Raw genomic sequence first — 57,671 nt, forward strand, 5'->3', positions numbered from 1 at the left:
TTTTCTTTTATTTTAACATGAAAAAGGGCAGTGAAACATATGTTTTGTGCAACTTTTAATTTTCAAACACGCTCTAGGACGTAATGCTTTGGTAAGCTTCGTCCTCCTCCTGGCTGGTTCCGCTCTGTTCCAATACACCGGGCAGCCCTGCCGTGGTTTCCACTATGGTTTTGTCCGCTTCATCTGCGTTTCTATCCGCTTTGGAAGGTGGGGATAATTATTATCACCATCCCCACCAGCAGAATCGCCACAATGAGCCTGGTGGCTATTAATAATCGGTTATTGGCATTATCCTTAATGCCCCCTTTCCTTCCTCCGTGGCTTCTTTCCATATGACGGTTCTTTGTTTCAAAATCAATTCCATATAGGCGTTTTAGCCAAATACAGCAGGCCATGTATTATCTGATTGCAGTCCAAATGCCATCCATATATAAATCCATAAAGATAAATCTGCCGGCGCTGTCTATTTCCCAACTGCAGCCTCAGAATGGCACACCTTCTACTCAGCCACGAAGCTGCTTCTTCATTTCCTCACTGGATAGAAGCCCCAGTCTGCCCTCATCTATGGTATAGATGTGGGTGCAAAGTGTTTCCAAATCGTTATAATTGTGGGAAGTCATCAGTATGGTCCGCCCCTCTGCCTGGAGAATCCGGATAATCTCCTTCGTGTCATTGTAGGTCTTGTAGTCGAGTGTGTTAAAAGGTTCATCTAAAATTAAAATATCCTGATTTTCCATAATGGCCTGTGCGATACCCAGCTTTTGTCTCATGCCCAGGGAATAATGTTCCACCTTTGTTTTATCCTCGGGGTCGAGTCCTACCTTTTGCATGGCAGAACGGATTTCTTTCTCACCGGCCACGCCGCGGATCCCGGCCAGATACCGCAGATTCTGCAATCCGGTATTGAGGCCGATGAAACCGGGGGAGTTTATCAGCACCCCCACGTCCTCAGGAAAATCTCGTTCCTTGCCCAGGGCCTGTCCCCTCACATAAACTTGTCCGCTGTCCGGGATTAAAAAGCCGCAGATAATATTGAACAGGACCGACTTTCCACTCCCATTGGCCCCAACGATGCCAACGGTGCTTCCCTTCCCGATATCCAGGGATACATCGGACAGAACACGCCGTCCGGAAAAACTCTTGCTCACTTGATTTAATGAAATAATAGGTTCCATAGGTATCCTCCTTAATGATTGAACAGCAGCTTGATGCCCCGGCTGTAAAGCCAGAGAATCAGGACCAGGGAAAGGGCCGCCAGTAACACAGCCGCGGCCGCTCCCGGGATGGTTCCTCCTGTCTGCAAAAGGTTCAGCCGCGCCAGGCTGGAAATTCCTGCCGGGAGCCACGAAATGGGCAGCAGACAAAGGAAATGCAACAGCAGGACAGCCACAAATCCAGCCGTTGCCTGCCCCGTCACGCAGAGGGCGGACAGGATTATTAAGAATTGAAATGCAACATCCAGAATTTTCAGCCCCACTACAGCTGCGGTCAGCCCCATATCCGGAGAAAAGCCCAGCAGAAATGGAGGAATGACAGCCCCAAGGGCCAGCAGGCAGCCATACACAAGAATCCAGAGAAGCCCGGCATAAAGAAGCGCCCCCAAAAGCCCGGTCCGCCGCCGCAGGCGGACTGTCAAAAAAACGGAGCGTTCCCCGGCCACCTGGGTGCAGAATACTCCCAGGGGCCACAGAGGAAGCAGTTCCATTGTCAGCAGCATCAAAAGTCCCATCGGGTAAAAGTATCCGGTGCCGTGTCCTGCAAACAGGCGGATTAGCCAATCCGTACTATCCTCCGGCGCTCCTTTGGAAATCCAGGTCCAAACCGTCATAAGGAGGATCAGGCCAATCAGCAGCAGCCCGTTTTTCCCGGCAAACAGGCCCCTGAGGTAATAAGAAGCCAGACCTTTTCCACCGCGCCCGGAAACGGAAAACCGCCATCGCCATCTTCGGGTTACAAGCCATACCATTCCAGCCACCAGAACCGCCGTGGTCACAGCGGTCAGCAAAAGGCGCCAGGGGTAGGCCAGATTGTGGAGCAGAAAGACCCAATGGTTGAATCCGGTCAAAAACACAAAGGGCGGGCGGGACATAACCGGCAGCTGAATCCAGAGCACTGCCAACAGATAAAACGCCATGAGCAGCCTGACCGCCAGGGCGCGGCTACAGAAGTGGCCCAGGCAAAGGGCTGTCAGGGCAATCAGGCAGTACCCCAGAAGTATCTGCCCGGCACAGCAAAGGATTGCGGACCACGGTGACGAGAAGATTCCTTGCAGCAGCGTAAATACCTCCCGCCACGGACCTTCTGACGCTCCCGGCCAGCTTCCGGCGCAGGGAAGCCCCAGGCCGGAGATTAGGATTGCGGCCATCTGACCAAGCCAAAACAAGGCTGCAATCACTGACAGCGCCCGCCATTTATGGAAAAAGTAACGTCCATAGGTCCCATACCGTGTCAGCACCAAAAGCGTGTCGTCCTCCATCACGCCGGTACAAAGAAGCAGGAAAACAGGCAGCACAGCGAAGGTGAAATAGTATTGGTCGTTCAGGACTGCCAGTAAATGAACCGGAAGTGTGCTTTGCGCGCCCACCCGTTCACTCAGCCCGAACAGAAGGGATAGTCCAAACAGCAGGAAAAACCTCCCCGGGCCGGCCTTCCCACATAAATGGCGCATCATGGGATTACACCTGGTAAATGGAGCGTTTCTTCACCTTCTGATAATAAAACGCCACCAATCCCATCACAATACACATCAGCGCCGGCCCCGCTATGAATGATGTGGCATGGACTGCCGGAGCGCTCAGGCTGGCAGGCTCAAAGGCTGTTACAAAGCGCAGTCCCGGCGCGTCAAGGATTGCCCAAAAGAAATTCTCCAAAATGACATAGATGAATGGGCCTGTCAGGATAATGAATACATTGCTGCCATAAAGGGCCAGTACGAAACCAAAGGTCATGGTCAGGACGCCCAGCAGCCCCTTCCACAGGGAAAGCAATAATGCATAGAGGACCGGCATTTTGGCATAAAGGTTTGAGAAAACGTGGGCATAGCCCTTGGGTATGGGCCAAAGTTCCTGCGGCGCCCTGACATACAGCGCAAACAGGGCGGAGATGAAATAGGGTATCACAAGAATGATAAATGCGGATAATGCACACGCCCCCCACTTTATAGCCAAATAACGGCGTCTGCCGATCCGGGGCAGGGTGTAGGTAAGAAAACGGTCCCGGCGCTCATAGTAAAGCTGCCAGCAAATCGGTATGGTAACAAACAGGGGAAACAAGAGGCTTAAAAACTCCGTGCCGATTTCCCATGGATCGAGTTCAAAATGGAGGGTATACCCCCGATAAAGGGTGCAGGAAAGAATACAGGTCAGCAGCGTAAGGAGACACGTTGTGACAAGGACCGGTCTGGCTATCTTCTTCCCTTCCAATATAAAGTTTCGCATGTCAGCACTTCCTTCCAGTTGATTTTTATTTATCTGCACCTTTATATTAGCATCTGCCGTCATAAAAACAAGACCGCGGGAACAAACAGGGGTTTTATGGGAACGAAACGGTCCGCCCATAAAACCCCTGTCATTCTATGCTTCCATTTTCATGATACCAATACCCCGATGGTGATATAGGGGATTCCGTTGAGCCAATCGTTGCCAGTAATGATTTTGCCTCCATGCCGTTCCACAATCTGGCGGACATTATACAGGCCATATCCATGCCCGGCTTCCCCCTTTGTTGACCAGCCCCGCCGGAACATCTGGATAAATTCCACATTGGTCAGGGCCGCGTGGGGATTCAAAACAGAAAAACGGAGGCTGTCCGCTTCCTCTATTGCCCGGGCATACAGCACATCTCCGGGCGAGGCGGCCTCGATGGCGTTGTCCAGCAAAATGGCAATCAGCTCCACCCAGTCAGCCTCAGATAAGGCGCGGCGGAGAAACGCGCCTGCAACCGTCACTTCCACACGGACCTGTTTTAACTCGGCCTGTTTCATTTTTCCAAACAGCAGGCCGCTGATTACTTTACTGTCACATTTTAATAATTCCTTATCCGCGCCATCCAGCCTTACATGCTGGAGCAGGGATGTCACAGCTTCCTGCGCTTCCTGTAAATCGTGTGCAGCAGAAACCGCTGCTGCAACTGCCATCATCTGATTGTTAAAGTCATGTTGACGCGCCCGCACCTGTTCAATCAGTTCCTCCACCAAAGGAAGATACTGCTCCAACATCGCGGTTCTCCGCCGGGCCTGCACACGGTGCTGTCGAAGAAGCATGACAATCACGTCGCAAACCGCCAGCATCCCCACCGCTCCCACCGTCACCGGAAGCCAGCGGAGCATGACAGAAAAGTCAAACCGAAACAGGAGGAGCAGCAGCAAAAGCAGCAGGGCCGTATTGCTGCAGACCATACAAATGACTGGATCCCCATCCGAGAGCTTCTCCCGCAGCCACCGGAGCGCCCCCGTGCCCCAAAGCACCAGCCAAAGGCCGAGGGACAGCGCCCGGCCCGCATAGAGATACCACACTGGCTCCGCCGGATTGCACAGGGCCAGGAACAATAAGCAGAGTTCCCTCAGCAGGAGATACAGCGCAAAGGCGGCAACCGTGCCGAAAAGCGTATGTCCCTCGCTCTTTTGAAACCACAAACTGTTTAATAACAGCACGCCGAGGAAAAAAAACAGAAACGATACGATTTGATTTACCGGGAGCACAGCATATGCCATGTCGGTGTTGTGGTCCCCAAGACCCAGGCGTGAGAGCAGGCAGACACCTGTGAACAGCAGCGGAATCAGCCGATCCAGCTTTCCCCTTGACCGGCCCAGCAGCCCGAGGTTTAAAAGAGACAGGAGAAGCCCGTCTAATACACTCTGCAAAAAGATAGAAATACTCATGGCTGTCCACGCTCAAACACTGCTTTCTGATATTTCTCACCAATCGGGATTGCTGTTTTGCACCCCTCCAAGTAAAGCAGGCGGTTTGCCTTGTCTATTTTATAAATATGAACCGGATTGACCAAAAAGCTCTTATGGCATTGCAGCAAACGGTTCTGCGGCACCATGTCCAGCAGCTTTAACAGGCTGTATCCAGAAATCTGGTCGGTTACCTCGCTTCCTCCACTTTGTGCCGTGTGGATTAAAAGCCTTTTTCCAAACGATTCAATATAAAGGATGTTTCTGATTTCATATTCGAACAGAAACTGTTTCTGCTCAATCCGAAGGATTTCCGGAGCCGCCTGTATCTGCGCCCCCATCTCAAGAGCTGCTTGGAATGTCCTTTGAAATTCAGCCTCCGTAAAGGGTTTTACCAGGAAATCGTAGCATTTGATTTCCCGGTAGGCAGACAACTCCTCCCCTGCCAGCTCCGTGGTAAAAAGGATTGGCGTAAACCGGTACTCCGGCATGGAGCGCAGCTGCCTTGCCAGTTCGGTCCCCCGGTAATCCAAAAGCTGTATATCTAAAATGAACAGATCTACCTTATTTTTCGATGCATACGAAAGAGCCTCTGCCGCCTTTGCAAATGCTGCAAGTTTATACTCAAATGAGCTGCTTTCAATGTACCGGCGTATGAGTGTAACTGCGCCCGGCTCGTCTTCAACTAATAAAATAAGTCCCATAGGCTCCCTCCCTTCAATTTTCTATGCAGCTCCCTAATAAACGGGAAGCTGCGTTACTTGCTACCCACACCGTGAAAGCAGTAAGGGTACGCCAGGACATGTCAAATCCGGCATGGAATCCAATTTGTTTAAATACACAAATATCGTCTGTCCGCGGCCCCAACTTCCTGAATCAGGTTTTCTTGTGCATAAAGTAGAATCTGTAAAAGTAACAGTTGCTGTCTTTCCATCGGCCGTAATAATGCCGCTGATTGGATTTCCTGCAGCATCTGTCGCTGTAAAAAGCAGGCCATCAGCAGTCAGTTCTCCGACACCGTCCTCCAGTGAAGTCAGGCGGTAAATCCCTATTTGCACTATATATTTACCATCATTGCCTTTTGCAATCTCAAAAGCCGTTGTACTGCCTTTCAGTTCTTCGTTATTTTTATCTGCTCCGCAGGCAGCCAGGCATAATGTTACAGCAATGAATGGTATCAAACCTGTCTTTTTCATTCTTCGTTTCCCCTTACAATACCGATTTGTCAGTCTGATAAACATAAACTTATAAGTCTGTCAGGAAAATCTCTGGAACCTGTTTTTTCCTGAATCTATATTTCTGTACCTCATTCAGCGGGTTGGTAAAGGGGGTATCTGTTTTTCGAAATTTGTGATTAAGTATATCACGATACAGAGTCGTGATAAAGGGATTCCAGTTCTGTAAAACAGCCGTCTTGTCTGATTTTTCCAAATAGCTGTAACCGTCAGCCAGATAAAAAATTTCTAAAGCCAACGCCAAATCACAGTTGGAATCAGAAAGGATTTCTTTTGGTACTTCAAATCCGTCATCCCAATTATATTCCCTCAACATACTTTTTAAATCAGAATATAGCATTTTGCTTCTTATCACCTTCCAGGTCTCCTCTCTGTCCAGCGTCCCTATAAATAGGATTTAGAATACCTCCATTTCATTAAGCAGAGTTTTTAGTATTGTCATTTGCCCTGCTGTAATCGTTACGCCTTTTCCATATTCTGTATGTCCGTCATTCCAGGTCCGTATGTCATAAACAGGCTCCCTATCATCCCACGAAATAAGATTGAGTTCCTTTATCCACCCATTGTTTACTTGCGACAGGTTGCCGATATGCTTATAAATTTTGTACTTTTTCATGTGAAATGTCCCTCTCATAAATATTCTTTCATCGTACCGTCCTACCATTCGTTTGACACTTCAATTACCCTATCTAAAAAACTGCAATATATAATATCACAAACTTCTTTTAATCTTCTACACCGTAACAATATCAACTTGCTCTGCATTTTCTATATTACTTTTGATTATCTAATCTCCTGTTTTACATTTAGTTCACATAGTCCAACAAATTTAATGTATATGTTAATTTGGAAAAGGGCATTCCTATTATAGAATGATTTTCCGTCTCATCTCCACAAGTAACATCAATAAACCGCTTTCATCTCTCCTCCTGTTCTAAAATTATATCATAGATATGAAGATTTGAAGATGCCATTTACATCCTTAGATAAGAAACCTTAGATAAGAAATATAGTCTTAACTCAATTAATATCAGCTGAAAACCCTCATCGTTTATACTAATAACTTTATTCTTAACATCAGAGCTTACTCTGTATTTCACTAAATCTTTACTTCGATGGCTTTACGCTGCACAACGGCTCATCTTTCGTTATGATTAATCCTTACCAATCATCGGCACGATAAATTCTACGTGTATCCAAATATCTGAATCCACTCCAGCGCAGCCCGCATGGACTACATACCTGAGATTTTAACATTGACTACAATATCAAAGTTCTTTAACATCCGCCATAAAAGAGTCACTGCTTCACATCCTATCTGTCTCATCAAACCATCCACCAAAACAGAATGAACATGAAACCCAGGCTTGTCATAGCAAGCTGCCGCCTGAGGCAACAAACCCACATGAAAATTGCAGGCCGTAGAGCGATTGGTTAACAACAAACGTAGGCATTGCTCCTGGCAGGGGGAATCCCTCTTTTGTTGTTGAGATATCCTCAGAAGAGATAATTCTTTGCAAGAATGCTTATCCCCAAGGCAATCAATACAAGCGGGACAAGGATATATTGGTAATGGGTGATTTTTTTCTTAATATATGGGTAACTTGCAAGCCGGAACCCAAGATAACACCATAAGGCAATCATCACTGCAAAAACAGATAGCGTAATCATAAAATCTGCGTGGGTATATCCGCTGAATAAAGGGACATATACCCCGATATTATCTGCCCCATTCGCTATTGTCAGCAGGGTAACGCTAAAAAAATTGATTTGAGTCTTGTTCTGCGTTTCTGTTTCTGATTTATCCTGTCTGCATCGGCAATCCCTCCAAGAGCGGATACCAAGGAGCAGCGGCAGGAACCCCAAAAGCCCAACATACTGTGGAAGGATGATCTGTGTACCCAATGCCCCCAATGTTCCCAAAGCGCAAAGACACCCGATTCCGAAATACTGGCCGGCAATTATCTGTATGACCCTCTTGGAATCCAATACCTGTGCATAAAGTATCATCAGTACAAAAATATCGTCGATGTTGGTGCTTACAAATGATAGAACTGCAGTAAAAAAAGTCGTTGCCATTGTCTATATCCCTTCCTATCTATCAGGCGGCATGGCGAAAAAAATAAGCCCACGCACACAAAACGTGTGTATAGGCTTACATTTCCAGTTCTAACCACCAAAGGTGGCTGACTTTAATATCATTAAAGATATAAACTGCCCCCGCCCTATACGGATATCATTTCTTGCGTAGTATAGCATATTTTGCAAAGCACCACAAGTAGGAAGCGCGGGATAATCGCCACGAAAATGCTTTCCTCATAAATGCTTTTTCATTTGTGGTGTACACTGTGACACAGGAAAAACTGCGCCACAACCTTGACAGTCCATTGGGCAGCTATTTTGTTCATCCGTATTTATAACTTACCCCGGCCTTCTGCGCCTGGCTCATCTGATCCTTCCGGTCTATCAAATACAATTTATCCCCCTTCTTGAACCTTGCCCCGGTCTGCTTAAACCAGAAAGGCACATCATATTCCACACACTGCTCCATGGAATCAAGTATCCAGGCAAAGTCACAGATTCTTGCCTCCGGTCCGGATTCCCCGCCGCAGGTTACCCCTTCTATCTTCCCTGTAGCCAAATACTTCCGGATATCAATCTGTTCCAGCATTGGCTCATGAATGATTGTCCGGTGTTTGATTGGCAAATCCAGAAAAACAGGGAGGCGGTAATCGGCCCGGTCCTGATTCTCACAGGTACAGCAGATGGTCACATTCTCATATCCGCTTCCCCAGTCTTCCGGCAATCCCACTGCAAACCGATGGATACGTTTGGTAATAATAACAAAGTGCAGATCCCCCCGCCGGCGGATGATATCCCATGCCTCCGGGCGCCATGCATCTGCTTCATCCAGAAAAAAATCAGAAGTCATGCATGTGTACACATCCTCACCCTTCAGCTGCAGCTTATATTCATTCCTGCGGTTACATTTAACCGGCATATCAAAGCTGGAGGTACGGGTTACAATATTGCTATCCTTACCAAATTCAGCATCCCTCCGATAAACATAGCAATTCGCACAGCCTGGGCTGATTTTTTTACATCCATGCCATGGATTCCAGGTCGCCATACCACTACCTCCGTTTTCTCAACCAAACATTCCAGGAGTACCCGCGCTCACATCAACCCCTTATTGTCCGTCTTCATAGACCATCAGGCATTCCGTCTCGCCAGTTTCTTTTTCTGTCATCTTCTCCCATACCTTGAACCCCTCTGCCAGATAAAAGGACATCGCTCCGGTATTCTTTTCAAACACATGCAGGGACAGCCGCTTCTTCTGTTTCACTGCTCCAATCAGCTGATGGCCAATTCCCTGCCCCTTGTGTCCTGCCGCCACAAAAATCCCTTCAATGTAATCCGCATCCATACCGATGAATCCCAGGACTTCTCCATCCTCCTCGTACACATAAACCTCCGCATTGGGCAACACTGATTTTACGGAATCGAAATTTTTCTCCCAATACCCTGCATCTATAAAAGAATGGGCCTCCAGATTTCCCTGTAACCATATGTTCATAATCTTGTCTAAATCCCGAAATTCAAATAATCGAATCATTCCTCCGCCTCCCTGTCCCTCTATTATATCGGACCAGTATCTATTTTGCAAGGCCAAAAAGAACATTTGTTCTTTTTTAAATTCTACTTTTCTTTCCTCAGGGGCTGTGGACACAATGTTGGACCTAAGCTGTTCCCCCAGACTTCTCCTACAGTTTAGCGGACTCGTTCCACCTAAAGATAGCTTAATACAGGTTTCATTGTACCAGTGTAGATGTTAATCTAATTCCTCATCTGGAATCGAAAACCCTGTGGTATCCGTAATCCACTTGATGTTTGGCCTGGATACCCTGAAATCACATTGGATTAGATTTTCCACCTCTGGACTGATTTCATCTGGTTTCTTTCGAAGGTATCCCTGATAACAATAACTGCTTTTGGCCAGTTCCTCGTTCTGCTTATTTTGAAGGCTGATGGTTTTCTTCCTGCATAGATATAATCCTTGCCTGATATTCATTCTGCTCCCTAAGCCCTTTCAGTAATCCTTCAAGTGATATCGATTTCTGAAGCCGGTTTTTCTTCATTTTGCGCCCTCACATCCTGTCTCCAATATAGCATAAGCAAAGATTTTAGGAAAATTACTGTATCTTATCAATTGTTAAACCTAAAATGACGGTGTATAGCTCCGGAGAAACGTACGTGAAACAAAGATAAATATGGCGCGTTGTCCACATAAATTCATCTGGCAGGTACATCTGTGGATACTTCAACATGCATAGAACCCAATTGAAAAAGATACCCATTTTTTTGCTGGGTTCCTAAATGCAGCCACTATTTCTGGTAACTCAATTATTATATGAGTAGGATTGAAAATGCACCACACAAATGATATAATTCCCGTCTTTGACAGTCATTTTAACAAAACACCGCTATAATGCCCATTCTATCAGGGTTTTACAGCGGTGTTGTTCCGTTTTGATATATAGCCTTTTTCCTGTTTTTAGGAAGCGTTAAGGAATTTTAACTAGCTTGTCTTCTTTTTGCTCATTTTCTGGATTTCTCTCATCCTGCTTTTGGTGAGGAATTCATAGTCGGTTTCAAAACCGCTTATTTTGTGCAGTCCATCTGTCAATTCCGTGGATTCGTATATAGGGATAAAACCCTGTCCCTGTACATCCGCAAAGGCAAAGCCTCTTAGGGCAGAAAGGATTTCCCCGCAGGTGTAACGTTTATTAAGCCTGTTCTCCAGACACCGGTAAACGAGTAATGCTAAAAAACAGATGAGGAAGTGGGCTTTGATGCGGTCCTCCCTTTGTACATACACAGGTCTTGCGGCAAAATCCGTCTTCATGATCCGGAAACAGGTCTCTATCTGCCATCTGCGTTCACTTACCTTTAGGATCTCTCCCGAATCATCTTCAAAGCAGGAATCCTCCGTTTTGCTACTCAAACCGGGGGATTTCCCTTAAGCTGACCACTTAATTCCACCTATCTTTATCAACGAATCTTCCAACCATATAACAACCAGAATTTTGGTATTTAAAAAGCGCCAGACACATCCCTGCATCCAGCGCAACACCATCATTGTTTAGTTGTTTCCTATATGCCTGGGAACTGTCCCATCTCCTGCCATCTCCAGGTAACAGTCCAATTGATGCCCTGTCAGATTGGCAACCATCTCTGCAAATGGGGCTAAGTTCCCTTCTACAGCATATGCTTCCAATGCATTGAAATATTCCAGCCTGTTTTCCTTTGCTATCGAAATAGCAGGAAATCCATTTGCCATCAACTGATAGTTCATAAGCAGCCGGGATGTCCTGCCGTTTCCATCCGGGAACGGATGTATGCGCACAAACTCCGCATGTGTCCAGGCTGCAAGTTCAATCTGGTTTAGCTCCCTGCCCTTCCATGTAAGGTCCGCATAAAAATCCTTGACCTGGGAGTACATTTCATTGGGGGACGGAGGCGTATGTTGTGCACCCGATATATATACATCAACATCTCGGTAGATAACTCCCACAAATATATTCTCCATCAATATAGCGTGGATATCTTTGATGATTCTTTCATTCAACGGCAGTTCTTTTGCAATGCACTCCTTCACATAACGCTATGCCTTCTGATGATTCACTGCCTCATAAAGTTCCCGGAGATGTTTGCCCCCAATGGAAATCCCGTCTTCCAGCAAAACCTTGGTTTCTATAAGGGTCAGTGTATTACCTTCAATCGCTGTGGAGTTATGGGTATATTCTATCTCAAATGCCTTCTCATAGCTTTGCAGGGTAAGTTCCGGAATGGAATCCCTTACTGCCTGATACCGATTCCTTTTCTGAACAATTCTCTCATAATCCATAGGTTCACCTCTTCCTTGTACCTGTATGCCTTACAGTATATCACAGATTAACCGGTTAGTAATCATTGATTGACAGCGAATTCCGTCATCATTCCCCCAGGAAATCTCAGTATTCCCCATTATAATTTAATCTTCAGACCATACCAGTTAAACCATAATGGCAGCATATCTGCCTACTTCAACCTCATCAACCATTTCCCAATATCATACTGCTTTTTGAAAATTGCTGGTTATCATCCCGATAACCAACAATTTTTATCTTTTTTTAATTCTATATCTTATCATACAGCTCATCCATTCTTCCTTCAGGCTTTAGGGAAATACCGCGTTCCTATCAGTCTTAAATCAGATGATATCATTAAAACCGCTATTTTCATGGTTCAGAAACACAGCTGTTTTTTTGTCATTTTAGGTCCGTTTTTGTCTCAAAACCACAATATATTGTGGTATTTATTCCCATTTTCTTATCACTCCACAAGTGACATCAATGTCACCACCTCCACATTTGTTGAGTGGATAATAATGATGGCAGGAAGACATACTTCTCCCTTAACGGAAACGACATAATTATCTTTAAGCGTCATTTTAATCCGCTTGATGTTCTAATTCTAACAAATACTTATCATAGTCTGAAATAAATAAACAATCCTGAACAATACGATATTTTTCAAACTCAGTCTCTGCATGAAGCTTTGCCTGTTCTGCACTGACTTTTCCCGGCCCCATCAACAACTCGTTCCCGTTAAACTCCAGGAATCCATCAAGGCGCTTTGCCCAGTCCTCCATACTCATTGGTATTCTTCGTTCTGCCTGTAACTCCGCATAGTCGAGATACAGTGAAACGATTCTCTGTAAATAGGACATTTCCTTTTCGCTCAGATAATTCTTAGCAACGGTAACATCTGCTTTGACAATTTTCCCATCTGGCGCTGATTCCCATGTTGTCAGGCCCATATGTTCTTTTTCAGCATTTGCACGCTCTACAATCAATTCTGCTACTGTATGCCGATGTACAGCCCAATGCATCTTATTCTGCACCATTTTAAAAAACTGCCGTGTAGTCTTAGCGTCTTTATCATAATCAAACGCTGTGGCATATAAATCAGTAACCTTCTGATAAAACTTGCGCTCGGACAGGCGTATCTCACGAATATAATCCAACTGACGTTCAAAATACTCATCGGTGAACATATGCCTTTTTTTCAGGCGCTCTTTGTCCATCGTCCAACCTTGAATTGTGTAATCCTTAACAATCTGACCTGTCCATTTGCGAAATCTTACAGCGCGGTCGTTGTTAACTTTAAAGCCGACTGCAATAATCATCTGAAGATTATAATGAATCACTTCGCGATTCACTTGACGAGAACCTTCTGTTTGAACTATCCGGAATTTCCGGATAGTTGACTCCTACGCCAGTTCGTCATCTGTATAAATTTTTTTAATATGTTCATTGATTGTCCGCACATCCACATCATATAAAGTCGCAAGCATTTATTGTGTCAGCCAGATATTCTCATCCTCATAACGCATTTCAAAACTATCGTTGCTATCCCCTACTGAAGCCATATAAGTCAAATACTCCGCGGCAGAGCTGTGTATTGTAATATCATTCTTCTTTTTTGGCATAAACAATCTTCCTCCCACGTTCTATTATAGTTACTTTAGAAATCAATATAAGTGTCTTTGAGTCACGTTCTAATTTTCCTTTTTCACAGGTGCTTTTTTATATCTGTTGAGCTTATCAACTTATCTCGCTAGAATAATTCGGCTGTTTGCTTCAGGATAGTAATCACACATTTTCGTTCTGTATATTGACCTCAATTTTTGTCAAACCATCATCCTAATCAATCATACCCTATATTCTATTCATACTTATATACAGCATTTTCTTAAACCATTGAAAATTTATAATTTTTCGATAGCAAACAACAGGTTTCCACATTCCCCGTCCCCGGAAACATATCCACCGCACAAACCTTCTCCACCCTATATCCTCTCTCCTGCAGCACCACCAAATCCCTCACCAGGCTGGTGGGCTTACATGAAATATACACTATCCTGTCCACCCCAAATTCAATTATCTTCCCCAATGCCTTTGGATGGATTCCATCCCTTGGCGGATCCACGACAATCAGGTCCGGCTTATCCTCCAGGTCATCAATCACCTTCAGAACATCCCCTGCCACGAATTCGCAGTTATCCAGTCCATTGAGTCCGGCGTTCACCTTTGCGGCTTCTACCGCTTCCTCCACGATTTCCACACCCACAACCTTTTTAGCCACAGGCGCCAGTATCTGGGCAATGGTCCCTGTGCCGCTGTAAAGGTCAAACACCACCTTATCCTTTGTCTCCCCTACAAAGCCGCGGGCCGTATCATACAGCACCTCTGCCCCCATGGAGTTGGTCTGGAAAAAGGAAAATGGGGATATCCTGAACCGAAGCCCCAGCAGTTCCTCGTAAAAAAAGTCCTGTCCATAAAGAACATGGGTTGCATCACTCTGTACCACATCGGCCAGGGAATCATTTTCCGTGTGGAGGATTCCTGCAAACCGGCCGTCAACAGGCAGGGCCAGCAGGCGTTCCTTCCACCCGGATAACACAGCCGCCTCATCCCTGCCGCCCAGATACTCCCTCTGGGTACTGGTAACCAGATCCACCAGGATTTCTCCTGTCTTCACTGCCCGGCGCACCAGCAGATGACGCAGATACCCCTTGTGCTGTAGCTTTTTATAAAATGCAGTCCCAAGTTCCTCAAAATATTCCTTCGTAGCCACCAGAATCCTGCAAAAATCCGGATGTACAATCTGGCAGTCCGGTGTTGTGACAATATCATAAAAGCTACCCCGCCTGTGCATTCCCAGCGCCAGCGGTCCATCCTTTACCTCATCGCCAAAGGAGAACTCCATTTTGTTGCGGTATCCCTTTTCCAGAGGGCTGGCCTTGATTCCCATAAACTCATAGCTATCCGGTTCCACCACGCCGTCTAAAAGGGATTTTACCTGTTCCTCCTTGATTTTCAGCTGTGCTTCATAAGGCAGGCTCTGGTAAATGCAGCCGCCGCACAGGCCAAAGTGGGGACATGCATTCTCCGGCAGTTCCAAAGGCGAACGCTCCAAAACCTCCAGCGCCCTTGCCTCGGTTTTACCTTTCCTCCTCTTTGTAACCACACATTGGATTTTCTGTCCCGGAACTGCATTCTTCACCACCACACGTTCCCCATCTATCATAAGGATTCCTTTATTTGGAAAATCTATTTTTTCGACAATGCCTTCGTAAATCTCACCTTTTTTCATTCTATTATCTCCGTTTCTGTCATGATACTCCTGACACTATGATACTCCTGCTATTATGATACCCCTGCCATAATATCACATGTATCTTCCATTTTTTCATCGTCTCATTATATCATGTCCTTAAATACACATCAAGTTATCATATCCGGTCAATGGCCACATTCAAATCATCATATCCAGTCAATAACCACACCATATCATCCTATCCAAGCTATCGCCACATCCTATCATCATATCCAGCCTATCGCTCCCCCGCATCCTATCACGACCATTACCCAAAAAAGAAAGTCCCCCATTCCCCCGCACATGAACCAACTCAAACTTCACACAAAGCCTCCCTCATGCCTATCATTTCCCCAGATTCTCCTCCCCTCATGCCTGTCATTTCCCCAGATTCTCCTCCCCCCATGCCTTCACATATTCCATTACCGGCATAAAGCTTTTCCCAAGTTCAGTCAGGGAATACTCTACTTTAGGCGGGATTTCTTTATAATCATGTCTGTGGATAAATCCATCAGCCTCAAGTTCACGCAGCTGTGTTGTCAGTGATGACTCGGAAATCCCTCCGATATGGCGGCGCAGCTCCCCAAATCTCTGAATATCCTGAAAACCTATGTAATACAGAATCTCCAGCTTCCATTTTCCCCCAAGGATTTTCTGTACTGCAGAGATAGTTGCACAGCGTTCAGGAACACCCGTTTCCTTTTTCATTGATATCACCTCATTTCAGGCTAATTATACAGCCAGTACTACAATAAAGCAATGTACAGCAAAAAATCTAAGTACTTTTATTTTCATCGTACTATGCTATAATCAGGCTATCGCATGGGATTAAATCATCAAAAACGCCCTGCACAGCAGGAGGAGAGCCAGCATGAAAACAGTCATTTATTACTTTTCGGCAACCGGAAACAGCCTGAAGACAGCCGCAATCATATCACAGAAGCTGGGGGCAGAGATGCTGCCCATGGTGAAATACAAAGGAACCATCTGCACAGCAGATAAAATAGGCCTGGTCTTCCCAACCTATTTCTGGGGTGTTCCCCGGACCGTGGGGGAATTCATAGATAAACTGCGCGTGAGCCGGGATTCCCCATATATTTTTGCGGTCCCCACCTATGGTGAACTGCATGGCGGGGTACTGGGCCAGGTAGACAGATTGTTGGCAAAAAAGGATTTGAAGCTGGATTATGGCAGGGAAATCAAAGCAGTTGCAAATTTCGTGGAGGAATATAATCCAAGAATCCATCTTGCAGGAAAAAGATTAAAAGAGGCCGCCAGGCTGGCTGAACTGGCCGCCAGTGAAATAGCTGCAGGAATCAGCAATTCCCCCTTCCGTTATTCGGCCGCAGACAAATTATTCTACAAAATATATACAGATATTAAGGTCAATCATGACCAGGGGTTTCATGTTGACGATACATGCATACAATGCGGTATCTGCCAAAACATATGCCCCAATCACAATATAATCTTAAAAAACGGAGCATTGGAATTCCAGCATCAATGTGAACACTGCGTTGCATGTATCAATTGCTGTCCCCAAAAAGCAATCCAGTGGAAATCAGCCACCCAAAAACGGAACCGGTATAAACATCCGGATGTCACGGTCAGGGAAATCATTTCAGGGATGCAGTAATTTTGAATATTCACTCCCCGTTTCCAAACCTCCAAACACTTCCTCCATTCCCTGAAAAAGGACCGTCCCACAGGGGACGGTCCTTCCTAAATCCGTAATCTCTATTCAGACTTCTCAGTCTTTTTCTCCTCCGGCTCCTCATCTTCAAAGAAGTCATCGTCAAAATCATCGTCAAAGTCGTCTTCAAAATCTTCCAGATAATCCGGTGTAAAGAAGCGGTACACTGCATATGCAATACCTGCCACGGCTGCTACGGCGCCGATGATGGCCAGTACCCAAAGGATACAGTTTTTCTTCTTCTCATCTTCCTCTCTTTTGTGAAGCAGTTCATTGATTCTGCTGGAATTCATCAGTTCTTCTACACGGCTTAATGCCTCTTTTCCCATTGCATCGAATCTGTCTCTGTCAAACCTGTTCATCCGGTCCACGTCCTTTCTTATATGCAAGCAATAAGCTCAGATACATATTTTTAATTATTATACCATGGAAGTCCCTTTTTTACTATCCCAATTTCTTGAATTTTTAACCAGCCATCCTATATTTTTTTTAACTTTGCAAAAGATGCGAACATCTTCTTCTGACCGGCCGTGTCAAATTCAACCGTTACTTCATAGTCCTTCCCGCCGTCCTTTATGGACTTGACGGTTCCCTCCCCGAACTTAATATGCTTTACCCTGTCTCCCTCACTGTAGTTCAGGGAAGCAGGCTTTTCAACCATAAATGCCTTGCCAAAAGCCGGTTTCCCACCGGGCCCGCCATGACCCGCACTTCCGCCATAGCCAGCGCCTCCGGCATAGCCGGCATTCCCGCCATAGCCCGTGCCTCCGCCGTAGCCAGCACCTCCGCCATATCCGGCACCTCCGCCATATCCAGCTCCTCCGGCACGGCCGCCAAACACAGCCCCACTGCCTGTCCCAACGCCGCCGCCAGATCCTGCCCCGCTTCCCGGTCCGGCAGTCCCGCTGCCAAACCCGTCAAATGGCGACGCCGTCTTCGACGCATAGGCATTATAGCCCTTGCCGAATGTGCTTGTACGTCCCGATGCCACGGACTGGTTCCACGGAAGTCCTGCATCGCCCGCACTGCTTCCAAAGCCTGAGGCATTTCCCTGTCCTGCACCGTTGCCGCGGCCGCCATAGCTTCCAAGCACCGGCTCCAGGCGTTCTTCATCCAATAATTCTGCAGGCACTTCCTCCAGGAACCGGCTGGGCTTGCAGTATCTTGTCTCTCCGTTGACCATGCGCTGTCTGGCCGAGGTCAGCACCAGTTCCTTCTTCGCCCTGGTAATGCCAACGTAGCACAGACGCCGCTCCTCCTCCAGGTCCGTCCTGTCATCTGAATTAATGGACATCATGCTGGGGAACAGGCCGTCCTCCATCCCCACCAGGTATACCTTGGGAAACTCCAGGCCTTTGGCGCTGTGGAGCGTCATAAGGGTCACACGGTCCTCGGACTCATCCATGCTGTCGATATCAGCCACCAGCGCCACCTGTTCCAGGAATTCGTCCAGGGTGGGGTGTTCGCTGTCCTCCTCATAGCTTACCGCCTTGTTCACCAGTTCCTCGATGTTCTCAAGACGTGTCTGGGCCTCAATCTCGCCCTCTGCCTCCAGCTCCTGCTGGTAACCGGTCTCATCCATAATCCCTTCAATCAGGTCCCGGATGGAAAAATCCTCTGATTCAGCCCTGGCCCTGAAGCTCTCCATCTGCCCCACGAACTTCAGGATTTTCTCCGCGGCCTTGCCCAGCCCCGGAACCTGGCGCGCTTCCTTCAGCGCCCCATAGAGACTCATGCCGTGCTCGGATGCAAACGCAGTCACCTTGCCCATGGTGGTCGCACCGATGCCGCGCTTTGGAACATTGATGATCCTCAACACAGCCAGGTCATCCACGCCGTTGGCAATTGTCTTAAGGTAGGCCAGGATGTCTTTGATTTCCCTCCGCTGGTAGAAGTTCACGCCTCCCACCAGACGGTAAGGCACATTATAGAAAATGCACCGTTCCTCTATGAGACGGGACTGGGCATTGGTCCTGTAGAGCACGGCCTGGTCCTGATAGGCAAATTCACTGTCCCGTATCTGTCTGGCCACATAATCCGCCTCATCCCTGGCCATGTCAAACTGCTTGAACCGGATCAGATTCCCTTCCCCATTGGCTGTCCACAGGGTCTTATCCTTCCTTCCGCGGTTGTGGCGGATAACGCCGTTTGCCGCATTGAGGATGTTCTGGGTGGAGCGGTAATTCTCCTCCAGCTTAATGACCTTTGCCCCCGGAAATGCTGACTCAAAACTCAGGATATTCTCTATATCAGCCCCGCGGAACCGGTAAATGGACTGGTCGTCGTCACCTACCACACAGAGATTCCTGTACTTATCCGCAAGCAGGTTCACCAGCTTGAACTGGGCCTGGTTGGTATCCTGGTACTCATCCACCATGATGTATTTAAACCGCTCCTGATAATAGTTCAGCACCTCGGCATTATTCTGGAACAGTTCCACGGTCTTGACAATCAGATCGTCAAAATCCAGGGCATTGTTCTTCTTTAACTGCTTCTGGTACTCCCTGTATATCTCCCCCACCTTTTTCTGGCGGAAATCCTGCCCTGCGTTCAGAAGGAACTCCTCGGGCATGATCAGCTTATCCTTGGCCGAGGATATCACACCCAGCACGGAGCGCTCCTTAAACTGCTTTGTATCCACGTCCAGACTCTTAAATACCTGCTTCATCAATGTCTTCTGGTCATCACTGTCGTAGATGGAGAAGCTGGTGGTGTATCCCAGGCATTCAATGTGCCTGCGCAGGATCCTTACGCAGGTGGAATGGAAGGTGCTCACCCAGATGCTCTCAGCCCCAAAGCCTACCAGCTGGTCCACACGCTCCCTCATCTCCCCTGCCGCCTTGTTGGTAAATGTAATGGCCAGTATATTCCAGGGGTTCACATCCTTCTCATCAATCAGGTAGGCCACCCGGTGCGTCAGCACCCTGGTCTTGCCGGATCCTGCTCCGGCCAGGATTAAAAGAGGACCTTCGGTGTGAAATACAGCCTCTTTCTGCATGGGGTTTAATGTATCGTAAATACTCATATTTTATGTACCGCCTTTATTTCTTCATTCAATGTGTCAGATGTATAAGTATACCATTCCTGGCCCCATCGTGCAACTTTAAAACCCTACGGTTCCTTCTGCACGACTCCTTCTCCGCCGTCCCTGCATTTTCCTTCTTCACCGTTCCCGCATCCCTTATCTGCGCAGTCCCCGGTCTCCCCTTCTTCCCCATGTCCATCCCACCAGCAGAACATGTTCTTGCCGCTGGTCTTGGCACGGTACAGGGCTTCATCCGCTTTCCGGTAGGCGCTGTCAAATGTCCCGCTGTCCCGGCTTATCTGTGTGATGCCGATGGAACAGCTCTGGTCCAGTCCCATCCTCAGGAGGATCCGGCTGATGGACTGGATCAGGGTGCGGGCTTCCCTTTCCCCCTGCTCCCTTTCCGTGGAGCCTGGCAGGAAAATCATGAACTCATCGCCTCCTATCCTGCCTGCAATGGCGGAGGGCGGGACAAAGTCCATAAGCACTGCCGCCACTTCCTTCAGAAGCTCATCCCCTTTAAGATGTCCATGGGTATCATTGACCTTCTTAAAATCATCCATATCAATGACGAACATCAGGCCGCTTTCATGATCCTTGGTCAAAAGCCTGGTGATGTGCATTTCCGTATACTTCCTGTTGTACAGGCCGGTCAGGGAATCCAGCTGTATGGTCTTCTCAAGGATGGCGGTCCGTTCCAGGGCTGCAGCTGCCTGGTCCGCAATGGTCTTGGGATAGTACTCGCCCTCCTGCTGGTAGATATAAGGCACGGACTGGTGCAGGCTGTCAATCACAAGCCGTCCGTTGTCATCCCGGTGAAGCCCGGCCGTGATCCTTGTATCCATGTCAATGATGACTTCCTTCCCGTCCGTATCCTTTTCCTGGGCCTTGAATTCCCCATAGACAACACAGCTGTTTTCCGTAATCAGCTTTGCCTCATACCAGGCCTCCCTGATGACAAAGCTGATTCCGTCCGCCTCCTCCTGGTCCTTCCTCATTCCTTCCGTCAATGCCTCCAGGCCCAGGTAGAACTCATGCCGTCCCGTTCCAATGACAAGCACGTCCGGTGAACAATATGTAAGTAATCCGGCCAGTATCTCCGGGTTGCCCGATATATAGCCTTCCATCACACTCTGAATCAATTGTTTTGCTTCCCTGCAAATATCGTCCCGCATACTTATTCCTTTCGATTTGATTGCAAATTCCTCTGACATACAATATATCATAATATGGCGGTTTCTGCTACTGTCAAAGTATTTTGCCATGTTCTTACATTTGCCCCTTGTCATCTAGTATTCAATACTATATAATAGATATAGCAATGTGATTTCAAAGACAGAGGTGACTGACAGATGAAGACAAATGAAGAACGTGTTCGGGATCTGCTGGCCTATCTGGGAAGTCTGTCCCATGTTAAGCCGGAAGAGATACCTGATATTGATTTATATATGGACCAGGTTACCACCTTCATGGAAGGCCATTTAAAGGATATGCGGCGCCATCCTGAGGATAAGGTGCTGACCAAGACCATGATTAACAACTATGCCAAGAACAACCTGCTCCCCCCGCCTGTGAAGAAGAAGTATTCCAAGGACCACATGCTCATGCTGATATTCATCTATTACTTTAAGAGCCTGTTATCCTTTAATGATATTGAGGAACTGTTCCGACCCATCACATCCAGACATTTTACCGGCAAGGATTCCCCCCTGTCCCTGGAAGATATCTATACAGAGGTATTTACCCTGGAAAAGGGCGAGATGGGTAACCTGATGAAAGACGTGACCGGCAAATTCACCCGCTCCCGTAAAACCTTCCAGGACGTTCCGGTGGATGAGGAAGATAAGGAATACCTGCAGCTCTTTGCATTTATATGTGAACTGTCCTTTGATGTCTATCTGAAGACGCAGATGATTGAGATGATTGCGGACCAGCTGCGCGGGGAGACGACGCCTCCGCGGAAGAAGTGATTCATGGCGTAATCCATGGCGTGTTTGGGAACAGCCATCCGGAGCTATCCGGAATTTAAAAACGTATATCCCGGCATATTGGTTGATATGCCGGGATATATGTTTTATATATTATATTATCTGCATTTTTACATTGCAGCCCATCACCGCTGACAGGCCGGTCCACTTCCCTGCTTCCGTTTACTCATCTTCCGCTTACTTATCGGACGTCTTCCTTTTCCGGAACAACACTTTCTACCTGAAGCCTTGAAAACACCATATCATATCCGTCGCTTCCGTAGTTCAGAGAGCGGTTCACACGGCTGATGGTTGCCGTGGATGCCCCTGTCTTCTCCGCAATCTCCAGATAGGTCTTGCCTTCCCTCAGCATCTTGGCAACCTCATAGCGCTGTGAAAGTGACAAAAGTTCATTAATCGTACACACGTCCTCGAAGAACTTATAACACTCCTCTGGATTCTTAAGTGTCAGTATGGCATCAAATAAATGATCCACTGCATCCGTTTTAATCTTTTTGTTCATGTCCTGGTTCTCTCTCCTTATAATTTATGCGGTTCACACTCTCCCCCGACCGCATGTAGTTGTGGAATCAATGTCCCTGTATCAAGAGACACAGGCCTTTGGCATGCCTGGATACCATCCGGACAGACCATAAGCCTCATACCCACTCATTTTAACATATTAAAGTTTGAAAGTCCATACATGATAACACTTTTTCAATGTAAAGTTTCACCGTGTGCAGTGTATGTCTGCCGGATTACCGGCGTGTACCCACGCCAGATTGGAACATATCCATTCACAACACATACCACACACAGCCAGCGCATATCCGTCCATTCACAGCACATCCTGCCCGCGCCCCAGCATGAATTTCTCCACCACCAGGCCGACCCCGTCATGATTGTTGGAAGCCGTCACATAATCCGCCGCATTCCTTACAGGCAGAACTGCATTTTCCATGGCCACCCCAAGACCTGCGTACTTAATCATGGTCAGGTCATTGTATCCGTCCCCGCAGGCAATCATCTGCTCCTTCTTCAGGCCAAGGATGTCCAGGAGGCGGGCCAGGGACTGTGCCTTATCTATGCCCTTTGGCATGATCTCAAGGAAATATTCCTCGGAACGGTATACGCTGAAATCACGGCCCATCGCAGCCTTCACCTTCGGCTCCACGGTCACCAGGTAATCCCCGTCATCCAGCATGATGAACTTGGGTACCTGAAAATCCACATAGGACTTCATGTCATCCACCTGGCGCAGCGGAAGATGGTTGATGTTGGATTCAGCGGTTGCATAAGGACATTCCTTGTTGTTGGTGATGACCTCCTCCCCCTCATAGGTAAGGATATCCACACGGTGCTCTTCCGCCAGCCCGATGATTTTCTGATTGGACTCCAGCGGAAGGAGGGATGAAAATACAGTCTCCCCTGTCCTGCAATTGGTTATCATCCCCCCGTTATAGGATAATATATAGCTTCCGAAACGGTCCATCTCCAGTTCCTTTGCCAGCGGCTCCACGCCGGGCGTTGGGCGTCCGGAAGCCAGAACCACGATATTGCCCGCTTCCTGGGCCTCCATTAAGGCGTCCCTGGTCCTGGGCGTGATGATTTTGTCCCGGTTGGTCAGCGTACCGTCTAAATCCAATACGATTATCTTATAGTCCATTGCTTTTTCTCCCCTGCTTGTTTGATAGATTCCGGAAATGATTCCATGGGTTTATTTTAGCAGAAAGATTGTTTTGATACAACCTTAACAATGCCATTATCCCTTATTCACATATCCTGTCAGAAGAAGTCCCATCTGACCCCTGCTGCGCGTTCCCCTCTTCCTCCGGCTCCGCCTTGTCCGGTATGAACGGCAGACAGAATACCACAACCGTCCCCTTCCCCTCATTACTCATGATTTTCAGCCCATATCCTGGTCCGAAGGTCCTGCGTATCCTGTCATGGACATTCCTGATTCCAGTATCCAGCCCCTTATCACCGGTCTGTACATCCGTCCCATCCTGGTCCGGGCCGGCATTAAGGGCCGTAAGTGTTTCCTCTGTCATCCCCACGCCGTCATCCATGACAGTGACCTCCAGGATGCGGTCCTTGCGGCGGGCCTCAATACTCACGGTGCCGTCTCCCTTCTTGGGTAATAAACCGTGCCTGACCGCATTTTCCACAACAGGCTGCAGGCTCATCCTGATGATGGATGCGTCCATTACATCCTCATCCGCACTGACTTCCAGCTGAATCCTGTTTTCATACTGAATCCCCATGGTATAGAAATAATCCCGTATGTTCCCGATTTCCTTTTTCAGCGGAACCATGCTGCCGCCGCTGCTCAGGTATTCCACCTGCCGTGACAGGCTTTCCACTATTACGGCGTTTTCATTTTCCTCATGTTCCAGCAGCCCCACTGTCCTCCATATGTGTTTCACAGAGTAGGAATACAGGCAAAGCAGCACCAGGAAAGTACCGCTTAAAAACGCCACGATACACTGTACGGTGCTGTTAAGGCTGCTCATGACAGCGTCCCTCCCCACCTGGGCCGCCACAATCCAGCCACAGCCGTCCATCCGTTCATAAACCACATGCCGCCTTGCATCAGTCAGATATCCCCTTGTTTCCGTCATGGAAGACAGGTAAGGAACCATACGTTCCAGCGGCTTTCCTATCTCAGAACCATCCATGCTGTAAATGCAGATTCCATTTTTGTCAATGATGGAAAATGTTCCATTTTCCCCCACCCCCATATACCCAAGCGCCGAAGACAGCTTTCCAATGTCCACGTCCAGATAGAGGTTTCCCAAACTGATTCCAATGGTCTTAAAGGATGTCAGGTCCTGGTAACTTCTGCGGAAGGTTAAGACCTGGTTCCCGGAATCCGGGAAATAACTGTCCGCATGGGTGGGAAGCGCTGAAAAAGCCTCACCGCTGTACCCTTCCTGCGATATCCATTGCCGGAAAGCAGTTTCATCCAGCGCCTTCTGCATGTTCCTGGTGGCATAATATATCCTGCCTTCCCTATCCACAAATGAGGCGGTGCGAATCCTGCTATCCTCCTCCAGCATTTCCCCAAGGAACAAGGCCATCTGGATGCGTTTCTCCTGGTCTGCCATGGATTTATCCTTAAGCAGCTGGTAAAGGAGTCTGCCATCCTCTGTGTAAATGTCGTACATGTGCTTGGTGAGACTGCTGCTCCCGTCCACCATTTCCCGCGCACCACGGACCGCGCAGCCGACCGTCCGGCCCATGTCATCCAGTATGACCTGTTCCATATCTCCCTTAAACCTGTAAAACAGCATGACACCAGCAATCAGCAGCGGCACCAGCCCGCCAAAGATGAAGGCCAGGGTCAGGCGGTAAAAAATATTTCTCCTTGTCTGTATCATGGCGCCTCCCTCTCCCATATACGGGTCAGGTCATCCGCCAGATAGGACGTACTCTCCTCACCCCAAAGGGTATCCACCAGCCGTTGGGCAAAGCAGGCGGCAAATCCATCGGGGACCTCGGCATTTTCCATCATTATCCCAGTGCGTACCGGGTTAGTGGAATAGGCCGACTCCATGATTGCCTGGTTTTGCGTATGTAATCGGCTGACAGGGCGCACGGTCACCGGGTCCCCATCCATGGCGGCCAGTATATTTTCATAGAATCCTTCTGAATAATAAAATTTCAGGAAACGTTCCGCCGCCTCCATCTTCTCCTTATCCCGGGCCGTGGCCGTGGATATTCCCCATTCCACATTGCGGTCCTGTACCGCATAGGTAATCCCGTCTTTGCCGGGCAGGAAGAAAAATCCCAGATGTATCTGCGGATTCAGGTCCTCTATCCGTGACAGCATCCAGGGACCTGCGTACACCATGGCGGCCTTCCCCGATGACAGTTCCTGGACTGTCCTGCTGTCGGAAGCATTGCGGTATTCCGGGTTTATATAATCCTGTGCCCCAAGATTCCGGTAATCGGCAAGCATCTGCCGGGTGCGTTTGGCAGTCCACTGCACTTCTCCGTCCTCTGTAACCATATAATTCCTGAACAGGTAATCTGCCCAGTATTCCATATGCCGCACATCGGCCGCCCCCAGGGCCAGGGGGTTGCGGCCTGCATCCTTTACCTGTTGGCAGATTTGGAGGAAATCCTCATATGTGTCAGGTTCAGACAGCCCCAGTCCAACAAATATATCTTTATTGTAAATGATTCCCAGCGTCGTGGCATACCGGGGTACACCATAACACACCCCTTCATATATTCCCGGATTTTCCACCAGGGCAGAAACTCCCTCCGGAACCGGCGCCAGAAGCCCTGCGGCAGCCAGGGTGGAGGTTTCCTGTATTTCCACAATATCAAAGAATTCCTTTTGGGCCGCCAGTATTTTCAGGGACTCAAGGTGGGAGCGGTATTTATTTTCCGGCATACTGTAAAGCTCCACCTCTATATCCTCATTTTCCCTCCTGAACGCCTCTGCCGTGTCCTCAACCACTCTTTTCCATTTAAGGTCGCTGGCGGAGTATACCAGGCGGAGTTTGACCGGATTGGAAATCCCATCTGAGCTGACAGCCAGTCCGGTATACGGTTTATGGACCGCACCGCCTTCACCGGATAGCGTCATCCGGGCGGAGCAGGCGGACAGCGTGATTACCGGAAGCATGATGGCTGATAGAATGGAGACGGACGTGAGGAGGAAACGGACGGCACCAGATTGAATGGCGTTGAAACACCCGGAGGTAAATTGTATGGCATCGGAGCATGGTTCGGAAAGCCGTAGTCCTCCGGCACCCTGAGTTTTGGCACTGGGGTTCCTCCAGCGTGCTGCATTTCCCATCCGTCCTCTGCCTTTGTGCCCTGCTTCTCCCGCTGGGTTTCCTGTATTTACTTGGGTTCTGCTATTACTTCCCTTTAAAATCCTCATTAATCCGGCGTACATTCTTATACCCCACAGCCTTAGCCGCCTCATTTGCCTTATCATCCGTGTTACCAAGCAGCTTTACGGCTCCCTTCATCCTTATATCGGTCAGATAGTTCCTGGGATTCTCCCCTGTATTCTTCCTATAAAAGCTGTTGAAATACCGTCTTCCGTGTGATTGGCTCCAGCTCAGATCCGTTCCAGCGGCTTCAGTATTCAATCTTTTACCCCCATAGACTACCGCTTTCTTGGCATAGGAGAGTTCCTGATGCCTGTCAGTGAAAATCATCTTGTAACCGGTCCCTGATGGTTATCCTTTGCAGTATAGGGATTCCCGTTTTCATTGTTCTTATGTGAAATTAATGGCAGCCGTCAGCAGGCAATATCTGATGTTATCCGCACTTCATACCTCCCTCAACCTGAGTTTATTGTCAATGAATTCATATTGAATCAATTTCACGGATGACCAGATACATGATATGGCAGGCCGGCAGCCTTTTGTATAGTATCTTACACATTCCCGGTCTTTTTTCCGTCTGACGGAATCTGAAAAACCTGACGCCACTACATATGCCTCAATCATGGAATAGTCACCGTACGCATATTCTCCCTGAATCCAATCCACATATTTCATTATCTGTCCAATGACATCATCCGTTGCCTCGTCCTTTTTTATCTCCACTACAAGATACCTGGATTTCGTCCTGTAGCCCGGAATATACCTGTACCCGAATATGTCCATTTTATCCATATAATCAATCGCCTTAAACGGTGAGGCAACCACCTGATGGGAAATATAATCCCACTTTCCAATTGGTGTGCTGTTATCTTCTGACAGCAATTCACACAGTGCGGCTTCAATCGCCATCTCATGATTAATCTTATTTCCTTTTGCACATGAAAGAAGTATGTTATCCGCTGTCAGCCTGTACTGTTCTGTATTTTTATCCCTGATCTGATTATGTAATGTATCAGAATATGGATATGCATTTTCATTACGAAGCAGGTTTTCTTCATTTCTTTTTAAAATAATATCCATCAATGCCTGATTCTCATCATCATCCACTTTAATAAATGAAACCTTCCACATTGCCCGCAGCATGCGGAACCTGTCCGGATTGCTGTTTAAAGCATCATCCATATCCACTCCGTTTAAAAAGAACAGAGGCGCTGGCTCAAACACACACAAACAGCGGTTATTGGCAGTTCCTTCGTCCAATAGCGGTTCCAGTTCCCCATAATTTTTCTTTGAATAATCAACCGGCCGGTCCGCACCAACGTAATTTAAAAACCTGCACTCTGAATTAATTTCAATCAGTTTCCCAATACCGTATATTTTCCTCTTAATAAAAAAATAAATGCTGTCACCGGGTTTCATGCTAAGATAATCAGCAAATGTCCCTTCGTGATGCGTCATCCAATTTCCCTTTGGTGTACTGAGATTGGTGCTGTATGTTCCTGTCTTTACGCAATATGTAAGAGAGTCAACATCACTAAGTGTCATTATATATCCAGCCATAAAGCCACCTCCTTTACCTATCCCTGTCTCCCTTTGCCCAGATGTGTTTCCCGATTCCTTCCCGCCCCATGCACACCTCACTTTGCATTATATTGAAATGTATAAAACGGGACATGCAGGGAACGGAAAGCAACCGTCAATCGTCCCCTGCACACATACCTGTGTCAGAACCGTAAATACATTCAGGCGGATATGGATTATCTTTCTGTACCGTCCGTTCCGGTCTTGGCAAAGTAATCCATCCTTAACACATATCTTAAAATGAAATGCAATCCAAAATCTTACCATATGCAATGGGGTGCTTTTTTATCTACTTTACCGCAAAAACACTGGAAAGAAAAGGATAATCTTATATCATCCTTAAATTCATGGGAATAGGACGAATTCCATCCTGTCTTCATGAATCATCCAACGCTGGCTTTATGGGTTACCCAACATTATCTTCACGAATTATCCTGCGCTGTTTTTGGTGTATAAACCGTTTCCTTCCCATCCATCCTGATTAAAACCGACTTTCCCGGAATCTCCTGATTTCCGTATATAAAAGGTCCATCATTAAAATTAGCCGCTGCCTGTATCTTATCCCCATACTCCGTCATCTGCACGGAACCGTCTTCCTTCAGATATTGAAAACCGGTCATTTCCCGTGTGACAGCATTCCGGCTGAATTCGGACCATACCGCATTATGTCTTACTATATCGTCCTTATATTTCTCCCACTGGACGGTGTCCAGATGATAAAGGGGCGGAACATTATAAAGGACTTCCCGCAGCATGCGTGTTCCGGTCTGGTCTTTGATTTTGAAGGTTGACCAGTCCCAATGATAGCTGGTAATCACGGAGTCATTATAGACCAGTTTAAATAGAGGCACATCAAACCTGGGGTCTGTGAACAGTGTCTGATATCTGCTTTTTACGGGAATCCGTCTGGAGAAATGCTCCGCCACCCCACCGTCCGGATTATAGTATTTCCCTATAAAATATTCACTGTCCCTGTTTTCCTTCATATCGTCATCCATCCACGAAAAGCTCTGCATCTCAATCCCATGTGCAAATGCAATGGTAGAAGCCGCAAAATCATGGCCGCCCTCAGAGCCGATGACCATACCATAGGTATCACGGATATATGCCATCCGTTCCAGCCGTGCCTCCAGGTCCTGTTGCTGCGTGGTGATATGGTCCGGTGTATAATCATCATAAATCTCCCCGGTAGCATCACAGTCAATAAACCAGGAATTAAACGGAAGTCCATTTCCCATGATATCCAGCATCCGTTCCACGACAGCAGGAAGTGACAGGACCGGATTCAGCTTGCGCCCCACACCCTTAAATCCCTTTATCTTCTCTCCGTTCCTATCCTCCACCGCTGCCCGGTCATACAGGGATGTATCCTCAAATGCGGCCGTTATCCACTGCTCACTGCCAGGTTCATGTATGGAGTGATAGGAATCATAGCTGCCAATCAGGTAGCCCTGGTTTACCGCCTCCTCCACAAGTTCCGGTTTCGCATATGCCTGTTCCCAGCTGTTAAGCCCAATCCACGCCTGGCTGATGCCGGAATCCTTCATCTGCCGTATCAGTCCCACCGTATCCTGGTCCATCCAACCGGAAGGTTTGCCGAATACATCCGGAAGGTTTGCGGACAGGATATATTTGTTAACCTGGATTTGATTGGATTCGTTCAGGTTTTCATATCCCGGGGCCAGAAGCGATGCCAATTCAGGGGAGGATGTGGTAAATGCATGCCGGAGGGCGGACGGTGCATCGGAGGGTACAGTGGACGGGGCATCAGACAGGGCGGTGGACGGTGTGTAGGACGATTCATAAGGCAGTGAAGACAGCTGCCAATAGAATTCCGGCAGTTTCAATACTCCGCTGAGATAACTGCATACCAGATGTTTCTGGTAGTCCGCAACATAATCCTGGGATTGGATTTCATCCAGGGCCGCTTTGATTTCATTTCCATTCTCCACCTGGGATGAAAATGATATAAGGTAATTCATGAACGGCGACCCTATTGCGGTACGGAAGGCCGGCCAGTTCACGTCCTCGGGGGAAATGAGCCGCTCGCCCCAAAGATATATGAATGGTGCGCCGTAAAGCTTCCTTATCATCGGATTAGATTCTGCCTTTTGTTCCAATGTGACAAACCGGTCCGTTTCCTTCACATACTTACGGTAGAGCTTCGCCGCAGAGACAGGGTCATTATCCGTAAGATAGATGCGGAACCGCTTTGTCCTGTCCGTATCAATAGCCGGAAACCCATTATTCAGTGAAAAGGTCAAATCCGGATTTTGTCTGAAACCTATTTTCGTGTGGAATGGGTCTTCCATGATGAACAGGACCGCGTAATCTCCAGCGGATGATATCCAAAAAGGCATGGAAAACTGTTCAAGGACGGCAAATTCCTTGGCAGGAGGATTGGATTGTCCTGCCATATTGGACTGGTCTGCCGGATTGGACTGGCCTATCTGCCCCGCCAGATAATCCTTCCAGACCGAATCATCTGCCGGTACCCGCTTTCCCTCACCAAATGGGAAATAATAGCTGTCCGCAGATATTTCCGGCCATGTAAAGGCGTTGTCACGGTCTGTCTCCGAGGTAATCGTAACACTGAGGTAATCGTCTTCAGGGGTAACGGAGACAGCAATCCCATCTTCCTGATACCGCCATGAGACCTCCTCGTCCCTTTTCCGGTAATCTTCCACCACCCTCTCCTGAAGCGGTAAAGCTGCCCGCACTGAACCATCCGCTGTAAACAGTTCAATCGCAAATGTTTCCGAATCCACCTCATACTCAAATGCCATGCCCATGGCTTCCCCAAAATCAGAAGCTTCTTCCTGTTCCCGAAGGACGGCGGGCACCTTCGCCGCATCCGCCCCCTTACTGTCTGCAATGGGATTATGAATCCCGCACCCGGTCAGGCATACCGCAAAAAGCATGCATGCCCCCCGGAATAAAAAACCTGGTTTTGTCATGTCAATCTCCTTATCATTTTTATACTTCAGACCCAGTATAATAAGGGGATGTTACATTCATTTGACAAAATCAGGTTTTAAAAAATAACCGTAAATTTTATTCTCCCGTCTTCTGCGGCACAATTTATCCCATAACCGCATTGTTCTGCAATCTTTTTAACAATAGGCAGTCCCAATCCGGTACCGGACAGATTTTGATTGCGGGAGGACTCCCCGACATAGAATGGTTCCCATATTCTGTCTAAATCCAGATTCCCTGCCTGCATCTGGTTGGATATGGTAAAATGACAGCCAGCGTCATTTCCATACAGACATATTTCAATACCAGGCCCGGACTCTGCCGCATATTTAATTGCATTGGACAGTAGGTTAGAGAAAATAGTTGAAACAAGTTCTGCATTTCCCCTGATATGCTGATTTGGTTCTATTGATGCGGAAAGCTCCAGCTTTATCTGAACAGCAGATATCCTCTGTTCCTTAACCTGTTCCTGTAACAGGCGGTCAAGGGCAATGGTCTCTTCCGGATATTCCTTCTGCCCAATCCGTGACAACCCCAATAACTGTTCTGTGAGCCGGGCCATTTTTGCATTCTGGCGGATAATGGTGTCTAAAAATGTCCCGTCATCCAGCCCATCCTGTATCCCTGACGCATAGGTGCCAATCAGCGAGATGGGCGTCTTCAGGTCATGGGCCACATTGTCCAGCAGCGCCTCCATCTGCCGGTTCTTCCCAAGCAGCATGTCCTGATATTCTTTAATACTTTGGCTCATCCGGTTCATACTGCCGGCCACTGTCTCCAGTTCATCATTGGTACGGATTACCAGCCTGCTGCCATAATCCTGCCCGGTAATCCTGCGTGAAAACTCCTCCATCTCCTTTAATGGGTTGGTGATGTGCCTCACCAGGATATACATGAGGACTACTGCAACCACGGATGAAATGGACAGAAGGATAATCAGGAACTGATTCAAGATGCCAACGGTTTCCTCGGTATTGGGAACCACCGCGGCAATGGCGAACATGCCTTTATCTGTAAATATATACTCAGCCAAAATCCCATACTTCAATTTTTCCTGCTGATAAAGGCGCAGCTTCATGCCGTGTTCCACCGCATCCTGGTAATCCTGTTCCCAAAGCCAGAACTTCTGGAAGCCTAATCCCTTTTGCCGGAACTGTTCGCGCAGTTCATTGCTGAGGGCTTCACTGTCCGATGTGTTGCCTGAATATACAATCAGGACCTTTTCCTGTTCTTCCAGGATCCTGACAGCAGTTTCCGGCGTTGTACCGCTTTCCAAAAGGGTAATCAGCTGACTTCCAATGTCCTGGATATAATGTTTTTGACTGCGCAGGTAGTATTTCCCTACAATCTTTGAGTTCACTGCAAGGGAAAGGATTAGGGTGAATGCCATAATCAACGCCGTTCCATAGATGAACTTTTTCCATAATTTATTCATAGGTCTGGTTTTCTGTTTGTGTCTGGCCGGATAAGTGGCCATATACTGGTTCGTGTGGTTGTCTGTAAGTTCCGTTATCTAAGTCAGCAACCACCCGTTCAACTGGTGGTTTGCCATTAGCCCCAAAAGGGCTATCTTACTGCTCTCCCCAAAGGGCGTGTCGCAAGCACCGTTACTGGTCCGCTATAAAGCCGTACCTCTCGAATCTTCTTTTCGTGACTCTTCTGCCTGCGCTTTTGTATACTTCGATACTGCTTCATCGGTAATATCACCAACTATTTCCATTTAATTCCCTCGTGCCCAAAATACTTTTTCCACTTACTTTGCAATTCGGGGTGTCTGTCATATAACATGAGTGTACTTTTTCCTTTCAGATTTCCCATAAAATTCGAAATACTTATCTTCGGCGCGATTGCTACGCTTAAATGTACATGATTTATACACACTGCTCCTGCTATGATTTCCACTTACCCGCATTGTTCCACCGCTTCACACCTTTCATTACTTACAAGGCATTTCCAACGAGTATGTGATAAGCTTCCATTGTCCATTTGAACCTCCTCCTGTGCTTGAGTTTGGCTTGCGACACCATTCTCATTTTAGCATAGGAGGATTTTTATTGATATGCTCACCGTTCTACCTGGAATCTGGCATTACTGCTTTTGAATTAACCGCTTCCAGTATAATCCGTAACTACTGTGCAAATGCGTCATGAAAGAATGTTTCCAATTTATCAAATGGGATGATGTCCATCCGATCGTATAAATCTGTATGGGAAGCGCCGGGGATAATCATCAGCTCCTTATTATCTCCCTGTAACAGCTTATATGCTTCCTGGCTATACATGAGAGAATGTGCTTCTTCCCCGTGTACAAGCAGAACAGCACTGCGGATTTCCGGAGCATATTCAAACAGCCGCATATTCATCAGAGAACCGCTGGCAGTTGCCGCCCAGCCATTATTTGCATTGACGGAACGGGGATGATAACCGCGCCCGGTCTTGTAATATGCAACATAATCTTTCACATATTGAGGCGCTTCTTCCGGAGCCTCTTCGGGAAGTCCTCCTCCCATTGTGTAAAAACCGTTTTTATAGTCCTCTGTTCTTTGATGATTGTAAGCTGCACGGGCCTCGTATCTTCCTTCTTCATCCACAGAATCAAAATATCCCAGCGCCGTATTTCTGCTCATATCATACATCGTCATTGCTGCCGTTGCTTTTATTCTTGTATCAAGTGCTGCAGTCTGCACTGCCATGCCACCCCAGCCGCAGATACCGATAATTCCAATTTTTTCAGAATCAACATTTTCCTGTGTGGAAAGAAAATCAACAGCCGCCTGGTAATCTTCAACATTAATATCCGGAGAATTGAAATCCCTTGGATATCCAGCACTCTCTCCTGTAAAAGAAGGGTCAAATGAGATAGCCAGAAATCCTCTTTTTGCCAGTTCCTGTGCATAAAGCCCGGAACTCTGCTCCTTCACTGCGCCAAAAGGACCACAGACCGCAATGGCCGGAAGCTTTCCCGTATATTCTTTCGGTTCGTAAAGATCCGCAGCCAGAGTAATACCGAAATGATTAACAAATGTTACCTTTCTATGGTTTACTTCATCACTGAGCGGAAAAACCTTATCCCATTCATCCGTGAGTTCGATTGGCTCCATTTTTATGCTAACATCCTTCATGTTCCCATAATTCATTGTCATCGCATCTCCTTCCTTTTCTGCCTGTGCAGATGTTTCTGTTTGTGCCGTTGTTTCTGCCTGTACCGCCGCTTCCGTCTGTGCTGATTCCGTCTGTGTCCCAGGCTTCGCACCGCATGCCGCCATGGATGCCATCATGGCTACACAGCCTGTAACTGCTAAGGTTCTCCTCAATAATTTTTTCATTTCTTCCTCCAACTGTTTTTTAGTTTTTATTGAATCATCGGCATTCGCCAAAATTCCGTTTACATACCCTCCATCCACTGACGCAACGATGTCTCAGACTCGCGGCCATTCAACAGCTTTCCGTTTTTAATGACAGCGCCAGGGCAACTGTGTGACAGCTCCGATGCTGTTCTCCCCAGTCCACTTCCGCCTGATGTGGCGAAAAGGATGATCGTCTTGCCAGCAAAATCGTAACTCTCCAGAAAGGTCTGAATGATGGTTGGCGCAGTATACCACCAGATAGGAAAACCCAAAAGAATCGTATCATACTCCGAAATAGGGGCCGCGTGATCAGCCAACTCCGGACGGTGGGATTTATCACTCATTTCCACCGAACTGCGGGATTTCTTATCGTTCCAGTTTAAGTCTGCCGAAGTGTAGGGAACGGCAGGTTTGATTTCGTACAAATCCGCCATTTCAGCTTTGGCGAGATTAGCCGCCGCTTTGGCAGTAACGCCGCTGGCAGAGAAATAGGCTACTAAAATCTTACTCATTAAAAATCCTCCCTTATTCCATTTTCTTTTCCCAATAACGAATTACATTCAATCCAGTCTGATTAAGCCATGTCTGAATCTCACTGGTATTTCCAATCCGCCTTCCCTGAAGTACTGTGGAATCAGGACACAAGCCACGTATTGTCTGCATACTTGTACCAATCCCGCTTCCACCACTGGTGCAAAACGGTACAATTGTCTTACCTGTAAAATCATAAGACTCCAGAAATGTATCGATCACCATAGGCGCATCTCCATGCCAGATGGGATATCCCACAAATATCGTATCATAAGTTTCCATCTGCTCTATCCGGGTAATCAGCGCCGGTCTTGCATTAGAATGAAGTTCCCGTTCTGCACGGTCAAGGGTTGTTTCGTAAGAACCGCTATATGGGGCTTCTGCCTCTAATTCCACAAGCCTCCCACCCGTCAACTGTTGGATCTGTTGTGCCGCCTGCTCTGTTGTTCCTGTCCTTGTGAAATAGACAATTAACACATTTTCTCCTTTTGCAGTAGTTTCTGAACTGGCAGGCGTATTTTGCACAGCCCTGGTTTCCACACCGCTTGCCGAAATCCAGGCACCATTCTCATTAACACGGTATCCATCCGGAGTCATGGTATTGGAAAGCATCCATCCATTACCGTCAAAATAATAACATTCCGCAATTCCGTCCTGATTTCCATCCAGCCACTGCCAGCCATTCTGTACATAAGTACCATCTTCATTGTCGTACCACCATCGGTTTTGATTTGCTCCCTCTCCAGTTTTCCAAGCACCTGCAAACGCAGTCACAGACATTGTCATGCTTATGAGAAGCGTAAGCAATAGCAGCCATCCTCTTTTCATTATTTTCTTTCTCCTCTCAAATAGGAATAGGCCGGCATCTCAGACAATATCGGTTTAAATCTCGTATAGTCAATCTTACCGTCCTCATTTAACAGCTTTTCTTCCCTGTCCAAGCTCCGTTTCAGCAATTTCTCCCCAGCTCGTATGCCATCTTTGGGTAGCCGGTACTGTTTGTCATGGAAGGACTTCCACAGCCTTTTCCCAATACCATTCCGGCGTCCTGGAAATTGAGATACTTGACAAGTGTGCGGTAGTGGGCCTCCAATGCATCAAATGTCCAGTCATCCGCATTCCACGCAACCGTAAGCAAAGCAGATTTCATGTTCTTCCTGTTAATACTGCTGTTGTAAGCACAGAATCGGTCTACCACCGTTTTTAACTGCGCCGACATTCCGAAGTAATATAAAGGCGTGGCCAAAACAATCATATCGGCACTCAGGATTGCCTCCTTAATCTGCCCGTTATCATCCTTCTGAACGCATGGGCCGTTGTACCCACAAGCGACACAGCCTGTGCAGGCCTTTACCTTCTTATCCCTTAGATCAATCCTCTCAACAACGTGTCCGGCCTCCGTTGCGCCCTTTGTAAAGCGCTCTGTCAAAATACTGGTAGAACCGCTTTTATTGGGACTTCCCTGTAAAACTACAATCTTCATGTTCCCTTTACCTCCTTCCATTGTTCATTTCACCTTATTATCTTCAAGCCATGTACTCACATCCGATGACAGGGACGAGCCGCCTGAATAGCTAACCGCCAGTCCCTCGCCAATCACTGCGTCCGGTGTCAGCTTTGCAATCACAGTCAGACTCTGCCCAAATCTGCCGCCGCCATGGCTGCAAAATGGGATGATTGTCTTCCCTTTAAAGTCATATTCTTCCAGGAACGAAGCGACCGGCATTGGAATGGATGCCCACCAGTTGGGATATCCAAGCAGAATGGTATCATACTGCTCCATGTTTTCCACCTGATCCGCCAGCTTTGGCCGTGCCTGAGCATTTTGATCCCTCTGCGCTTCTTCCAGCACTGTATTGTAATCCCTGGAATAGGATTCCACACAGGTAATTTCAAAGAGATCCGCTCCTGTCTGTACCGCAATTTCTTTTGCAATCCCTCTGGTATTTCCTCCCCAGCTAAAATAAGCGATTAAAACCCTTCCAGCATTCGTCTCTTTTTGCATTGACCGGCCGCTTACAAGAACACCTCCCTCCGGCACCGCTCCTCTCACAAGACGAACGCCCACATTATAAGCGCCGCGTCCTCCCTGGGCGGTTGCACGATAAGCGGAACGCACATTCTTTGCAAAGTCATTCCAGCCTCCTCCTCTGCTGATATGGAGGTTTCCTGTATCTGCTCCTGCAGGATTTGTCTGCTGGCTGCTGCCATACGCTCCATATAAATCCCAGACCCATTCCCCAACATTGCCATGCATATTATAGAGCCCATAGCTATTTGGTTCAAAGCTGTCCACCGGAACGGTTTCATACCTGGACGTTCCGGGGCGTGTTTCTAAGTTGCTCTGGTTAAAATAGTTATCCTCAATCATATATGGGTAGTTCCCCCAATAGTTGCATTCCTCTGAACTGATGGAGTCCTCTGTATGAAAGGGTGTTGTTGTCCCCGCGCGGCAGGCATACTCCCACTCTGCTTCTGTTGGGAGGCGGTAACCGTCAGCACTACGGTTCCAGAAAATCTCATTTCCATCTATCTGATATGCCGGGATCAATCCCGCCTGTTCGCTCATCAGGTTGCAGTAAGTAATGGCATCCACCCATGAAATGCTATCTACCGGCAGTTTAGAACCTTCAAAACTGCTGGGATTATTTCCAGTCAGCGCTTCATAGTCCTCCTGTGCCACTTCAGTCGGTCATTTTTTGCGGACAGTTCATACATGCTATCCTTTTCTGTTCTCTGCTCCTGCGTTTGCTCTCGTTTGATTTCTCCCTCCGTATCTTCTTGGCACAAGCAGGACAATACCTTGATGCACCAGAGCCCGGGACATATTCAACGCCGCACACCGTACAATTTTTAGCGGGCATTGCTGCCCACCGTTTTGTAGGTATGATATGTAATTCATCGACAAAGCCGATGAATTTATAGTAAATCTTGATTTCCTGCTTCACTGTTCCGTCTGCCATCTTCTCACGCTCCGAAACAAGTATCTTGTCTATGAGTGCGTTTATAACTGTTGCATCCAGTTCTTTTAAGCCTTGATAATTTCGGATAAGGGCGAGGAAGTCACGGATTCCCCGTGATTTCTCGTAGCTTTCATTAAGAGTTTCCGTCACCTCTTTCAGCCTTGCTTCAATTTCAAGCTGCTCTTTCTGGTATTTCCCCGACATCATCTCAAAATTCCGCTCGGTAATACGCTCCATGACCTTATCCTCGTAGAGAGAGGAAAACAGCCTGTCCAGTTCCGCAAGGCGTTTGTTCAGCTTCTTACGTTCTTTCTCTAATGCTTTCGCCCTGCTCTGGTCTGTTTCCGTGAGCCGCTTTTCTATGGCCCTGACCGCCTTTTCATCATTCACTGCCATATCCGCAAAACAGTTGATGTCGGCAAGAACGGCATTGAATAAATCCCTTGCTTCTATATTGTGGGCACTACACTCGCTTCTTCCGTTTCTTGCATAATTATTACATGAATACTGTACACAGTCGATAATCTCTGGGCGTTTCCTCCTGTGTACGTTCATTGCCCGCAGAGCACATCCGCAGTCCACACACTTGATAACGCCTGCAAAAATATTTACAAATCCTCCCTTGTTCTGTGGAAGCCTACGACTTGTAATAAGCTGTTGGACAATATCAAATTCCTCCTGCGTGACTATTCCCTCATGGGTATTGGGTATCACTTCCCATTCTTCGGGCAGCTTAGAGGGGCGTTTCTTGCTTTTCATATTGGCGGCAATCCGTTTGTAGCCTACAAGATTTCCCGCATATATCGGGCTTCTTAAAATGCTCCTCACGCTGTTCCCACTCCAAATATAGCGTTTGTCCTCGTTCCCCTCAAAATGACGTTCAAAGCCTGTTTCGCCACGCTCCGCCGCATAAGCGGCAGGGCGTAGGATATGCTGTTTATTAAGATGTCTGCAAATTTTGGCAACTCCATTCCCTTTTAATGCAAGGTCGAATATCTCTTTTACAACATGTGCCACTTTATCATCTATCAGCAGATGGTTGTGGTCGGCAGGGTCTTTGATATAGCCATAAGGGGCGGTAGTTCCCATGAATTTCCCCTGTTGAAACCTCGCCCGATATGCCGATTTTATCTTAACAGATATGTCAGCGGCATACATTTCGTTTAAAATGTTGCGGAAAGGCGTGATGTCCATAGCAGATTTATTCAAGGTATCTACGCCGTCATTGACCGCTATATACCTCACGTTATGCTCTGGGAAGAAAACTTCCAGATATAACCCACAATCAAGATAGTTTCTCCCCAGACGGGATAAATCTTTCGTAATCACGCAGTTTATCAGACCGCTTTCAATGTCTTTTATCATATTCTGGAAACTTGGTCTTTGGAAAGCTGACGTTAGATAACGATACTTTTGAAAACACTGGAAAATCAAGGTTTTTCGAGCGACGGACAAGCAGGGTATTGTACTAAAAACTGAATACGACGCAGAAGCGGCGTTTCTTACTCTCTACATGGGAGAACAGGAACGCCGCTTTTTTCATGCCCTTTGTTACGCAGTAGGGGCAGAAAAAGCCTTGCTACAAGCGGTTTTCCGGGCGCGTATCTGGCGCGGAAAGGGATTTATACCTTATCCCCCGAAACCGCGCTTCTACTGCGTAACAAATCCAAAGCAAAGGAGCTATGAACTATGGCAGTTTTCAGAGTGGAACGAAACAAGGGCTATACCGTAATGAGCAACCACCACCTACGCAACAAGGAGCTTTCCCTAAAGGCAAAGGGGCTGTTGTCGCAAATGCTGTCACTCCCCGAAGATTGGGACTACACCTTGAAAGGCTTATCCCTTATCAACCGGGAGAAGATAGACGCTATCCGCGAAGCCATTAAGGAACTTGAACGCGCCGGGTATATCGTCCGTTCAAGGGAGCGCGACGAGAAAGGACGCTTGCGGGGCGCGGACTATGTGATATTCGAGCAGCCGCAGCCGCCTACGCCGGATTTACCTACATTGGAAAATCCAACATTGGATAATCCAATGCAGGAAAAACCAACATTGGAAAAACCTACGTTGGAAAATCCAACGCAATTAAATAAAGATATACAAAGAACTGACTTACCAAAAAAAGAAAAATCAAATACAGATTTATCAAGTACCCATTCCATTCCTATCCTTTCCCCTAACCCCTCTCCTTGCAGAGAAGCGGCTGCGCCGCCGGAACGGAAAGGAACGGAAGCGGCAGCACAGAGCGCAGTTGATATATACCGGGAAATCATCAAGGACAATATCGACTACCACATTCTCAAACAGGACATGAAGTTTGACAGTGACAGGCTGGACGAGATTGTAGACCTCATGCTTGAAACCGTATGCACCGCCAGAAAGCGGGTACGGATTGCGGGGGACGACTACCCGGCAGAGCTTGTGAAGTCAAAGTTTATGAAACTAGACGGCGAGCATATCCGCTTTGTGCTTGACTGTATGCGGGAGAACACAACCAAAATCCGCAACATCAAGCAATATCTGAAAGCCGCCCTTTTCAACGCCCCGTCCACAATCGGCAACTACTACACTTCCCTTGTCGCCCATGACATGGCAAGCGGCGCACTGTCACCGAAAAAGCCGCAGTACGGCGACCCGGACTATTATTCATGCAATGAGGGCGAAAGCCTGTAACCACCCACAACCACAAAAGGAGGATTTTATTATGGCACAGAAAATGACAGGAGCATTGGTATTTGACGAGCGCACCGACCGTTACGACATCCGCTTTGACTTAAACAGCTACTACGGGGGCTTGCATTGCGGCGAGTGCTTTGACGTATTCGTGCGGGGCAAGTGGAAGCCGACCCGGATTGAGTACGGCGACAACTGGTATCTTGTGGGTATCAGAGCCGAGGACTTGAACGGGCTGCGGGTGCGTATCTGACCGCCGCCCCATAAAGAAACGCGAAAGGAGGACGCGACAAATTGCAGGACGAAGTAAACGAAAAGACCATAGCCCTTTACATCAAGACCGGGAAGCTGACCGCGCAGACGCTCCAAAAGGCAATGAAAGCCATACTGTCAAAGGGCAAAAAGCAGCTTGCAAAACCGCCACAGGGCAAGCAGAGCTTAAAGCAGCTTATGAAGCAGAACGCGGGCGTTTCCAACATTGAGATTACCGAGGGCAATATCAAAGCCTTTGAGAGTACGGCGAAAAAGTACGGTATCGACTTTGCGCTGAAAAAGGACGCGACGGAAAGCCCGCCCCGCTATCTGGTTTTCTTCAAGGGGCGGGACGCGGACGTACTGACCGCAGCCTTTAAGGAATTTTCCGCAAAAAAGCTGACACAGGAGAAAAAGCCCTCAATCCGAAAGCTGCTCTCTACCCTCAAAGAAGCTGCACAGGGCAGAAACGCGGAACGGGCAAAGGTCAAGAACAAGGACAGGGAGGTATCGCTATGAAGCCGGAAATCAAGAAGCTGCTTATCCTAAATCTCCCGTATCTGCTCTTTGTCTGGCTCTTTGATAAAGTGGGCGCGGCTGTCCGGCTCTCCCCCGGCGCGGACGCAAGCGCAAAGCTGCTACATCTTGGGGACGGTTTTACCGCCGCCTTTTCCAGTATCGCGCCGAGCTTCCACCCGGCAGACTTAGCTTTAGGCATTGCGGGGGCGGTCATTGTCCGGCTGATTATCTACACCAAAGGCAAGAACGCGAAGAAATACCGCCGCGGGACAGAATACGGTTCGGCGCGTTGGGGCGGGGCTGACGACATAAAGCCGTACACCGACCCGGTATTTGAGAACAATATCCCCTTAACGCAGACGGAACGGCTCACCATGAACAGCCGCCCGAAGCAGCCGAAATACGCAAGAAACAAAAATATCCTTGTAATCGGCGGTTCCGGCAGCGGCAAGACCCGGTTCTTTGTGAAACCGTCGCTCATGCAATGTACGTCAAAGGATTTTCCAACGTCGTATATCGTCACTGACCCGAAAGGAACACTGATTTTGGAAACCGGGAAAATGTTACAGCGGTACAAATACCGTATCAAAGTGCTAAATACGATTAACTTCAAAAAATCCATGAAATACAATCCCTTTGCCTATCTGCGGAGCGAAAAGGACATTTTGAAGTTAGTCAATACCATTATCGCCAACACCAAAGGCGACGGGGAAAAATCCGGCGAGGATTTCTGGGTGAAAGCGGAAAAGCTCTACTACACCGCGCTAATCGGCTACATCTGGTATGAAGCCCCGGAGGACGAGAAGAACTTCACGACGCTGCTTGAGATGATAAATGCGTCGGAAGCCCGCGAGGACGACGAGGATTTCCAGAACCCGGTTGACCTCATGTTTGAACGTCTGGAAGAAAAAGACCCGGAACATTTTGCAGTCAAGCAGTACAAAAAATACAAACTTGCGGCGGGCAAGACCGCAAAAAGCATACTTATCTCATGCGGCGCGAGGTTAGCCCCATTCGACATTAAGGAGCTGCGGGAGCTTATGGAAACCGACGAAATGGAGCTTGACACCATAGGCGACAGAAAGACCGCCCTTTTCGTCATCATCAGCGACACCGACGACACTTTTAACTTTGTCGTTTCAATCCTTTACACACAGCTATTCAACTTGCTTTGTGACAAGGCAGATGATGAATACGGCGGGCGGCTTCCCGTCCATGTTAGGTGCTTACTTGATGAATTTGCGAATATCGGGCAGATACCAAAGTTTGAAAAGCTCATTGCAACGATACGGAGCCGGGAAATATCCGCGTCAATCATCTTGCAGAGCCAGTCACAGCTAAAAGCCATTTACAAAGACAACGCCGATACCATAGTCGGCAACTGCGACACCACGCTTTTCTTGGGCGGCAAGGAGAAAACCACCCTTAAAGAAATATCGGAAATTTTAGGAAAAGAAACGATAGACAGCTTTAACACGTCCGAAACAAGGGGGCGGGAGCTTTCGCATGGGCTGAACTATCAGAAATTGGGAAAGCAGCTTATGACGGAAGATGAAATTGCAGTCATGGACGGAGGGAAATGTATCTTGCAGCTACGCGGGGTGCGCCCGTTCTTTTCGGACAAATTCGACATAACGAAGCACCCGAAATACAAGTACCTGTCCGACGCAGACCCGAAGAACGCCTTTGACATGGAAAAGCACCTTAAACGCCGCCCCGCCATTGTCAAGCCCGACGAGGTTTTTGACTATTACGAGCTTGACGCGGCAGACTTACAGGAGGACGCAGACCATGAGGAAACGTAGCGCAGAGGAAAAACAAAAGCAGCTTGAACGGTTTTTAATGAATGTTGCGGAAGCCGCCGACGCTGCATTATGGGAGTATTGGCGGGAAAAGGAAGCGGAACACCGCCGTTTTGCAACGGAGTATGTCACGCGCCGGGGGCTTATCCCGCAACAGTGACAGCATGGCAGACCGCCGGGGGACAGGGGAAGCTACACTTCCCCTACGCTGCCTTGCGGCAGCTACCCCTTTGTGAACTTGCGGGAAGCGAACACCTTGCTACGCAAGCTATTCACTTCCCGCAAGTCTGAAAAAAACGTCCGGCAGCACAGCGGAACACAGAAAGGAGCGATTGAAGCAATCACATCTATCCATACCGGCTACATGATACGCGCCCCCACTTTCCGGCGCAGTACACAGCGGCAGGAGCCGCACCCCTTACAACTGAATACCGCCGCGCCGCAGAACTTACGCAGCGCGGGGACAGCCGCCTTTACCAGAGGGCGGTTTTTTTGTGCGGCGGCGACCATACGCTGACCGCCTTTTGTCCGCTTGCCGGACAGCCGCAGACGCGGCAGAAAGGATATATTTATGGCATTTTTCAATAGCGCAGTAGACGTTTTGCAGACCCTTGTTGTAGCACTTGGAGCCGGGCTTGGTATCTGGGGCGTAATCAATCTGATGGAGGGCTACGGCAATGACAATCCGGGCGCAAATGCTCATGTGCGGTAAAGTAATAAAAAGATTTAGGTAGCCGCCTTAACTATTCCTAAATAAGATAATATGCACAGTATTTTCTCGTAAATAGAAAATAAATTATTGCATTTTACCAATTATTATGTTAAAATGACAATGTAACAAAGAGCTATGTATTTTTAAGGAAAGGGAGGAACTTATGAATTTAAGAAAATCTATTTTAGCACTTTCAGTAGTAGCTGGAATTGTAGCTGCTCCAATGACTGTATTTGCCGCTCATACTCATAGTTGGGGTTCTCCCTAGTACTATGGATATGAAGATGAAATGCCTGGTATATATGATGACTGGGATAAATGTGCGACACGTCATGTATATAATTACAAACAATGTTTAATTTGTGGAGAAGTAAGCATTTATGAAGTTGAGACGATTGAAATGTCTCACAAATGGGTGAATGGTGCATGTGTATATTGCAACAAAGGTTACGCGAAAGAGATAAATTAACATAGTATCATTACCGGCAAGTTTATAATCAAAAAATAGAAAGCATTGAGAATATTTCAAAATTTCTTGAAAGTACTCTCAGTGCTTTCTTTGATAATATGAAAGGAGAAATAAATGCAAAAAAAACAACTTTCTGTATTAGTACTAATTATTTTATGCTTTTTATTAGGATGTAACAGAGAAACACCAAAAGATGAATCTCAACAAAATTATGAAGATGAATCTAATATTTCTAAAACAAATGGAGAAGAACTTGTAAATATAAACAGTGAATTGTTAGGTTCGACTCCTTTTGATATCCAAATCGATAAAACAGCATTGCAGACTAGAAAAGAAACAGAAACAGAAGTTACAATAAAGACAAATTTAACAGACTGGGGTTATACTGTTTCTTCTGAAAAAGGGAAAATATCTGATATAAATAAAAATTCATTCATATATATAGCACCTAAAGATGAGAGGGATGATACTATAAAAATACAATTATCGGACTATGAAAATGGCATATCATATGAATATACAATTCCACTTATTTTTGCGGGAAACAATGAACATTCTTTAGATAAATTCAAGGAAAATCTTTCAAGATTACCTAATAGTTAGTAAAGAGTCGATAGACTAAAGTACCACCATCCTCTTTTATTTCAACTGAATATCCATCCCGCCGCACCGCAGCGGCACATGAAGCAGTAAATCCGAAAAAGATTTGCTGCTTTTTTTGCGTCCATTTTTGGCAAATTTCCAAAAGTTCCGTATTAGACAGTGAAACCAAAAAAGGCTGCCATTTTTTTCAGACAGCGGGCAAAACGCAGCTTCCGAAACGCCTTATTGTCGGGAAAGACCGAGCCGCCGGAAAAGTTCTTGCCGGAAAGTCCGTCCATTCTGCTCTTTTGTGGTTTGTAGGGAGTAAGGGAAAAACGCCAGCCCGCAGCCTTTTATAAAAAAAGCTGGTTATAGATTTTCTGAAAAAGTGGCAGTAGCAAGTGAACGGCAGGCCGGCAGTTTCTTAGAGCAAGATTCTACCGCAGTACCAAAATTCGCTTATCGCTCATTTTGCCCCTGCGGGAATCTTGTTGGGGAGTGCCTTCCCCAAACCCTGCTTATGCGGCTTACGCCGCTGGAAAATCCCTCAAAATAATTTTTCGGATTTTTCAAAAACAGTTCCGCTTTACACCCTGTTTTTCTCCTATTAGTGAGAGGACACCACGCACAGCCGAAGGAGGTTTTACCATGCGAAAACGATATAACACGCCGCACCGCAGCCGGGTAGTCAAGACACGCATGACCGAGGAAGAATACGCCGAGTTTGCGGAAAGGCTTTCTGCTTACAACATGAGCCAAGCCGAGTTTATCCGGCAAGCCATAACCGGGGCAGCCATACGCCCCATCATAACCGTTTCCCCCGTCAATGACGAGTTGCTTGCCGCTGTCGGGAAGCTGACCGCCGAATACGGCAGGATCGGCGGCAACTTAAACCAGATAGCCCGGACGCTGAACGAGTGGCACAGCCCCTACCCGCAGCTTGCCGGGGAGGTACGGGCGGCGGTTTCCGACCTTGCTGCCCTAAAGTTTGAAGTCTTGCAGAAAGTGGGTGACGCTGTTGGCAACATTCAAACATATCAGCTCTAAAAATGCGGACTATGGCGCAGCGGAAGCCTATCTCACATTTGAGCATGACGAGTTTACCATGAAGCCCACCCTTGATGAAAACGGGCGGCTGATACCGAGGGAGGATTACCGCATTTCTTCCCTCAACTGTGGGGGCGAGGATTTCGCTGTTGCCTGTATGCGGGCTAATCTCCGCTATGAGAAAAACCAAAAACGGGAAGATGTGAAAAGCCACCACTATATCATCAGCTTTGACCCACGGGACGGGACAGACAACGGCTTGACCGTAGACCGGGCGCAGGAGCTGGGCGAGCAGTTCTGTAAAGAGCATTTCTCCGGACACCAAGCCCTAATCTGCACCCACCCGGACGGGCATAACCACAGCGGGAATATCCATGTGCATATCGTCATCAACTCCCTGCGGATTTACGAAGTCCCGCTTCTGCCCTACATGGACAGACCAGCCGACACAAGGGAGGGCTGCAAGCACCGCTGTACCAATGCCGCTATGGAATATTTCAAGAGTGAAGTCATGGAGATGTGCCACCGGGAGGGGCTTTACCAAATCGACCTCTTGAACGGCAGCAAGGAACGGATAACCGAACGGGAATACTGGGCGGCAAAGAAAGGGCAGCTTGCCCTTGATAAAGAGAACGCCGCCAGAGAAGCCGCCGGACAGCCGACCAAGCCCACCAAGTTTGAAACGGACAAGGCGAAGCTGCGCCGGACGATACGGCAGGCACTTTCCCAAGCTGCCAGCTTTGACGAGTTTTCTTCCCTTTTGCTGCGGGAGGGTGTGACCGTCAAGGAGAGCCGGGGGCGGCTTTCCTACCTCACGCCGGACAGGACGAAGCCTATCACAGCCCGGAAGCTGGGGGACGATTTTGACAAGGCTGCTGTCCTTGCCCTGCTTACGCAGAACGCCAACAGAGCCGCCGAACAGACCAAAGCCATACCCGAATACCCTGCCGCAGCTAAAAAGCCGTCACAAGGGGAAAAAACCGCAAAAACCACCCCGGCAGACAACACCTTGCAGCGCATGGTTGACCGGGAAGCCAAACGAGCCGAGGGCAAAGGCGTGGGCTATGACCGTTGGGCGGCAAAGCACAACCTAAAGCAGATGGCGGCTACCGTTACCGCCTATCAGCAGTACGGCTTTTCTTCCCCGGAGGAACTGGACGAAGCCTGTTCTGCCGCCTATGCCGCCATGCAGGAAAGCCTTGCAGAGCTGAAGCAGGTGGAAAAGACGCTGAACGGGAAAAAGGAGCTGCAACGACAGGTGCTTGCCTATTCCAAGACCCGCCCTGTCCGGGACGGGCTGAAACAGCAGAAAAACGCCAAAGCAAAAGCAGCCTACCGTCAGAAGTACGAAAGCGACTTTATCATAGCAGACGCAGCCGCCCGCTATTTCAGGGAGAACGGCATTTCCAAGCTGCCGAGCTATAAAGCCATGCAAGCAGAGATTGAAACCCTTATCCAAGAGAAAAACAGCGGCTACAACGATTACCGGGCAAAACGGGAGGAATACCGCCGCTTACAGACTGTCAAGGGCAATATCGACCAGATTTTACACCGGGAGCGCAAGCCTGTGAAAAGGCAGGAACAGGAACGATAAAAACCGCCCCAAAATGTACCCGAACCTATACAGAACAAGGGGGCTGCCCCGTACCCTATCCGCAAATACCAAAGGATTTTTTGACGGGCTTATAGGGCAGAAAAACCCCGAAAATGATACCGAGATGATACAGAATTACCGCCGATACCGTCACACCAGCGGAAACGGCAGAAAGGAGCGCACCCATGCCAAGAATGAGCAAGAAACGGCGGCTGGAATGGTCTTTTTTCCTGCGGCAAGTGAAAGTCGGGAATTCCACCTGCGACCGTATCACATACAATGACCTCTGCCGGGGCTGTACCCATAGCTGCAAGCAGAGCTTCCGGGCGATTATCATACTCTGCCCCCACTACTACTCCAAACGCCGGAAAAAGGAGGACAGGGACAATGGCAGATAACCGCAAATATTACTACCTCAAGCTGAAAGAGAACTTTTTTGACAGCGACTCCATTGTGCTGCTGGAAGATATGAAAGACGGGATTTTATACTCCAATATCCTCTTGAAGCTGTACTTAAAATCGCTGAAAAACGGCGGGAAATTGCAGCTTGACGAGCATATCCCCTACACAGCGCAGATGATAGCGACACTGACCCGCCACCAGATAGGAACGGTTGAGAGGGCTTTGGAGATTTTCCGGCAGTTGGGGCTTGTGGAGCAGCTTGACAGCGGGGCTTTCTATATGACCGACATTGAGTTGATGATAGGACAGTCCTCTACCGAAGCCGAGCGAAAACGGGCTGCAAGGCTGGAAAACAAGGCACTTTTACCGCCCCGGACAAAAGGCGGACATTTGTCCGACATTCGTCCACCAGAGAAAGAGATAGAGTTAGAGAAAGAGATAGAGATAGAAAAAGAGAGAGAGGGAGAAACGGGACACCCCGCCCCCGCCGCTTATGGCAGATACAACAATGTGATACTGACCGATACAGAGCTTTCCGGGCTGAAAACAGAGCTGCCCGACAAGTGGGAGTATTATATTGACCGGCTTTCCTGCCATATCGCTTCCACTGGGAAGCAGTACCACAGCCATGCAGCCACCATTTACAAGTGGGCGCAGGAAGACGCTGCCAAAGGCAAGGCTGCCCCGAAACAGGGCATACCCGATTATTCATGCAAGGAGGGCGAGAGCTTATGAAAAACGGAATTGAAGCTATGATTACGGACATTACAGCCACTACCGCCGAAGCGGAGGACTACACAGGCGAGGACGGGCTTTTATACTGCGGTAAGTGCCATACGCCCAAAGAAGCCTATTTTGCAGAGGGAAAGACTTGTTTCGGGCGTGACCGCCACCCGGCAGAGTGCGACTGCCAGCGGGCAGCCCGTGAAAAGCAGCAAGCCGCCGAAAGCCGACAGAAGCACCTTGAAAAAGTGGAGGACTTGAAACGCCGGGGCTTTACCGACCCTGCTATGCGGAACTGGACATTTGAGCATGACAACGGCAGAAACCCGCAGACCGAAACCGCCCGCTTTTATGTGGAGAGCTGGGAAACCATGCAGGCTGAAAATATCGGCTACCTGTTTTGGGGCGGCGTGGGGACGGGAAAAAGCTACCTTGCCGCCTGTATCGCCAACGCCCTTATGGAAAAAGAGGTTGCCGTCTGCATGACAAACTTTGCAACGATACTGGGTGACCTTGCCGCCAGCTTTGAGGGCAGGAACGAATATATTTCCCGCCTTTGCAGCTACCCTCTGCTGATACTTGATGATTTCGGTATGGAGCGAGGAACAGAATACGGGCTGGAACAGGTTTACAGCGTGATTGACAGCCGTTACCGAAGCGGCAAGCCGCTGATCGCCACGACCAACCTCACGCTGGAGGAATTGCAGCACCCGCAGGACACGCCCCACGCCCGTATCTATGACAGGCTGACTTCCATGTGCGCCCCCGTCCGCTTCACGGGCAGCAACTTCCGAAAGGAAACCGCACAGGAAAAGCTGGAACGCTTAAAGCAACTGATGAAGCAGCGAAAGGAGAGCCTATGACAGAAACGAAACAGACAAGCACCACCAAAACAGACCGCCGCCCGGACTGTGTGACGGAAATCCGCATGGGCAACTCCGTCCTTACCGTTTCCGGCTTCTTCAAGCAGGGCGCAACCGACACCGCAGCCGACAAGATGATGAAAGTGCTGGAAGCGGAAGCTGCTACACAAAAAACGGCGATTTGACCGACCATAAAGAAGCAGATTTGACGCTTTTGCCGCTATACAGACAGCCGCCCCATGTGGTACAATCAAGGTACGGAATAGTGGGGCTGGCTGTCGGAAACGGAGGATTTTATGTTAAGACAGACCAACCAACAACCAATTACCGCCCTTTACCCAAGACTATCCCATGAGGACGAGCTGCAAGGCGAAAGCAATTCCATTTCCAATCAGAAGCGTATCCTTGAAACCTATGCAAAGCAGAACGGCTTTTCCAATCTGCGCTGGTACACGGACGACGGTTATTCTGGTGCGAACTTTCAACGACCCGGTTTTCAAGCCATGCTTGCGGACATTGAAGCCGGAAAAGTCGGGACAGTTATCGTAAAGGATATGTCGAGGTTAGGGCGAAACTACCTGCAAGTGGGAATGTACACGGAAATGATTTTCCCACAGAAAGGTGTCCGCTTCATCGCTATCAATGACGGAGTGGACAGCGCACAGGGCGACAATGACTTTGCCCCGCTGCGGAATATCTTTAACGAATGGCTGGTGAGAGATACGAGCAAGAAAATCAAAGCAGTAAAACGCTCAAAAGGCATGAATGGCAAGCCCATCACAAGCAAGCCTGTGTATGGCTACCTCATGGACGAGGATGAAAATTTCATTATTGACGAGGAAGCTGCACCCGTAGTCAAGCAGATATACAACCTCTGTCTTGCCGGGAATGGTCCGACCAAGATAGCCCGTATGCTCACAGAGCAGCAAATCCCCACGCCGGGAACGCTTGAATACCGCAGGACGGGCAGCACCCGCCGCTACCACCCCGGCTATGAGTGCAAGTGGGCGACCAATACCGTAGTGCATATCCTTGAAAACCGGGAATACACAGGCTGTCTGGTAAATTTCAAGACAGAAAAACTTTCTTACAAAGTCAAGCACAGTGTAGAAAATCCCCCGGAAAAGCAAGTGATTTTCGAGAACCACCACGAGCCTATCATAGACACCCAAACATGGGAACGGGTGCAGGAGCTTCGCAAACAGCGCAAACGCCCAAACCGCTATGATGAAGTGGGTTTGTTCTCCGGCATACTGTTCTGTGCGGACTGCGGCAGCGTGATGTATCAGCAGCGATACCAGACGGACAAGCGCAAGCAGGACTGTTATATCTGCGGCAACTACAAGAAACGCACCCATGACTGTACGGCGCACTTTATCCGCACCGACCTCTTGACCGCTGGTGTACTCTCCAATCTGCGGAAAGTGACCAGCTATGCGGCAAAGCATGAAGCCCGGTTTATGAAACTCTTGATTGAGCAGAACGAGGACGGGGGCAAACGCAGGAACGCCGCCAAGAAAAAGGAACTGGAAGCCTCCGAGAAACGCATAGCCGAGTTATCCGCTATCTTCAAGCGGCTGTATGAGGACAGCGTGACCGGGCGCATATCAGACGAGCGTTTCACAGAGCTGTCGGCAGACTATGAAGCAGAGCAACGGGAGCTGAAAGAAAGAGCCGCTGCTATTCAAGCGGAGCTTTCCAAAGCACAGGAAGCCACCGTGAACGCAGAAAAGTTTATGAATGTTGTCCGGCGGCATACCAGCTTTGAAGAACTTACCCCTACTCTGCTGCGGGAGTTTGTAGAGAAAATCGTTGTGCATGAGTGCAGCTATGACGAGAACAAGACCCGCAGACAGGACATTGAGATTTATTATTCTTTTGTTGGCAAGGTGGACTTGCCCGAATAACCGCCCGACCTATCCGACACAATGCGCAAGTGCCGGATAGGAACGGCAAAATTTTTTACACTTCTATTACTTCTTTATCGCACATCAGTAAAGAGCCAGGGCATGAAGCAGCTTATGGCGGGCGGCGGCGTTGCCCTTATCGGCATGACCCTTGTACCGCTGCTTTCCGGCTTGTTCGGTTAAGAAGCGCGGGTAAAGGCTTATGCAGAGCATACTTGACGCGATTAACGAATGGATAAAGGAAATCCTCATAGGAGCCATAAACGGTAATCTGTCAACTATGTTCGGGGACGTAAACGAAAAAGTCGGCACTATCGCCGCAGAGGTAGGGCAGACCCCGCAAGGGTGGAACGCAAATATATTCTCCATGATACAGACCCTTAGTGAAAATGTAATCGTACCCATTGCGGGGCTTGTCATTACCTACGTCCTATGCTATGAGCTTATCAGCATGGTAACGGAAAAGAACAATATGCACGACGTTGACACTTCCATGTTCTTCAAGTGGGTGTTCAAGGCGTTTGTGGCAGTCTACCTTGTGACGCACACCTTTGACATTACTATGGCGGTGTTCGATATGGCGCAGCACGTTGTTTCCGGCGCGGCGGGGGTAATCGGCGGCAGCACAGAGATTGATGTTGCCGCCGCCCTTGCTTCCATGCAGAGCGGGCTTGACGCTATGGAAATCCCCGAACTGCTCTTACTTGTCATGGAAACAAGCCTTGTGAGCTTGTGCATGAAAATCATGTCCGTACTGATAACCGTTATCCTCTACGGGCGCATGATAGAAATTTACCTTTACTGTTCGGTATCGCCTATCCCGTTTGCAACTATGACGAACCGGGAATGGGGGCAGATAGGAAACAACTACCTAAAATCCCTGTTCGCTATCGGTTTTCAAGGCTTCCTCATTATGATATGCGTCGGCATTTACGCGGTTCTGGTAAACAACATGATAATAGCGGACAATCTGCACAGCGCGATATTCTCCCTTGCAGCCTATACCGTTATCCTCTGTTTCTCCCTGTTCAAATCCGGCGCACTGGCGAAGTCGATATTCTCCGCGCATTAGCGGCGTGTCAAGGGCAGGGTGGAGATTTTCAGAGCGAAGCGGCGAAAATACGACCCGACCTTGACGCGGATAACCCCCATATAATACGGGCGGGCAAAGGGCATAGATTGACCTTTGCCTTGATTACCCTTATGGAAAATTACAGCAACACCAAACCCAGAGAAAGGAGGTTTTCACTTGGCGTATGTACCCGTACCCAAAGACTTATCCAAAGTCAAGACAAAAGTAGCTTTCAACCTTACCAAACGGCAGATTGTATGTTTTGCGGCGGCTCTCCTGTTCGGCTTGCCGCTTTTCTTTCTGCTCAAAGACAGCACAGGCACAAGCCTTGCGTCTATGGCTATGATTGCCGTCATGCTGCCCTGTTTCCTCTTTGCCATGTATGAGAAGCATGGACAGCCCCTTGAAGTGGTGGTGAAGAACATCATACGGACAAAATTCATAGCCCCCAAAGAACGACCATACAGGACAGACAACTTTTATTCCGTCTTAGAACGGCAGAGAAAACTTGAAAAGGAGGTATCAGCGATTGCAAAAGGAAACACGAAGAAACAGCGCGGCGGGAAGCACAAAGCCTAACCCGCCCCGCAAGCTCACCCGCGCCGAGAAAAAGCAGATTGCGGAAATCATCAGACAGGCAAAGGGCGACGGGAAAGCCCACACCGCGCAGCAGACAATCCCCTATATCCAGATGTACCCGGACGGTATCTGCAAGGTTACGGGACGGAAATACTCAAAGACCGTCGCCTTTGAAGATATTAACTATCAGCTTGCACAGGCAGACGACAAGACCGCCATTTTTGAGAACTGGTGCGACTTCCTCAACTACTTTGACGCTTCCGTTTCGGTGCAGCTTTCTTTCATCAATCAAGGGACGCAGCGCGGCGAAGCGGAAAAGGCGGTCAATATCCCGGCACAGGAGGACGCTTTCAATTCTATCCGCACAGAATACCGGGATATGCTGAAAAACCAGCTTGCAAAGGGCAACAACGGGCTTGTCAAAGCAAAATATATCACCTTTGCCATTGAAGCCGACAGTCTGGGCGCGGCGAAATCCCGCCTTGCCCGTATCGAAACGGACGTACTCAACAACTTTAAGCTCTTGGGCGTGTCTGCCCGCCCCATGACAGGCTATGAACGCCTTAAAATGCTGCATGGCATTTTCCACCCGGAGGGCGGGCAGTTTGCCTTTGATTTTTCATGGCTTGCCCCGTCCGGGCTTTCCACAAAGGACTTTATCGCCCCGTCCTCTTTCCGTTTTGGCGAGGGGCGTTATTTCCGCATGGGGCGCAAAATCGGCGCGGTTTCATTCCTTGAAATCCTTGCGCCGGAATTAAACGACCGTATCTTATCTGACATTCTGGACTTGGAAACGGGCGTTATCGTCAATCTGCATATCCACAGTATCGACCAGACCGAAGCCATAAAGACAATCAAGCGCAAGATTACCGACCTTGACAAAATGAAAATCGAGGAACAGAAGAAAGCGGTACGCAGCGGCTATGACATGGATATTATACCGTCCGACCTTGCCACTTTCGGCAGCGAAGCGAAGAATCTCTTACAGGACTTGCAGAGCCGGAATGAAAGAATGTTCCTCTTGACGTTCCTTGTGGTGAACATGGCGGACACGAAGCGGAAACTGGAAAATGACGTATTCGCGGCGGCGGGCATTGCACAGAAGAACAACTGCGCCTTAACCCGCCTTGACTACCAACAGGAAGCGGGGCTTATGTCCTCTGTACCGCTTGGGGAGAACCTTATCCCCATTCAAAGAGGGCTTACCACGTCAAGCACCGCTATCTTTATCCCCTTTATCACACAGGAGCTTTTCCAGACGGGCGCGGCTTTGTACTACGGCTTAAACGCCCTTAGTAACAACATGATACTCTGCGACCGCAAGCAGCTAAAGAACCCCAACGGCTTAATCTTGGGTACGCCGGGAAGCGGGAAATCCTTTGCCGCCAAACGGGAAATGACAAACGCTTTCCTCATTACCGACGACGACATAATTATCTGCGACCCGGAAGCAGAGTATTTTTCCCTTGTGCAGCGGCTTGACGGGCAAGTGATACGCTTATCCCCTACGGGCAAGGGCATTGACGGGAAGCCCCAGTATGTGAACCCTATGGATATTAACCTCAATTACAGCGAGGACGACAGCCCCCTTGCGCTGAAATCCGACTTTATCCTCTCCCTCTGCGAGCTTGTCATAGGCGGCAAGGAGGGCTTGCAGCCCGTCGATAAGACCGTCATTGACCGCGCCGTTAGGAACGTGTACCGCCCTTTCCTTGCAGACCCCGACCCGGAGAAAATGCCTATCTTGGGCGACCTCTACAACGAGCTTTTGAAGCAGCCGGAGCCGGAAGCGGCGCGTATTGCGGCGGCGTTGGAGCTGTATGTTTCCGGGAGCCTTAACGTATTCAACCACCGTACCAACGTGGAGCTGAACAACCGCCTTGTCTGCTTTGACATCAAGCAGCTTGGGAAGCAGCTCAAAAAGTTAGGTATGCTCATTGTGCAGGACCAGGTATGGAACCGCGTCACCGTCAACCGGGCAGAAAGGAAATCCACCCGGTATTTTATGGACGAATTTCATCTTCTCTTGAAAGAGGAACAGACCGCCGCCTATTCCGTTGAAATCTGGAAGCGTTTCAGAAAATGGGGCGGCATACCCACAGCCATTACGCAGAATGTCAAGGATTTGCTTGCTTCCCGCGAAGTGGAGAATATCTTTGAAAACTCTGATTTTGTCCTCATGCTCAATCAGGCGGCGGGCGACCGGGCTATCCTTGCGAAGCAGCTCAACATCTCCCCGCAGCAGATGAAATATGTCACCCACACCGAAGCGGGCGAGGGGCTTATCTTCTACGGGAACGTGGTGCTGCCCTTTGTAGACCGCTTCCCGAAAGACACCGAGCTTTACCGGGTAATGACGACGAAGCCGGAGGAAGTGGGCGAAGCATGAACGGGCTGAAAACTGACACCATCATCAACCGGGACGCGCTCTATGCCTTGCGGGAGCTTCCAGAGGAAAGCGTACACTGTTGCGTCACAAGCCCGCCCTACTATGCGCTTAGGGATTATGGGCTTGATATGCAGATTGGGCGGGAGGACACGCCGGAGCAGTACATTGACAGGCTGACCGAGGTTTTCCGCGAGCTGCGCCGGGTACTGCGTTCTGACGGTACGCTCTGGCTGAATATCGCGGACACCTACTGCGGCACAGGGAACAAGGGCTACCATGCAGACCCGAAGAACCCGAAAGGCAGAAACGGACAGCAGATTGCAAAAAACAACCGCGTTTCCGGCTGCAAACAAAAGGACTTAATCGGTATCCCTTGGCTTTTAGCTTTTGCCCTACGCGCTGACGGGTGGTATTTACGGAGCGACATTATCTGGCAGAAAGAAAACCCCATGCCGGAGAGCGTGAAAGACCGCCCTACCCGCTGCTATGAACATATCTTTCTGCTTACGAAGTCAAAGAAATATTTCTATGACGCAGCCGCCATAGCCGAGCCGTTAGCCCCCACAACGGCGGCGCGGTACCGCACCGGGCGCAGCGCGGGACAGAAATATGCGGACGAAGTACCCGGACAGGGGAAAGTACAGGGGCTTAACCGGGCGAGAAGCGGCAGCTACTACGACGAAGCCCTCATGCCGACCATGCGGAACAGGCGGGACGTGTGGCTTATCAATACCGTACCCTACAAGGGCGGGCATTTCGCCGCGTTCCCGCCAAAACTTGCCGAAACCTGTATCAAGGCGGGCTGTCCGAAAGGCGGCGTTGTGCTTGACCCCTTTTTCGGCAGCGGCACGACGGGAGCAGCCGCAAGGCAGCTTGACAGGCATTATATAGGCATTGAGATAAACGCCGAGTATTGCGCCCTTGCAAGGGCGCGGATTGGAGGGACAGAAAAATAAAACAGTATCGAGCGCGTGAGAAAGTCACGCAGAAAATGACCCGCGAGGGGGCTGTCGAGGTAAACGCCGCCACCGGGAAAAAGAAACGTATCAGCAAGCGGATAAGGGACGCGGACTTTGCAAAGACCGAAGCACCGCAGCCGCCGGAACAGGCAGCGCAGACCATACCGGGCGGCGCAGCTCCCGCGCCCACAGCCGCCGCGCCGCCGCTTCCCCATGCGCCGGGGGCAGAACGGGAACAGGACACCGCCGCAGCCGAGCGCGTCTTGGAGCGTATCGACGGGGCGCGTACCAGAAAGGCGAGCAAAAAGGCGGCGAGGAAAGCACAGGCAGAAGCCACAGCAAAAGAAAAATCTTCCCGCTTGCAGTTTACCGACGAGGAACGGGCAACGCCGGAGCTTGAAAGGTATATCCGAAAATCGGACAAAGCAGCCGACCGTCTGGACGCGGCAAAGGCGGCTATCCCCAAAGAAAAGAAACTTGTACGGGAGCGCACCTTTGATGAAGCCACCGGGAAAGGCAAGACCCGCCTACATTTTGAGGAACAGGAAAAGCCCATAGGAAGGAATAAGCCCCACAATAACCCGCTATCCCGCCCCGCACAGGAAGCGGGTATTTTCGTCCACAACAAGATACATTCCGTTGAAAAGGACAATTCCGGCGTTGAGGGGGCGCACAAATCCGAAGAACTGGCAGAGCGCGGCGCAAAGTACGGGACGCGGAAAGTCAAGGAGGGCTACCGCAGCCACAAGCTCAAACCCTACCGGGCGGCGGCAAAGGCAGAGAAAGCGGCGTTCAAGGCGAATGTGGATTTCCAGTACCATAAATCCCTACATGACAATCCGCAGATTGCGGGCAATCC

58 protein-coding genes and 3 pseudogenes (1 of these 61 running past the window's edge) are annotated in these 57,671 nt (G+C 48.5%); 22 read left to right on the forward strand and 39 right to left on the reverse strand.

The features are described from left to right. Positions 1–191 precede the first annotated feature (191 nt). The 19 genes and pseudogenes from LK536_RS47095 to LK536_RS47185 form a co-directional block, all read right to left on the reverse strand. On the reverse strand, positions 192–332 hold the full coding sequence (locus tag LK536_RS47095) for a hypothetical protein (protein ID WP_506092178.1): 141 nt from the start codon (positions 330–332) through the stop codon (positions 192–194). A gap of 171 nt (positions 333–503) precedes the next feature. Continuing rightward, positions 504–1,175 (reverse strand): ABC transporter ATP-binding protein, encoded by a 672-nt coding sequence (locus LK536_RS47100; RefSeq protein ID WP_025482891.1) that lies wholly within the window; start codon positions 1,173–1,175, stop codon positions 504–506. An 11-nt stretch (positions 1,176–1,186) separates the two neighbouring features. Further along, complete coding sequence (locus LK536_RS47105; protein WP_227796318.1) at positions 1,187–2,671, reverse strand: hypothetical protein; 1,485 nt, start codon at positions 2,669–2,671, stop codon at positions 1,187–1,189. Positions 2,672–2,675: 4 nt separating this feature from the next. Then, positions 2,676–3,437, reverse strand: a complete 762-nt coding sequence (locus LK536_RS47110) for a hypothetical protein (RefSeq protein ID WP_227796319.1) — start codon at positions 3,435–3,437, stop codon at positions 2,676–2,678. Positions 3,438–3,586: 149 nt separating this feature from the next. Further along, positions 3,587–4,861, reverse strand: a complete 1,275-nt coding sequence (locus tag LK536_RS47115; RefSeq protein WP_227796320.1) for a sensor histidine kinase — start codon at positions 4,859–4,861, stop codon at positions 3,587–3,589. 14 nt (positions 4,862–4,875) lie between these two features. Further along, positions 4,876–5,601 (reverse strand): LytR/AlgR family response regulator transcription factor, encoded by a 726-nt coding sequence (locus LK536_RS47120; protein WP_227796321.1) that lies wholly within the window; start codon positions 5,599–5,601, stop codon positions 4,876–4,878. A 60-nt stretch (positions 5,602–5,661) separates the two neighbouring features. Continuing rightward, positions 5,662–6,093 (reverse strand): hypothetical protein, encoded by a 432-nt coding sequence (locus LK536_RS47125; protein WP_227796322.1) that lies wholly within the window; start codon positions 6,091–6,093, stop codon positions 5,662–5,664. A 49-nt stretch (positions 6,094–6,142) separates the two neighbouring features. Beyond that, the gene (locus LK536_RS47130; RefSeq protein WP_227796323.1) at positions 6,143–6,487 is read right to left on the reverse strand and encodes a DUF4274 domain-containing protein; all 345 of its coding nucleotides are present in this window, start codon (positions 6,485–6,487) and stop codon (positions 6,143–6,145) included. 42 nt (positions 6,488–6,529) lie between these two features. After that, positions 6,530–6,796, reverse strand: coding sequence for a YdbC family protein (locus tag LK536_RS47135; RefSeq protein WP_506092179.1), 267 nt, complete (start codon positions 6,794–6,796; stop codon positions 6,530–6,532). An 833-nt stretch (positions 6,797–7,629) separates the two neighbouring features. After that, positions 7,630–8,211, reverse strand: coding sequence for a cadmium resistance transporter (locus LK536_RS47140; RefSeq protein WP_227796324.1), 582 nt, complete (start codon positions 8,209–8,211; stop codon positions 7,630–7,632). 325 nt (positions 8,212–8,536) lie between these two features. Further along, on the reverse strand, positions 8,537–9,262 hold the full coding sequence (locus tag LK536_RS47145) for a DUF5131 family protein (protein WP_227796325.1): 726 nt from the start codon (positions 9,260–9,262) through the stop codon (positions 8,537–8,539). A gap of 60 nt (positions 9,263–9,322) precedes the next feature. Then, complete coding sequence (locus LK536_RS47150; protein ID WP_008722176.1) at positions 9,323–9,748, reverse strand: GNAT family N-acetyltransferase; 426 nt, start codon at positions 9,746–9,748, stop codon at positions 9,323–9,325. Positions 9,749–10,145: 397 nt separating this feature from the next. Further along, entirely contained in the window at positions 10,146–10,271 is a 126-nt protein-coding gene (locus LK536_RS47155) for a hypothetical protein (protein ID WP_008722171.1), read from the reverse strand. 440 nt (positions 10,272–10,711) lie between these two features. Then, positions 10,712–11,137 carry a transposase gene (locus tag LK536_RS47160; protein WP_331472194.1) on the reverse strand — a complete coding sequence of 142 codons (426 nt, stop codon included), beginning with the start codon at positions 11,135–11,137 and terminating at the stop codon, positions 10,712–10,714. A gap of 138 nt (positions 11,138–11,275) precedes the next feature. Continuing rightward, a complete protein-coding gene (locus tag LK536_RS47165) occupies positions 11,276–11,791 on the reverse strand; it encodes a Fic family protein (protein ID WP_331472195.1) in 516 nt (171 codons plus the stop codon). Between the two features lie 6 nt (positions 11,792–11,797). After that, positions 11,798–12,040: a Fic family protein gene (locus LK536_RS47170; RefSeq protein WP_331472196.1), complete on the reverse strand. Its 243-nt coding sequence runs from the start codon at positions 12,038–12,040 to the stop codon at positions 11,798–11,800. A gap of 585 nt (positions 12,041–12,625) precedes the next feature. Further along, positions 12,626–13,666, reverse strand: a pseudogene (locus tag LK536_RS47175) (virulence RhuM family protein). A 263-nt stretch (positions 13,667–13,929) separates the two neighbouring features. Beyond that, positions 13,930–15,333, reverse strand: coding sequence for a 23S rRNA (uracil(1939)-C(5))-methyltransferase RlmD (gene rlmD / locus LK536_RS47180; protein ID WP_227796326.1), 1,404 nt, complete (start codon positions 15,331–15,333; stop codon positions 13,930–13,932). A gap of 381 nt (positions 15,334–15,714) precedes the next feature. Beyond that, positions 15,715–16,044: a winged helix-turn-helix transcriptional regulator gene (locus LK536_RS47185; RefSeq protein ID WP_025482912.1), complete on the reverse strand. Its 330-nt coding sequence runs from the start codon at positions 16,042–16,044 to the stop codon at positions 15,715–15,717. 163 nt (positions 16,045–16,207) lie between these two features. Here LK536_RS47185 and LK536_RS47190 point away from each other — a divergent pair, with 163 nt between their 5' ends. Continuing rightward, positions 16,208–16,972: an EFR1 family ferrodoxin gene (locus LK536_RS47190; protein ID WP_025482913.1), complete on the forward strand. Its 765-nt coding sequence runs from the start codon at positions 16,208–16,210 to the stop codon at positions 16,970–16,972. A 101-nt stretch (positions 16,973–17,073) separates the two neighbouring features. On the opposite strand, the gene LK536_RS47195 is transcribed toward LK536_RS47190, so the two are convergent. The 3 genes from LK536_RS47195 to LK536_RS47205 all read right to left on the reverse strand — a co-directional run bounded on the left by LK536_RS47195 (position 17,074) and on the right by LK536_RS47205 (position 21,229). After that, positions 17,074–17,391 carry a hypothetical protein gene (locus tag LK536_RS47195; RefSeq protein WP_008722130.1) on the reverse strand — a complete coding sequence of 106 codons (318 nt, stop codon included), beginning with the start codon at positions 17,389–17,391 and terminating at the stop codon, positions 17,074–17,076. Between the two features lie 116 nt (positions 17,392–17,507). Then, a complete protein-coding gene (locus tag LK536_RS47200; protein ID WP_227796327.1) occupies positions 17,508–20,054 on the reverse strand; it encodes an ATP-dependent helicase in 2,547 nt (848 codons plus the stop codon). A gap of 86 nt (positions 20,055–20,140) precedes the next feature. Next, positions 20,141–21,229 (reverse strand): diguanylate cyclase domain-containing protein, encoded by a 1,089-nt coding sequence (locus tag LK536_RS47205; RefSeq protein WP_130789534.1) that lies wholly within the window; start codon positions 21,227–21,229, stop codon positions 20,141–20,143. A gap of 177 nt (positions 21,230–21,406) precedes the next feature. On the opposite strand from LK536_RS47205, the gene LK536_RS47210 reads away from it, so the two are divergent. Then, on the forward strand, positions 21,407–22,024 hold the full coding sequence (locus tag LK536_RS47210) for a DUF1836 domain-containing protein (RefSeq protein WP_008722124.1): 618 nt from the start codon (positions 21,407–21,409) through the stop codon (positions 22,022–22,024). Between the two features lie 199 nt (positions 22,025–22,223). On the opposite strand, the gene LK536_RS47215 is transcribed toward LK536_RS47210, so the two are convergent. From LK536_RS47215 to LK536_RS47285, 15 genes are all read right to left on the reverse strand, one after another. Continuing rightward, positions 22,224–22,544 carry a YerC/YecD family TrpR-related protein gene (locus LK536_RS47215; protein WP_227796328.1) on the reverse strand — a complete coding sequence of 107 codons (321 nt, stop codon included), beginning with the start codon at positions 22,542–22,544 and terminating at the stop codon, positions 22,224–22,226. Positions 22,545–22,859: 315 nt separating this feature from the next. Continuing rightward, complete coding sequence (locus LK536_RS47220; RefSeq protein WP_025482917.1) at positions 22,860–23,687, reverse strand: Cof-type HAD-IIB family hydrolase; 828 nt, start codon at positions 23,685–23,687, stop codon at positions 22,860–22,862. Between the two features lie 103 nt (positions 23,688–23,790). Further along, on the reverse strand, positions 23,791–25,401 hold the full coding sequence (locus LK536_RS47225; RefSeq protein WP_227796329.1) for a cache domain-containing sensor histidine kinase: 1,611 nt from the start codon (positions 25,399–25,401) through the stop codon (positions 23,791–23,793). Beyond that, a complete protein-coding gene (locus LK536_RS47230; RefSeq protein ID WP_227796330.1) occupies positions 25,398–26,831 on the reverse strand; it encodes an ABC transporter substrate-binding protein in 1,434 nt (477 codons plus the stop codon). The genes LK536_RS47225 and LK536_RS47230 overlap by 4 nt, the downstream gene beginning before the upstream one ends. Before the next feature lie 64 nt (positions 26,832–26,895). After that, on the reverse strand, positions 26,896–27,132 hold the full coding sequence (locus LK536_RS47235; RefSeq protein WP_165443040.1) for a helix-turn-helix domain-containing protein: 237 nt from the start codon (positions 27,130–27,132) through the stop codon (positions 26,896–26,898). A 183-nt stretch (positions 27,133–27,315) separates the two neighbouring features. Continuing rightward, positions 27,316–28,431, reverse strand: a complete 1,116-nt coding sequence (locus tag LK536_RS47240; protein WP_227796331.1) for a PDDEXK family nuclease — start codon at positions 28,429–28,431, stop codon at positions 27,316–27,318. A 443-nt stretch (positions 28,432–28,874) separates the two neighbouring features. Then, on the reverse strand, positions 28,875–31,409 hold the full coding sequence (locus tag LK536_RS47245; protein WP_227796332.1) for a glycoside hydrolase: 2,535 nt from the start codon (positions 31,407–31,409) through the stop codon (positions 28,875–28,877). A 77-nt stretch (positions 31,410–31,486) separates the two neighbouring features. Next, positions 31,487–32,863, reverse strand: coding sequence for a sensor histidine kinase (locus LK536_RS47250; RefSeq protein WP_227796333.1), 1,377 nt, complete (start codon positions 32,861–32,863; stop codon positions 31,487–31,489). A gap of 275 nt (positions 32,864–33,138) precedes the next feature. Next, positions 33,139–33,330, reverse strand: coding sequence for a transposase (locus tag LK536_RS47255; RefSeq protein ID WP_227796334.1), 192 nt, complete (start codon positions 33,328–33,330; stop codon positions 33,139–33,141). A 226-nt stretch (positions 33,331–33,556) separates the two neighbouring features. Beyond that, a complete protein-coding gene (locus LK536_RS47260; RefSeq protein ID WP_334295285.1) occupies positions 33,557–34,528 on the reverse strand; it encodes an alpha/beta hydrolase in 972 nt (323 codons plus the stop codon). 284 nt (positions 34,529–34,812) lie between these two features. Then, complete coding sequence (locus tag LK536_RS47265; protein WP_227796335.1) at positions 34,813–35,286, reverse strand: flavodoxin; 474 nt, start codon at positions 35,284–35,286, stop codon at positions 34,813–34,815. Between the two features lie 13 nt (positions 35,287–35,299). Next, the gene (locus tag LK536_RS47270) at positions 35,300–36,133 is read right to left on the reverse strand and encodes a flavodoxin (protein ID WP_227796336.1); all 834 of its coding nucleotides are present in this window, start codon (positions 36,131–36,133) and stop codon (positions 35,300–35,302) included. 121 nt (positions 36,134–36,254) lie between these two features. Then, entirely contained in the window at positions 36,255–36,788 is a 534-nt protein-coding gene (locus tag LK536_RS47275) for a flavodoxin family protein (RefSeq protein WP_227796337.1), read from the reverse strand. A gap of 24 nt (positions 36,789–36,812) precedes the next feature. Then, the gene (locus LK536_RS47280) at positions 36,813–37,988 is read right to left on the reverse strand and encodes a flavodoxin (RefSeq protein WP_227796338.1); all 1,176 of its coding nucleotides are present in this window, start codon (positions 37,986–37,988) and stop codon (positions 36,813–36,815) included. Position 37,989: 1 nt separating this feature from the next. Next, the gene (locus LK536_RS47285; RefSeq protein ID WP_439739613.1) at positions 37,990–39,723 is read right to left on the reverse strand and encodes a recombinase family protein; all 1,734 of its coding nucleotides are present in this window, start codon (positions 39,721–39,723) and stop codon (positions 37,990–37,992) included. A 234-nt stretch (positions 39,724–39,957) separates the two neighbouring features. On the opposite strand from LK536_RS47285, the gene LK536_RS47290 reads away from it, so the two are divergent. The 5 genes from LK536_RS47290 to LK536_RS47310 are packed head-to-tail and all read left to right on the forward strand — an operon-like array spanning position 39,958 to position 43,674. Continuing rightward, positions 39,958–40,941 (forward strand): DUF6017 domain-containing protein, encoded by a 984-nt coding sequence (locus tag LK536_RS47290; RefSeq protein ID WP_007037034.1) that lies wholly within the window; start codon positions 39,958–39,960, stop codon positions 40,939–40,941. Positions 40,942–40,972: 31 nt separating this feature from the next. Then, positions 40,973–41,194: a DUF5348 domain-containing protein gene (locus LK536_RS47295; RefSeq protein ID WP_002569164.1), complete on the forward strand. Its 222-nt coding sequence runs from the start codon at positions 40,973–40,975 to the stop codon at positions 41,192–41,194. A gap of 41 nt (positions 41,195–41,235) precedes the next feature. After that, a complete protein-coding gene (locus LK536_RS47300; protein ID WP_007037035.1) occupies positions 41,236–41,712 on the forward strand; it encodes a PcfB family protein in 477 nt (158 codons plus the stop codon). Beyond that, positions 41,709–43,517: a VirD4-like conjugal transfer protein, CD1115 family gene (locus LK536_RS47305; RefSeq protein ID WP_007037036.1), complete on the forward strand. Its 1,809-nt coding sequence runs from the start codon at positions 41,709–41,711 to the stop codon at positions 43,515–43,517. Before LK536_RS47300 ends, LK536_RS47305 begins: the two co-directional genes overlap by 4 nt. Further along, positions 43,504–43,674, forward strand: a complete 171-nt coding sequence (locus LK536_RS47310) for a hypothetical protein (RefSeq protein WP_002569167.1) — start codon at positions 43,504–43,506, stop codon at positions 43,672–43,674. The genes LK536_RS47305 and LK536_RS47310 overlap by 14 nt, the downstream gene beginning before the upstream one ends. 200 nt (positions 43,675–43,874) lie before the next feature. On the opposite strand, the gene LK536_RS47315 is transcribed toward LK536_RS47310, so the two are convergent. Continuing rightward, the gene (locus tag LK536_RS47315) at positions 43,875–44,024 is read right to left on the reverse strand and encodes a hypothetical protein (RefSeq protein WP_004607952.1); all 150 of its coding nucleotides are present in this window, start codon (positions 44,022–44,024) and stop codon (positions 43,875–43,877) included. A 61-nt stretch (positions 44,025–44,085) separates the two neighbouring features. Here LK536_RS47315 and LK536_RS47320 point away from each other — a divergent pair. Together LK536_RS47320 and LK536_RS47325 are read left to right on the forward strand one after the other, a co-directional pair. After that, a pseudogene (locus tag LK536_RS47320) lies at positions 44,086–44,214 on the forward strand (Maff2 family mobile element protein); the annotation flags it as partial. Between the two features lie 595 nt (positions 44,215–44,809). Continuing rightward, positions 44,810–45,298 carry a hypothetical protein gene (locus LK536_RS47325; protein WP_002569239.1) on the forward strand — a complete coding sequence of 163 codons (489 nt, stop codon included), beginning with the start codon at positions 44,810–44,812 and terminating at the stop codon, positions 45,296–45,298. Positions 45,299–45,450: 152 nt separating this feature from the next. Here the strand turns inward: LK536_RS47325 and LK536_RS47330 are convergent, their stop codons facing one another. Continuing rightward, positions 45,451–45,576 (reverse strand): hypothetical protein, encoded by a 126-nt coding sequence (locus LK536_RS47330; protein WP_007037420.1) that lies wholly within the window; start codon positions 45,574–45,576, stop codon positions 45,451–45,453. A 349-nt stretch (positions 45,577–45,925) separates the two neighbouring features. Between LK536_RS47330 and LK536_RS47335 the strand changes: the two genes are divergently transcribed. The 13 genes and pseudogenes from LK536_RS47335 to LK536_RS47395 all read left to right on the forward strand — a co-directional run. After that, a complete protein-coding gene (locus LK536_RS47335; protein ID WP_002569238.1) occupies positions 45,926–46,324 on the forward strand; it encodes a plasmid mobilization protein in 399 nt (132 codons plus the stop codon). Next, positions 46,296–47,918: a relaxase/mobilization nuclease domain-containing protein gene (locus tag LK536_RS47340; protein WP_227796339.1), complete on the forward strand. Its 1,623-nt coding sequence runs from the start codon at positions 46,296–46,298 to the stop codon at positions 47,916–47,918. Before LK536_RS47335 ends, LK536_RS47340 begins: the two co-directional genes overlap by 29 nt. A 185-nt stretch (positions 47,919–48,103) precedes the next feature. Next, on the forward strand, positions 48,104–48,316 hold the full coding sequence (locus LK536_RS47345; protein WP_039891482.1) for a hypothetical protein: 213 nt from the start codon (positions 48,104–48,106) through the stop codon (positions 48,314–48,316). Then, positions 48,306–49,055 (forward strand): putative phage replisome organizer, encoded by a 750-nt coding sequence (locus LK536_RS47350; protein ID WP_008394427.1) that lies wholly within the window; start codon positions 48,306–48,308, stop codon positions 49,053–49,055. The genes LK536_RS47345 and LK536_RS47350 overlap by 11 nt, the downstream gene beginning before the upstream one ends. After that, on the forward strand, positions 49,052–49,906 hold the full coding sequence (locus LK536_RS47355; protein WP_002569234.1) for an ATP-binding protein: 855 nt from the start codon (positions 49,052–49,054) through the stop codon (positions 49,904–49,906). Before LK536_RS47350 ends, LK536_RS47355 begins: the two co-directional genes overlap by 4 nt. Continuing rightward, positions 49,903–50,091, forward strand: a complete 189-nt coding sequence (locus LK536_RS47360) for a transposon-encoded TnpW family protein (RefSeq protein ID WP_002569233.1) — start codon at positions 49,903–49,905, stop codon at positions 50,089–50,091. Before LK536_RS47355 ends, LK536_RS47360 begins: the two co-directional genes overlap by 4 nt. A gap of 111 nt (positions 50,092–50,202) precedes the next feature. Next, positions 50,203–51,813 (forward strand): recombinase family protein, encoded by a 1,611-nt coding sequence (locus tag LK536_RS47365; protein ID WP_002569232.1) that lies wholly within the window; start codon positions 50,203–50,205, stop codon positions 51,811–51,813. Between the two features lie 90 nt (positions 51,814–51,903). Then, positions 51,904–51,996, forward strand: a pseudogene (locus LK536_RS47370) (Maff2 family mobile element protein); the annotation flags it as partial. A 19-nt stretch (positions 51,997–52,015) separates the two neighbouring features. Then, positions 52,016–52,885 (forward strand): VirB6/TrbL-like conjugal transfer protein, CD1112 family, encoded by an 870-nt coding sequence (locus LK536_RS47375; protein WP_002584320.1) that lies wholly within the window; start codon positions 52,016–52,018, stop codon positions 52,883–52,885. 177 nt (positions 52,886–53,062) lie between these two features. Further along, positions 53,063–53,464: a PrgI family protein gene (locus LK536_RS47380; RefSeq protein WP_007037042.1), complete on the forward strand. Its 402-nt coding sequence runs from the start codon at positions 53,063–53,065 to the stop codon at positions 53,462–53,464. A 37-nt stretch (positions 53,465–53,501) separates the two neighbouring features. Continuing rightward, entirely contained in the window at positions 53,502–55,853 is a 2,352-nt protein-coding gene (locus LK536_RS47385) for a VirB4-like conjugal transfer ATPase, CD1110 family (RefSeq protein WP_431733266.1), read from the forward strand. Continuing rightward, positions 55,850–56,809: a DNA-methyltransferase gene (locus LK536_RS47390; protein ID WP_006876012.1), complete on the forward strand. Its 960-nt coding sequence runs from the start codon at positions 55,850–55,852 to the stop codon at positions 56,807–56,809. Before LK536_RS47385 ends, LK536_RS47390 begins: the two co-directional genes overlap by 4 nt. Before the next feature lie 35 nt (positions 56,810–56,844). After that, positions 56,845–57,671, forward strand: partial view of a C40 family peptidase gene (locus LK536_RS47395; protein ID WP_007037045.1) — the start only. Its footprint extends 1,243 nt past the window's final position; the window shows 827 of its 2,070 coding nt (coding positions 1–827); it begins with the start codon at positions 56,845–56,847; its stop codon lies off the right edge, out of view.

The organism is Clostridium pacaense (assembly GCF_020709765.2).
GTDB classification, from domain to species: domain Bacteria; phylum Bacillota; class Clostridia; order Lachnospirales; family Lachnospiraceae; genus Enterocloster; species Enterocloster hominis.

Bases quoted from the DNA above. Each gene is read 5' to 3' on its own strand.
- LK536_RS47275 (WP_227796337.1), bottom strand. From the start codon at position 36,788: ATGAAGATTGTAGTTTTACAGGGAAGTCCCAATAAAAGCGGTTCTACC.
- LK536_RS47390 (WP_006876012.1), top strand. From the start codon at position 55,850: ATGAACGGGCTGAAAACTGACACCATCATCAACCGGGACGCGCTCTAT.
- LK536_RS47375 (WP_002584320.1), top strand. From the start codon at position 52,016: ATGCAGAGCATACTTGACGCGATTAACGAATGGATAAAGGAAATCCTC.
- LK536_RS47240 (WP_227796331.1), bottom strand. From the start codon at position 28,431: ATGGCTGGATATATAATGACACTTAGTGATGTTGACTCTCTTACATAT.
- LK536_RS47250 (WP_227796333.1), bottom strand. From the start codon at position 32,863: ATGAATAAATTATGGAAAAAGTTCATCTATGGAACGGCGTTGATTATG.
- LK536_RS47265 (WP_227796335.1), bottom strand. From the start codon at position 35,286: ATGAGTAAGATTTTAGTAGCCTATTTCTCTGCCAGCGGCGTTACTGCC.
- LK536_RS47110 (WP_227796319.1), bottom strand. From the start codon at position 3,437: ATGCGAAACTTTATATTGGAAGGGAAGAAGATAGCCAGACCGGTCCTT.
- LK536_RS47295 (WP_002569164.1), top strand. From the start codon at position 40,973: ATGGCACAGAAAATGACAGGAGCATTGGTATTTGACGAGCGCACCGAC.
- LK536_RS47270 (WP_227796336.1), bottom strand. From the start codon at position 36,133: ATGAAAAGAGGATGGCTGCTATTGCTTACGCTTCTCATAAGCATGACA.
- LK536_RS47365 (WP_002569232.1), top strand. From the start codon at position 50,203: ATGTTAAGACAGACCAACCAACAACCAATTACCGCCCTTTACCCAAGA.
- LK536_RS47335 (WP_002569238.1), top strand. From the start codon at position 45,926: ATGCGAAAACGATATAACACGCCGCACCGCAGCCGGGTAGTCAAGACA.
- LK536_RS47095 (WP_506092178.1), bottom strand. From the start codon at position 332: ATGGAAAGAAGCCACGGAGGAAGGAAAGGGGGCATTAAGGATAATGCC.
- LK536_RS47125 (WP_227796322.1), bottom strand. From the start codon at position 6,093: ATGAAAAAGACAGGTTTGATACCATTCATTGCTGTAACATTATGCCTG.
- LK536_RS47325 (WP_002569239.1), top strand. From the start codon at position 44,810: ATGCAAAAAAAACAACTTTCTGTATTAGTACTAATTATTTTATGCTTT.
- LK536_RS47145 (WP_227796325.1), bottom strand. From the start codon at position 9,262: ATGGCGACCTGGAATCCATGGCATGGATGTAAAAAAATCAGCCCAGGC.
- LK536_RS47350 (WP_008394427.1), top strand. From the start codon at position 48,306: ATGGCAGATAACCGCAAATATTACTACCTCAAGCTGAAAGAGAACTTT.
- LK536_RS47135 (WP_506092179.1), bottom strand. From the start codon at position 6,796: ATGGTAGGACGGTACGATGAAAGAATATTTATGAGAGGGACATTTCAC.
- LK536_RS47155 (WP_008722171.1), bottom strand. From the start codon at position 10,271: ATGAAGAAAAACCGGCTTCAGAAATCGATATCACTTGAAGGATTACTG.
- LK536_RS47195 (WP_008722130.1), bottom strand. From the start codon at position 17,391: ATGAACAGGTTTGACAGAGACAGATTCGATGCAATGGGAAAAGAGGCA.
- LK536_RS47245 (WP_227796332.1), bottom strand. From the start codon at position 31,409: ATGACAAAACCAGGTTTTTTATTCCGGGGGGCATGCATGCTTTTTGCG.
- LK536_RS47190 (WP_025482913.1), top strand. From the start codon at position 16,208: ATGAAAACAGTCATTTATTACTTTTCGGCAACCGGAAACAGCCTGAAG.
- LK536_RS47305 (WP_007037036.1), top strand. From the start codon at position 41,709: ATGAAGCCGGAAATCAAGAAGCTGCTTATCCTAAATCTCCCGTATCTG.
- LK536_RS47105 (WP_227796318.1), bottom strand. From the start codon at position 2,671: ATGATGCGCCATTTATGTGGGAAGGCCGGCCCGGGGAGGTTTTTCCTG.
- LK536_RS47170 (WP_331472196.1), bottom strand. From the start codon at position 12,040: ATGGATTATGAGAGAATTGTTCAGAAAAGGAATCGGTATCAGGCAGTA.
- LK536_RS47260 (WP_334295285.1), bottom strand. From the start codon at position 34,528: ATGGAGCCAATCGAACTCACGGATGAATGGGATAAGGTTTTTCCGCTC.
- LK536_RS47215 (WP_227796328.1), bottom strand. From the start codon at position 22,544: ATGAACAAAAAGATTAAAACGGATGCAGTGGATCATTTATTTGATGCC.
- LK536_RS47200 (WP_227796327.1), bottom strand. From the start codon at position 20,054: ATGAGTATTTACGATACATTAAACCCCATGCAGAAAGAGGCTGTATTT.
- LK536_RS47230 (WP_227796330.1), bottom strand. From the start codon at position 26,831: ATGGGAAATGCAGCACGCTGGAGGAACCCCAGTGCCAAAACTCAGGGT.
- LK536_RS47140 (WP_227796324.1), bottom strand. From the start codon at position 8,211: ATGGCAACGACTTTTTTTACTGCAGTTCTATCATTTGTAAGCACCAAC.
- LK536_RS47330 (WP_007037420.1), bottom strand. From the start codon at position 45,576: ATGGACGGACTTTCCGGCAAGAACTTTTCCGGCGGCTCGGTCTTTCCC.
- LK536_RS47205 (WP_130789534.1), bottom strand. From the start codon at position 21,229: ATGCGGGACGATATTTGCAGGGAAGCAAAACAATTGATTCAGAGTGTG.
- LK536_RS47185 (WP_025482912.1), bottom strand. From the start codon at position 16,044: ATGAAAAAGGAAACGGGTGTTCCTGAACGCTGTGCAACTATCTCTGCA.
- LK536_RS47225 (WP_227796329.1), bottom strand. From the start codon at position 25,401: ATGATACAGACAAGGAGAAATATTTTTTACCGCCTGACCCTGGCCTTC.
- LK536_RS47345 (WP_039891482.1), top strand. From the start codon at position 48,104: ATGCCAAGAATGAGCAAGAAACGGCGGCTGGAATGGTCTTTTTTCCTG.
- LK536_RS47310 (WP_002569167.1), top strand. From the start codon at position 43,504: ATGAGGAAACGTAGCGCAGAGGAAAAACAAAAGCAGCTTGAACGGTTT.
- rlmD (WP_227796326.1), bottom strand. From the start codon at position 15,333: ATGAAAAAAGGTGAGATTTACGAAGGCATTGTCGAAAAAATAGATTTT.
- LK536_RS47290 (WP_007037034.1), top strand. From the start codon at position 39,958: ATGGCAGTTTTCAGAGTGGAACGAAACAAGGGCTATACCGTAATGAGC.
- LK536_RS47210 (WP_008722124.1), top strand. From the start codon at position 21,407: ATGAAGACAAATGAAGAACGTGTTCGGGATCTGCTGGCCTATCTGGGA.
- LK536_RS47150 (WP_008722176.1), bottom strand. From the start codon at position 9,748: ATGATTCGATTATTTGAATTTCGGGATTTAGACAAGATTATGAACATA.
- LK536_RS47120 (WP_227796321.1), bottom strand. From the start codon at position 5,601: ATGGGACTTATTTTATTAGTTGAAGACGAGCCGGGCGCAGTTACACTC.
- LK536_RS47100 (WP_025482891.1), bottom strand. From the start codon at position 1,175: ATGGAACCTATTATTTCATTAAATCAAGTGAGCAAGAGTTTTTCCGGA.
- LK536_RS47220 (WP_025482917.1), bottom strand. From the start codon at position 23,687: ATGGACTATAAGATAATCGTATTGGATTTAGACGGTACGCTGACCAAC.
- LK536_RS47355 (WP_002569234.1), top strand. From the start codon at position 49,052: ATGAAAAACGGAATTGAAGCTATGATTACGGACATTACAGCCACTACC.
- LK536_RS47315 (WP_004607952.1), bottom strand. From the start codon at position 44,024: ATGGTCGCCGCCGCACAAAAAAACCGCCCTCTGGTAAAGGCGGCTGTC.
- LK536_RS47360 (WP_002569233.1), top strand. From the start codon at position 49,903: ATGACAGAAACGAAACAGACAAGCACCACCAAAACAGACCGCCGCCCG.